Origin of the sequence: Phaeodactylibacter xiamenensis (assembly GCF_965229835.1) — a bacterium.
Taxonomy (GTDB): domain Bacteria; phylum Bacteroidota; class Bacteroidia; order Chitinophagales; family Saprospiraceae; genus Phaeodactylibacter; species Phaeodactylibacter xiamenensis.
The window spans coordinates 2,306,853-2,364,523 of sequence record NZ_OZ245931.1 but is presented as its reverse complement, the minus strand read 5'-3'; the positions used below and the strand labels follow the sequence as shown (position 1 = coordinate 2,364,523).

Below are 57,671 nucleotides of genomic sequence, written 5' to 3'. Positions count from 1 at the left end.
AATTTCAACACCCGCCAAAACGGGTATGACATTAGCGCGGATGCTCTGGGCTACCCTGAAAGCTATTATACTCCTCCGGCGCAGGCCCTGCAGCGAATAGAAGTGGTGCGCGGGGCGGCTTCTTTGCAATATGGCACGCAGTTTGGCGGGTTGCTTAATTTCGTTTTCAAAGAAGGGCCCCGGGATAAGCCTTTTGAGTTCACTACCGAAAACACCTACGGCTCCTTTGGGCAGTTCAATACGTTCAACAGCGTGGGCGGCACTGTTGGCAATCTGAACTACTACGCTTTTTACCAATACAAGCAGGGCGATGGCTGGCGCCCCAATTCAGGCTATGAGCAACATACGGCTTTTGGCCGGCTACAGTGGAAGCCGGCTAAGCGGCTGGAACTGGGTCTGGAGTATACCCACATGAACTACCTGGCGCAACAGCCCGGTGGATTGGCAGACTTCGAGTTCCAGCAAGACCCGCAGCAGTCCAAGCGGGCCCGCAACTGGTTTAAGGTAGACTGGAACCTGGCAGCATTTACCCTGGACTACCGTCTTTCCAGCCGTACCCGTATCAACTGGCGCAACTTCCTCCTCATGGCACAACGGGACGCCCTTGGCGAGCTTGGTCCCATCAACCGGCCGGACCCGCTCCGCGAACGCGACCTGATTTCCGGACAATATCAGAATGTGGGCTCCGAAGCCCGGCTTCTGCATCAGTACAAAACGAATCAGCAGCTAAGCACCTTTTTGCTGGGTATTCGGCTATACCGCGGCTTTACCGACAACAGGCAGGGCGATGCTTCAGAAGCTGCCGGTCCTGATTTCCGCTTTCTCAATCCGGAAGACCTGGAGCAGTCCAGTTACGAGTTTCCGAGCCGTAATGTGTCGGTTTTCGCAGAGAACCTGTTCAATATTACACCCCGGCTGAGTATAACACCGGGCGCACGCTTTGAGTACATCCGTACGTCTTCAGATGGGTATTACAAAGAGCGGGTTTTCTCCGGCGGGGAAGTGATCTTCGAGCGCCGGCTGGAAGATGCACGGGTGAATGAGCGCTCACTGGCGCTTTTAGGACTGGGCATTGGCTATCAGCTCCGGCCAGGAATAGAGCTATATGCCAATTACTCCCAAAACTACCGGGCGATCAACTTCAGTGACCTGGCTGTGGTGAACCCTAACCTCATTATTGATTCCCTGCTGACTGATGAGCGGGGCTACAATGCGGATATTGGTGTGCGCGGAGATGCCCTTGATGGCCGGCTGAGGTTTGATGTATCCGCTTTCTATCTGCGCTACAACGACCGCATTGGGCTGGCAGAAATTACCGTACCGGACCCTATCGTGATTGAACGCCTTGTAGCCTTTCGGACCAATATCGGAGATGCGCGCATCCTCGGGTTGGAGTCCTTTGCCGAGGCAGACCTCTGGAAGCTTTTTATTGACCAGGAAAGCCCATGGTCGGTACTCGCCTTTGTCAATTTCAGCTACTTGCAGGGGACTTACATCAGTGGTCAGCGGCAGTTTGTGGGCAACGATGTGGAGCTTATCCCACCGGTGAGCCTTAAGACAGGCATAACCGTTCGCCGGGGTGGATTTTCCGGCAGCTATCTGCTGTCCCATGTACGTGCGCACTATTCGGATGCGACCAACGCAGAGGTTGTCGCTAATGCCACCCGGGGCATCATTCCAACCTATACGGTGATGGATTTATCTGCAAGTTACACCTGGAAGCGCTATCGGATACAGGCGGGCATCAATAACCTGGCTGATACCCGCTACTTTACCCGCCGGGCTACAGGTTACCCCGGCCCGGGGATTATTCCGGCAGAGCCGCGTCGGTTGTACATGGGGCTCCGCATCCGGATCTAGGCTTACTGTTCGTCCGGTTTGAACTTTTCCAACTGCTGGCCGCTGCCTGCCTCCTGCTTGTCAGGTACGGGAAGACCGGATTGGGCCTGGTTGATCTCATTACTTTTGATTGGGACAACGGTGTCCTGACCGGTAGCCATCTCTGATGCTTTGTTTTCCGGTTGCGTGGCTTCTACTGTTTCCGGTTCCGGGGGCAGAATTTCCCGCAGTGCAGGGAAGCGTAGGATACCTTTGATGGGGCGGACACTCGTAACGGCAGTGCGGGCACTTTCCAGATGGATATCCAGGGCCAGGTTGTAATTCTGCATGGCGGAGTTGTCGATGCGTTCGAGCGGGTAGGTGCTTTGCGTCTCCAAGGTCACAAAGAAGCGCTTTCGGCTCGCATCGGGCTCTACATCCACAATACGTACATTCAGCGTTTTATCACTACGGCGTACAACGAGATTGCCGATGTAGGGGGTGGCATCGAAGTTGACCGGATTGTAGTGGTCTTCAATGTCGATAGCAAATTTCCACTGGAAGGCGAATTCCCAGCCGTCCTTTTTTGTCAGGTCGAAGCGGCCGTCCGCTACGTTGGCGATAGGGTGGGAACTGGTCTGAATCTCTTCATTGATATCAAAATACAAGTATTTGCCCCCAACAGGCTCCTTGCTGCGTATACGGTAGCTGGCATTCAGTTTACTGGGCCGCTGATCAATAGGCCCGGCGAAGTTAGCCGATAGCGGGCGGCCGGTGATCGTAAACCGGCAGCCACCAACTTGCCCCTCTGCATCAAAGTAAGGCTCTGCATTAATCGTAGGCTGCCCGTCGTAAAGCCCGGACTGTACCTGCTCAATGGTCCAGAAGTTGCGGGTCATGTATTCCGGTATACCCTCTACAATAAGGAAGTGTTTGTGCTCAATACCTTCGATCATGAGTGGTAGATCCTGCGCGCTTTGGAAGACCGGGTTGACGCTCTGCAGATAAGCCTGAATGTCTTCGGGAGAGGGCAGTGGGCTGAACATCTTCCACTTATCGCGTATGTAGTCGAATTCGGTATAAATAATAGTTTCCCAATCGGTGCCGGAGAAGGTGGCACTGCCAAGCTTTCCAAAACCGAGGCTTGTGCTTAGGCGTGCAGGCAGTGGCCCGGTGAGATTGAGCCCGCCTTCCATTTCTATACGGTAGTTTTCTTCTGCTGAGGTCAGATGCTTGAGCATGACTCCCTCAAACTCCCGCAGGTAGTAGGCATTGCCGATAAACTCTGGGTTCTCCTGGTAAAAGCGCCATAGCTTGAGCATGGCTTCAGTGGTACGGTAGTCGTTGGCTTCGAGCACAAACCGCATAGGGGATACGAAGGACCCCGACAATGCCACAACCGAAGACTCCCGCTGATGATCTGTATCCAATGCAGTTTGAAAAGCGGCGTATGGCGGGTTAACGCCAGCCTCAAGTGCCGCGCGGAGGTAACCGCTACAGGTTTTGTGCATGAAGTAGGAGTCGAAGTTTTCATCCGGATTGACCACAAACTGATTCTCCATACTGCTGAGGGTGAACACTCGGTTGGGGCTGAAGTCTACCTCCTCAAAAGAACGCTCAATATCCTCCTTCTGGAAAATATAGTAGAGCAGCCCCCCGCCCCGGATGTCTGCCGTTTCCACATCGGTACGCAGGGTGCGCCGGCCGAGGAACTTACTGATGTCCTGTGGCACATAGTCCCGGCGGCTGTTTTCGGGCGTCGTAAAGCCGCAGTATTCGCAGTGCTTTTTGAAGATGCGCTGCAGGGCATATCCCAGGCTAATCCGGGAATAGCTGCGCTCAGGCGGCCAGCTTTCCCGGCGTGCTTCCTCAAGGCGGCGTTGATAGCGGTCAATGCGTTGCGCATCAAGCTCAGCCATCGGCAGCAAGAAAAAAGCAGATAACAGGGCAATCCAGATTCTCATCGCTTCGTATTGGGATTTTTGTTATTTATTCCGGCAAATATAACAATACATAACGCGGTTTGGATGGCGAAATTTTGTACAGCGATGGTATATTCTCCTAATGACCACCCATACAGCGGATAGTTTACCGCATGAGCATGACATCACCTGTGAATACTTCCGTCGCACCGTCAGCAAAGGTGATTTCGGCATAGTATACAAAGATGCCAGGGTTAAGCTCCTCGCCTCTGAATCTGCCATCCCAGCCCATCATATTGTTGTTGGGCATGATGTCCTCCCGCTCGAAGACCAGGCTGCCCGTGCGGCTAAAGATCCGCATGACCGGGATGTTGACAAGCGCTTTGTCTCCGTGGATGAAGAACTCATCGTTTCTGCCGTCTCCATTCGGACTAAATGCGGTGGGAATGTATACCCGGCGTACCCGCTCTACCTTCACATTGATGATGTCCTGTTCGGTACATAGGCTCAGGGAGTCAAAAACCTGCAGGATATAGGTGGTCGTTCGCTGCGGGCTGACATTAATCGATTGCCCGGTGAACCGCAACTGACTGCTATCTGATGCAATCCAGGTAAAGGATGGTGCGTCAGCAGAGGTCATGGCACTGAGCAGGATAGTATCACCAAGGTTAATGGTACGATCCTGCCCGGCGTTGGCTGTTAATACAGGGGCAGGCGCTACCGTTCGTATTTGTTCGGTTTCACACCCAAAGGAGTCACGTACAATCAAACTGTAACTACCGGCGAACAGGCTGGAGAAAACCGGGCTGTTGCCGAATACCACACCATCAAGGGAGTACTCGAAGGGGGATGTGCCGCCAGTTACGGTATCAATCCGTAGTTGGCCGCCGTTTTCACCGCTTACACAGGTGATATCGGTAGCGGAAGCTTCGAAATCGAGTGCGGCGGGCTGTGGCAATTCAAAAGTTGCGGTGTCGAGGCAGCCGCGCTCATTGGTCAGTGTCAGGCTGTAGGGGCCTGCAGCCAGCCCACGGTTGTTCGATTGAGTATTGCCGTTGGACCAGGCGTAGGTGAAGGTCTCGCCCGGGCCAATGGGAACGGCTTCCAGTGCGCCATCTGAAAACCCGAAACAAGTGACGGGTTCAGAAAGTGCGATGGCGGCTTCCAAAGGAGCATCCGGTTGGGGGAGGAGGGCTTCCGTGGTATCCCGGCACCCATCCGTATTCGTTACCGTTATGGAATAAAGGCCTGTGGGCCGGTTGTCCAGGGTGTCTGTTGTGCTGCCGGTACTCCAGTTGAAGTCTGTGGGTTGGCCGTTGGTGCTGACAGACAGTTGCCCGTCGCTACCTCCAAAACAGGACACTTCCTGCTCTACTGCGATGGTGGCGATAAACTCTTCAGGTTGCTCAATTTCGTACTCTACTGGGAGCTCGCATCCATTGGCATCAGTGAGGAGTAAGGCGTAAACACCGGCACAGAGGTCGGTTAGTGCTGTCGTATCCGCTCCGTTGGCCCAGCTGAAGGTGTACGGTGGTGTTCCCCCTGATGCGTCTACACTAATGGCACCATCACAAAAACCGAAGCAACTGGTACTGCTTTGGCTCAGGATAGTGAGCTCAAGGGCACTGGGTTCTTCCACGACCACAGTGAAAGCGGTATCGAAAAAGTTGTCCGCAATCGTGATGGCATAAGTACCAGCGGTCAAATTGGGGAGGCTGGCGATCTCGTTGTCTTCGTTGAGTACACCGGTGCCGGAGAGGCTGAGGTCGGTCTTTTCCCAGTTGTAATTATAGGGTGGAATGCCTCCCATGGCCGAAAATTCGATACTGCCGGTGTTTCCGCCATTACAATCTACCGAATCAGCCTGGGCGATAGGTACGATGCCGGTCAGGAAATCCATCGTAAAGCAGGTATCGCCCACGCACCCAAAGTCATCAGTAACGGTCACGCAGCATGCTGCGCCGCCCACCAGATTGTTATTGGAAGGGCCTGTCATGCCGTCGCACCACTCAATGGTGTACCCGCCGCTGCCACCGGTGGGGTAAGCTATGGCCCAGCCGTTGGCGTTGCCTTCGCCAATAGCCGGTTGTATTTGCTCAACATTGACTGAAATGGGCTCCAGGACTGTGAGGTTCGTATTGATGATGCTGTCGCAGCCAAGGAACAGGATGATGGTATCCGCATAGGAGCCGGTCTCCGTATAGGACGAGCTGCCGACCTCAAAGCTGTCACCGGCACAGATGGTCGTGTCAATCTGCGTTACCGGGGTAATGTCGCCGGCATCATAAATATCGAGGGAGAACATACCGGTTGCATTCGAACCATCCCCATCAATCAGTATGTAATAGGTAGCACCGCCCACCAGGCAGCTGAAGTTCAGGGCTTCGTCTTCGTCGCTGGGATCGTAAGAACTTTCAAGGTGCTGGAAGAACCCACTACAGGTGGAAAAAGCCCGGTAAAGGCTGAGCTGAATACCAATGGAGTCAACCAGCCGGTCAGAATTGGCCTCAATCCAGACGTTGCCGGATGGCGGTGCTTCAAAGGAGAACCAAACGGAAGTTTGCACGACAAAATTCGGGCTGAAGGGGTCGTTATTGCTGTCGGCGCAGTAGTTGCCGTAGAGGGTATTCGTACTGATGGTATCTCCGGGCGGGACAGCGCCCATGTGAAGGGCATCGCATCGCTCGTTAGGTGCATCATCGACATCTGTACTGATTAGGCGCAGGCCGAAAACACCTTCTTCGTCTCCGGGGTCGGTGAAAGCACCGTCTACTAAAATATAGTATCGGGTATCCGGCTCCGGGCAGCTTACCCGCATGTAGACGTCCCGGTTGTCGTTAGGGGCAGACCAGCTGACCAGTTCGAGGTTGCCGGTACAGGTATCGTTATCAGAGCGGTAAAGTGCTACTTCCACATCAAAGGCATCTCCGGTGTTTTCCGGGTCGCCCAGGGCTTCAATCCAGGCTACGCTTCCGATATCAGGCCCGGTGGTGAACTCGAACCATACGCCGTTGGAATTGGTGAAGCCTCCATCGTCTGCAGGGTTAGGCTCGTTTTGGTTATTGGCACAAAGGTTATCGTACTGTCCGATGGTGGCATCCCCGAGTGTGTCGCCACGCAGGAGGGTGCCCAGCGAGATCGCCTGGCAGGGCAGGTCGTTGTAATTGCCGTTCCCGGCCACAGAAATCCTGTAGTCCAAAGTTCCGCCGCTGGCTCCGCCGTTAGGGAGGGCAAGGGTCAAATCCTGTGTTTCATCCAGTCCGGGGAGTAGGACGTTTTCACAGATTTGCTCTTCGCATGAGCGGTCTATAAAACACCCGATTGGGATAAGCGGGTCATTTTCAAAGACCGTAAAGCAGACTTCAATGGTAGCGGGCAGATCGTTGGGGCAGTTAAAATCTTCGGTATACTGCACATTGGGCAAGGCTGTGTAGCAGGGGCCCTGAGCCGGATAAATAACAATACCCTGATTTTCTACCTCTACCTGCCAAAGGGGGTCAGGGGCTGAGAAGAGATCGTCACAGGTGGTGGTTACTGCAGCATCAATGACGGTCAGCTCTACGGTGATCTGAGCCGGCAGCCATAAGCCAGACAGTATAAACAAGACAGGCAAAAGGATACGCTTCATACTGAGGGGATTTTTCAGTAGCAAAAATGATAAAAAAGAATAAGCACTGCATCTAAGATCAGGGAATTAACCCGCAATCTACATTACAGAGGAGGCTTAAAGATGCCCCGATCCATAATACGGATGTACAGTTTAGGACAATTTTAACAGAATTCGGGCAGGGAGGAGAGGGAAGTGTAATTGCTTAGGCTAAGGTAAGCGATTTTTAGAAAAAGAGCAGGGGAGTGCTGAAGCCAAAATGCGGGGTTTAGCGGAAAATAGTTATCCGCATTCGGTGTTGTTTTCAGGACTCCCCCAAAAATTCAAGGTGTTATGCATTCATGGCTTTAATGCCGGGGAGTTCCTTACCTTCAAGGAATTCGAGCATGGCACCGCCACCGGTGGAAACGTAGCTGACCTTGTCCGCCAGCCCCATTTGGTTGACAGCTGCAACGGAATCTCCGCCACCAACCAGGGAGAAAGCACCGTTTTGAGTAGCTTTGGCTACAGCCTCGGCAATGGCTTTGGTACCGTTGGCAAAGTTGGGCATTTCAAATACCCCCATTGGGCCATTCCAAAGTAAGGTCCCGGAGTTAGCTATCGCCTCCTCAAATTTGGCTCGTGCGTCCGGGCCAACATCAAGCCCCATCCATCCGTCAGGGATTTCATTACTTGCGGCTGCTCTGTGGGCTGCATCATTCGCAAAATTATCCGCAATAATACTGTCTGCCGGCAGGTGGATGGTGACGTTGTTAGACTTGGCCTTCTCGATGAGCTCAAGGGCAAGCTGCAGGCGGTCTTCTTCCACGAGGGAATTGCCAACCTTTCCGCCCTGTGCTTTCACGAAGGTGTAGGCCATACCGCCGCCAATAATCAGGTTGTCGACAAAGTCGATCAGGCGTTCCAAAAGGAGGATTTTGTCAGACACTTTTGCCCCGCCAATGATCGCCGTGAGTGGTCGCTCCGGGCTGTTAAGCACTTTGTTGGCATTTTTGATCTCTGCCTGCATCAGGTAGCCGAATGATTTGGCACCCTTATCGAAATACTGTGCTACGGTGGTGGTGGAAGCGTGGGCGCGGTGTGCGGTGCCGAAAGCATCGTTCACGTAGAGGTCTGCCAGTTCAGAAAGGCTTTTGGCGAAAGCCTCATCTCCCTTTTTCTCGCCCTCATTGAAGCGGGTATTCTCCAATACCAGGATTTCGCCCATAGGCAGTTCGGCTGCCATTTTTGTGGCTTTGTCGCCAATGGTTTCGTCGCAGAAGTGGACTTTGGCACCAGTCAGTTCAGCCAAGTGGCTGGTGACATGGTTCAGGGTGAACTTCTCCCGGTCGATACTGCCATCTTCCTTAAGCTTTTTCATCGGGCGGCCCAGGTGAGACATCAGAATCGCAGCTCCGCCGTCCTTCAGTATTTGACTGATGGTAGGCAGGGCGGCCCGCATACGGGTATCATCCGTGATGTTATAGTCTTTATCGAGCGGCACATTGAAGTCGACTCTTACCAGTGCCTTTTTGCCTTTGAATTCGAGTTGCATAGAGTTGGAATTTAGGCTATAAAACAAAGAGACCGGAGCAAAGGCTCCGGTCCTGATTTTTTGATCTGATAATGCTTACTTGTTCAGAATCATATCCGTAAGGTCAGCAAGGCGTGCAGAGTAGCCAGCCTCATTATCGTACCAGCTCACTACCTTCAGGAGTTTGCCGTTGACATCAGTCATTAAGCTATCGAAGATAGAGGAGTGTGGATTGCGCACGATGTCGCTGGACACAAGCGGATCGGTGCTATATTCCAGGATACCCTTGAGTTTGCCTTCTGCCATTTCCTTGAATTTAGCATTCACTTCTTCGGCAGTAACTTCTTTGTCCAGCATCACATTGAGCTCAACCATAGAGCCGGTGATTACCGGAACACGCAGGGCGATTGCAGAAAGTTTGCCTTTCAGCTCAGGGATCACTTTACCGGTAGCGGAAGCTGCTCCTGTGCTGGTAGGCACGATGTTAAAAGCAGCAGCCCGGGCGCGGCGCAGGTCACTGTGCGGCGCATCCTGAATGTTCTGATCGGCAGTGTAAGCGTGGGTAGTCGTCATAGAGCCCACCTGAATGCCCCAGTTTTCGTGGATGATCTTGGCAACGGGAGCCAGGCAGTTGGTGGTGCAGGATGCATTAGAGAATACATTTGCACGGCGGTCAAGCTCATCGTCATTGACACCAAGCACGATCGTCTGTACGTCGCTTCCTTTAGCAGGTGCGGAGATAACAACGTCCTTAGCGCCTGCTTTGAGGTGCAAACCGGCTTTCTCTTTAGAACGGAAGATACCAGTACATTCCAGCACGAGGTCAACGCCCAGTTCTGCCCATGGCAGTTCTTCCGGGTTGCGGATGGCATAAGAATGGATATTTTTTCCGTTCACAACGAATCCATCGTCATTGGCTTCTACAGTGCCTTCAAAAGGACCCTGGGCAGAGTCGTACTTGAGCAGGTGGGCGAGGGTTTGGTTGTCTGTCAAGTCGTTAATGGCAACAACTTCGATGCCTTCTTTTTGGAGGAGGTTGCGGAACGTCAGACGTCCGATACGGCCGAAGCCATTGATAGCAACTTTTTTTGCCATGGTTTTTTCGCGATTTAATGATGTTAATGATTTGGTCCGGGACGGAGGCGTTGCTCCGTTAAAGGTTCAAAAGTATAAAATTCGCTTTTGAACAGTACACCCCCAGATTATACAAATTTAAGGGGTTTTGCAAGCGGTTGGCAATGATATTTCGCATAGCAGACCGATTGAAACTGACTTAGTGTAAAAATAACAATAATTGCCGGACTATGGTTGTCTTTACGCTTTTTTCTCTATGGGTTTGAACCAATTTTATGCTGACATGGTTTTTGAGCATGGTTATTACGTGGGCAGGAGCACGCCAAAAGAGGATTCTTTGATATTTTTTCATGGATGCTTTTGGAAATTCGTGAAAGCCATTATCTTTGCATCGCTCTGGCAAAAAGGTGCCGGGCATACTTAAACGTTGAATTTGTTTTACCGCTTTTTTACAAAAAGAAAGTGGCAAATATTTTCAATTTTAAGCGCAAATATTACTTTTGCATCCCGCATTGAAAGTATGGCCCGTTCGTCTAGGGGTTAGGACGCCAGGTTTTCATCCTGGTAGCACGGGTTCGAATCCCGTACGGGCTACTATTTTTCTTGCGGTTATACAGTTCTACTGGCCCGTTCGTCTAGGGGTTAGGACGCCAGGTTTTCATCCTGGTAGCACGGGTTCGAATCCCGTACGGGCTACATCATCACTAACATAAAGCGAAGCGCATCTGCACTTCGCTTTTTTTATTTCTCCCCATGCCTTTCTACGTATACATCCTTTATTCCGAGACGACGGGCCGCCTGTACCGTGGCCAGACCAAGGACGTACAAAGCCGCCTGAGCCGTCACAACCGGCGCATGGAGCCGAGCACTTCATCGGGCGTGCCCTGGCAGCTGCTGTGGTATACGGATAAAGAAAGCCGGAGTAGCGCCCAGGTTTTGGAAAGCAAGCTAAAGAATTTAAACCGGGCGAGGCTGCTGCGGCTGATGCAAAAGTATAGCGGTGGCATTGCGGACGAAGCGGCTGCTGCGCGGATTGAAAGCCTGCTGGAAGGTTGTTAGGATGCCAGGTTTTCATCCTGGTAGCACGGGCCCCGACGAAGCGCTGCTTGTCGGGATGCTGATCACCCTCTGGGGGCGTCAGCATTCGAATCCCGTACGGGCTACATCATCACTAACATAAAGCGAAGCGCATCTGCACTTCGCTTTTTTTATTTCTCCCCATGCCTTTCTACGTATACATCCTTTATTCCGAGACGACGGGCCGCCTGTACCGTGGCCAGACCAAGGACGTACAAAGCCGCCTGAGCCGTCACAACCGGCGCATGGAGCCGAGCACTTCATCGGGCGTGCCCTGGCAGCTGCTGTGGTATACGGATAAAGAAAGCCGGAGTAGCGCCCAGGTTTTGGAAAGCAAGCTAAAGAATTTAAACCGGGCGAGGCTGCTGCGGCTGATGCAAAAGTATAGCGGTGGCATTGCGGACGAAGCGGCTGCTGCGCGGATTGAAAGCCTGCTGGAAGGTTGTTAGGATGCCAGGTTTTCATCCTGGTAGCACGGGCCCCGACGAAGCGCTGCTTGTCGGGATGCTGATCACCCTCTGGGGGCGTCAGCATTCGAATCCCGTACGGGCTACAAGACCAAAGGGAAACGTTACTGCTTCCCTTTTTTGTTTTTCTTTTCCTGTCTTTAAATTTCCCAGCCATGTTTCTCCCAGTCATCCGCATAGTCAATATCTGAAAGGGTGGGGGCAAAGGCAACTGTGCCTCCGGTTTCCAATATACGTTCCTGGGTTATTTTTGCGACCTGATTGGTACTCCACTCCATATCCCGGAAAAGTTCCGGACTTGGTCGCTTCATGCCAAGAAGGTAATAGCCACCATCAAGGGCAGGGCCGATGACATAATCATGGCTTGAAAGTGCCGCGAAAGCGTGCTCAATAATCGAGGTATCAATCTGCGCAATATCGCTGCCAACTATGATTGCAGCATCTGCACGAATCAATGCTGCATCAAAGGCGTGAGCCATGCGCTCGCCCAGGTCATTGCCCTGTTGCTGGCGTTTCTCAAATTTACTGCCAGGCCAATCGTCGTTTTCTCTAACCTGTACACTATAAAACAGTAACCGAAGGGCATCTACGCCTTCGGCTACCGCACGGGTCTTGGCGAGGAGCGCTTTGTAGATGGCTAGTGCCTGGTCCTCGCCCAGTGTTTTGGCTAACCGGGTCTTTACTTTTCCTTTTTCCGGGTTGCGGACAAAAATAATCAGCGCCCGTTTTGCTTTTTTACTCATTATCTCGTTTGTAGAGTTCATCTTCATCTACGATCTGAATCTCTTCGCCGGATTTCAGCTTACGGGCTACAGCTGCATAGGGGCCGGTTACGACTTCCTCTCCTTCCTTCAACCCTTCTACCACTTCGATATAGGTATCATCCTGTACGCCTGTTTTGACTTTCTGCATCCGCACCGTATCGCTACTGGCTACAAAAACGACCTCCATCAGGTCTTGTTCTTCCTCTTCCAAAGCAGCAGGCTTAGCTTCGGGCTTTTTATCTTCTTCCCGCTCCCGGGTGGTCACAGCTTGTATTGGAATAGAAAGTACACCATTGGCCACTTCGGTCCGGATGTCAACACTGGCAGACATACCGGGCCGGAAAGGATAGGGCTTCGAGGGAGTGATGAGGTCATCGTAGGAAGCGGGGTCAATATTGATGCGGACTTCAAAATTGGTCACCTGATCGCTGGTTAGTGAAGCGGCGGAAGCGGCGTTGGTTGCAGAGTTGGCAATTTGAGTGACCTTGCCTTTAAAAACGCGGTCGATGTAGGCATCCACTTCAATCGCCACCTCGTCGCCTACGGTAACCCTGGGAATATCATTCTCACTCACTTCCACCCGTACTTCCATGGCATTCAGGTTGGCGATGCGCATCATTTCGGTACCGGCCATTTGGATGGTACCGACGACGCGTTCCCCCTCCTCCACGTCAAGGCGGGAAATGATGCCGCTCATGGGGGCGAAGATTTCAGTCCTTCTCAGGCTGGTTTTCAGTTCTTTCAGGCTGGCTTCAGAGCTTTGGACGGTATAGGCGGCAGCTTCTGCGCTTTGTTTGGCTGCTTTAACGTTAGCCTCTGCAGAGCGGAGGTTGGCTTCCAGCGCCCGGAGATTAGCAAGTGATTGCTGATAGTCGGCTTCGGAAATAACGCCTTCTTCATACAGGGGCTTATTACGGTCCTGTATCTCCCGGGCGTTGATCAGTTGTGCCTCAATTTGTTCTTTCTGGGCAGTGAATTGCTCAATTTGGGCACGGGCATTGGCCAATTGCGCTTTGGCGCTGTTTACACTTGCGGCGCCACGCTCTACCTGAGACTCAAAGGCATCCGGGTCGATGCGGGCCAGTAACTGTCCGGATACCACGGAGTCGCCCTCTTCGATGAGCAGATCAACGATTTCTCCGGATACATCCGAGCTGATTTTAACCTCCGTTTGCGGGAATACCTTGCCACTGGCGGAGACCTCTTCCACGATAGTCCGTTTTTCGGCTTGCTCGGTGATGACCTTTTCGCCTTTCGGTTTGGATTGGTTGCGCCAGATAACAACGGCAACCAATATTGCAATCAGGGCAATCAAGGCAAAAATAATGGTGTTACTGCGTTTCTTCGGTTTAGACATGATGTGTGGCTAAAGTTGGTTAAGAACCGCTGCTTATTCCGGGGCGGCTCCAAAAATGAAACTTTTTCTAATTCATATTCAGCTCCAGCGCCTTGCCCATATAGAAGTCTATGGTCTTCAGGTTGAACAGGTACTGGTATTTGGAACGGATCAGCTCAATCCGTGCCTGATCGAGTGTGGTGCGGGCGGTTGCGAATTGCAGGGTGTTGATGGCGCCCAGGTCAAATCGCTTTTGGGCGTTGTCAAAAGCCATTTCCGCAGCGTCTACAGAGCGCTGAGCGGCTTTGTAACTGTTGAAAGACGCCCGGGTGTCTGTGATGGCTCGTTGTACATCTGCCTCTAGCAGCTGGCGTTGCTGCACGCTGCCCACCTCGGCATTCAGTTTGCTGATCCGGGCCCGTTCTTTATTGATCCGGTTGGTATGCCTGCTGTAAATTGGGATATTCAGGTTGAGCCCTACGACCTGGCCAAAGTTTTGGTCGATCTGGTCCGTGTAGGCGATTTGTTCATTGTCAACCGGCACCTGCGATTGAAACTCAATAGTTACCGGAGTGCCGTCAATAAAAACCGTTTGTGGGATACGCTGTGTCTCGAAAATAGGAGACCGGAAGGCAGAAGAGAAGTTGGAGTTCAGGTTGGCAAAAAGCGTAAGGGTCGGTAGAAAACCAGATTGGGCGATAGCCTCAGAAACCTGAGCGGATTCGATTCGTAAATCAGCAGCCCTGACCTGTGGTTGGGTCTGCAGGGCGGCACTATACACTTCTTCCAGGCCTATAGCCTGGGGGTCGGCATTCTCAGGGAGTTCAATAAACTCAGGGCGCACGATTTTTAAATCTTCTTCCGGGTCAAGCTGCATCAGTTGTTTGAGATTGAGATAGCCAATTACCACGGCGTTCTCCGCTTCGATAATGGCCCGCTCGTTTTGTGCAATCTGGGAGAGGATGTCTAAGCGGTCATTGGCAGGCACGGAGCCTGCACGAATTAATTTATCGGTTTGTTCCAGTTGGTCTTCAGAAAGTTCGAGGTTTTTCCCGGCGTTAGCGAGCTGCTCTTCTGCAAGCAATATATTAAGGTATGCAGCTGCAACATCCAGGGCTAGGTTGTTAGAAGTAGCTTCTGCATCAAGCCTTGCTGCCCTGGTATTGAGCTCGCTTTGTTTGATGGAATTATTGATAAAACCGCCGCCGTAAATGGTGGCGTTGGCATCAAGGGAAAAACTATTGAAACCAATGCGCTCGTTGTTAAAGCTGTTGGTGGTGGGGTCAATCGTACGCCCAAACTGGTAGCCCGCTCTTGCTCCGGCACTTAATGCTGGCAGCCGGCTGTATTTATTTTCCTGTATATTCAGTTCGGCACTGCGGATGTCATACTGTGCCTGCCGCAGGCTGAGGTTGTTCTGTCGGGCGTACTCAATGCATTTTTCCAGAGACCAGGAAGAGGTCTGAGCCTGGATCATCCAGCTGGTTAAGGCAAAAAGGACTAGTGTCAGGGCGGATTTCTTGATTGTCATACGATTTGGGTTTTGCAGTAGTCAATGCTGCTTCTCTGGCGAATAAACCCTATTAGTTTATTCATCGAACGCAGCACAATAATAAGCGCCTGACCCCAAATCGCCACAAAAATTATATTAAGGCCAACTTATGTCGGATTAATGTCCTTTTTTCCAGATTTAAGGCTCCAAAGTAGAGGTAAAGGTAACGGAACCTACCGCCCGGTCGTACCGGCTACCGAAGGGCCGGTAATAAATAATGATGGTGTATTCATTGATGGTTTCGTGTGAATCGCCTTCCAGCAGGGAAATGTTCAGGTTGCGGTCCTGCTTCTTGCGATTGTTGTTCGGTTTGGGCACAGCGGCGTACATATAGTCATAGTAGCCTTGCTTTAAAATGACCCAGGTGGTGTAGGCCTGCAGATTGGGGTCATATTCGAGGCGGTAGCGGTCTTTTAAAGTCCAGTCCGTGAACCCACCAACGATATATACATCGTAGCCTGGAAGTTTTTCCGTACTCAGAGCGAAGGAGACATCGGCATATTCGGCATAAAGCTGATCGAGTGCCAGATCTTCCTGCCGGCTCCCTCCCCGGTTTTGATCGGTGGTTTCGATAATGAATTTACCATTAAGGTCTTCAAACGTAGTATAGGCGAGTTTGTCCCGGGGGTTATCAGCCTTCATTTCCACGATGTAAGAGTCTTGTTCCTGCCGAACAGAGGCGACATTGAAACTGACCCGCCTGAAACTGCGCAGGTCTGCAAATCGGAATTCCTTGCCGCCGGGGAAGACAATCTCATCCTGGTAATCGAAAATCATGAGTTCGGGACGGATGAATTTAGGCTCTATCCCGGTAATCGCGCTGCGCCATCGCCCGTTTTGCATCACGGTAGCCGTGATTTCCTGCTGTGGGTTTTGAACATTGAGCTGCTTATGGGCAACATTAAAGTCTATTTCCTGGTGGGTGCGCAGTTTGCTGACGTTGTTGGCCCGCAAAAAACGGGGGCTGATCCCTACCAGTTGCTCCACAACCACAAACCGCCGTGTAATGACCAGTTGCCGGTCGTTGGACTCATCGTAAACGAGCAGGAGATAGTTGCCAGACAATCGCCACCGCATATCCCGATTGGGGAGGGTCAGGGTGTAATGGGTGTAAGGCCAGAGCGTTTTGAAGGAAAAGTCATATTTCTGAATACGCTCCTCGTTGAACCCATCGAGGTATTCCATCTCCTGCAGATTAGAGGGGTTCCAGTTGCGGTCACAGTGCACGATGCTGTAGAAATAGTCCTTGACATCTGCATCCAGGTCATCAAAGGAAAGCTTAAGCTGAGCGCCGGCATCCAGGTTGACAACCGGATTGGAGAGTACCAGCCCATTCACATGAAAGCGAACCGACCGGATGTGATCCACATAAACGTAGTCGTAATTCTTGATTTCACTGTCCTGGGCAATCAGGGAGGAACTGATCAGCAGGGTAATAAAGAGTAAGCGTAGTGTTTTCATCCTCGTATTTTGGTATTTCTTTTAGTCAACGAATTTTTGGGCTTAGAATTGTCAGCGGCTGAGCCAGGGGTTGCCTGCAATAGTAAAGCGCCAGGGCCATTGGGCGCACTCCTCTGCATAGCCTACACCGATCCTTGCACTTTCAGCTATGTTTTCGGCAGACGGTATTTGGTCGCCGTATTCCAGCCATATCGGGCCTGGTGGGTCGGTGAGGTCCGTACCTGTCCACGCCTTCGTGATGCCCATGGCCTGAGCAAGGGTGCCCGGGCCGGCGGTCAGGCGTTTTTCCAGCCGCTCCATCCCTCTTCGCTCCAGCATGAGGGGCTGCCCATGCACAGGTTCCAGCGCGCGGATGAGGACAGCTGAACCTACATCCGCTTTGCCGGTAACGATATTGAACAGGTGGTGTATGCCATAGCACAGGTAAACATAGGCGTGCCCACCTTCCATAAACATCACTTCTGTGCGTTTTGTACGCCGCCCGCCGTAAGCATGACAGGCTTTATCGCCATCCTGATGATAAGCCTCGGTTTCCACAATGCGCCCTATCGTCCGTTGGCCATCGATTTCCGTAATCAGGTGCTGCCCCAGCAGTTCCCGGCTCACCTGCAGCACATCACTGCGGGTGAAAAAGGACTTAGGAACTGACCTTTCGCACGCGAAAGGTTATGATAATTGAAAAAATTAGCAGTACTCAGGGTGCTTGGCACAGCAAGCCCACTCAGTGCATGGCACTGAAAAAGCACTCGCATGAACAAGTTAATCAAGGCCTTACCCCAAAAGAGGGGTGGCTAGCCCATCCGGCGGTCCAATTTTAGGGACATAGGCTTTGAGCCTTTGCACCTCTTGAAAAGCCGCCCTGAGGGCATTGACATAAATTTTGGTTTTTAGGGCAAAGTGGTTGGTCTGCTCTTTTGCAGCCAGCAGTTCGAGTTTAGTCCAGGCAATCATGGCAGCAAAAACATGGTTGCACTGGGATGTCTCGTGCTTGGTGGGGGACTTTTCCAGCCCCACGTTTTGTTTGAGCGATTTGTGGAATACCTCCACTCCCCAGCGTGTCCCGTAGGTTGTGCAGATAGCTGGGCCGCTTAGCACCAGATCGTTGGTGACCAGGTACAAGTCTCCAGTTGAGCCGTCTTGGTTTATAAAGACCTGCTTGACCAACTGGACTTGGAAATCCAGCCCTTTGAGGTAAACAGTAATGGCCTGGCCTGCTTGCAGTTCTAGCCCGTCGACTCGGTGGAACTTGCCTTCCAGCTTGTCTTCCATGCTAAGGGCGACCTTGCGGTTGCTCTTCAAGGCACTGATGAAATGCTTGCCCAGCTCATAATGCACGAACTCGAAGTTCTCCTTGGCAGCAAACCAAGTGTCCCATACCACATAGCGGAAGGGCACGCGGTTGTATTTGACAAGTGCAAAAAGCTGGTCGCGCAGCATCTCGTTCTTGCTGCGGGGGCTGCGCTTCTTTACCTGCCCGCTTTTGGCATCCACGTATTCTTGCGACTTGCGCACGATCTCAAAAGCAACAGGCAGCTCTATGCCCTGTGGGCTCTGGTAAAGGAAATTCAGGATGTTGATCCCTTTGGTGTGCCCCGCTTTCGGCTTCTTGGAGTGGTCCCAGTGCCAAGTGACCACTTCATTCTCCGTAGAGTGCGGCTTCTCCTCGATCGTGTCATCTATCTTGATGACCGCGTCCGGGTGCTCCACTTTACGTACCAAAGGCTTTATGCAACGCCAATAGTCCTTTGCCGTGAAGGCTTCCTGCCCTAAAAAACGGCTGATCTTGTCATGGCTCAGTGCCTGATCGGTCAGCTCGGACAAGCCGGTGGCTGTCGCCATGCGAAACGATGCCAGCAGGTAGTCCGAATACAAGTCAAGTAACTTTGGGTCTTTCATCTTGCGCTCCTTTGAGCTGCAAGATAACTGCCCCAACATTATTAATCAATTTTCCAAATCTTTCGCGTGCGAAAGGTCAGTTAGGAATACGTTTCTGCGGTTGCGGCATAGTGCGGGCACAATTTCAGTTAGGACCGAAAATAGTATTATTGCCGCTTTTTGCAAAATGCTTTACCGACGGCTGTAGTTCGGCGACTCTTTGGTGATGGTGATGTTGTGCGGATGGCTTTCCAGTATACCGCTGCTGGTTATCCGGACAAACTGTGCATGCTGTAAATCCTCAACGGTTGCCGCACCGCAATAGCCCATACCAGCCCGCAGGCCGCCCAGGTACTGCACCATTACTTCAGCGACGGTTCCTTTATAAGGCACACGACCTTCGATGCCTTCCGGTACCAGCTTCTTAATGTCATCCTCCACATCCTGGAAGTACCGGTCCTTGGAGCCTTTTTCCATTGCACTTATGGAGCCCATGCCACGGTAGACCTTAAATTTCCGGCCTTCGTAGATGATCGTCTCGCCCGGGGCTTCCTCCACACCGGCAAATAATCCACCAGCCATGATGGTATTCGCGCCCGCGACCAAAGCCTTAACGATATCACCAGTGTAGCGGATGCCGCCATCGCCAACAATCGGGACACCGAGGTGTTTCACTGCTTCATAGGCGTCATTAATGGCAGTAAGCTGAGGAACGCCCACACCTGCAACAATCCGTGTGGTACAGATAGAGCCTGGCCCCACGCCTACCTTGATGCCATCCACGCCCGCCTCGGCCAGCGCCAGGGCTCCGGGGCCTGTAGCCACGTTACCACCGATGACCTGAAGGTCAGGGAAGTGGCCCTTTACGTCTTTTACGGCGTTGAGTACGCCAGCAGAGTGTCCATGGGCCGTGTCAATGATAACCACATCGACCCCAACTTTCACCAACGCTTCCACACGGGCCATCATATCAGAAGTGACACCAACGGCAGCGCCTACCACGAGGCGGCCCAGGCTGTCTTTGCAGGAGTTTGGAAAATCCTGCACCTTCATGATGTCCTTATAAGTGATCAGCCCGGCCAGTTGTTGGTTGTCATCCACCACCGGGAGCTTTTCGATCTTATGCCCCTGAAGAATATCGCGAGCCTGCTCCAGATTGGTACCTACCGGTGCGGTGATGAGGTTGTCTTTGGTCATCAGCTCCCGGACAGGAGCATCGAGGCGGGTCTCAAAGCGCAGGTCCCGGTTGGTCAGGATGCCTACGAGTTTGTTCGCCTTGTCAATGATGGGGATCCCACCGATCTTGAAACGCCGCATCAGGCGGAGTGCATCACCAATAGTGGCATCGGCTTCGAGGGTAACCGGGTCGACGATCATGCCACTTTCTGAGCGCTTGACGCTGCGGACCTGATCGGCCTGTTGCTCGATCGTCATGTTTTTGTGGATGATCCCGATACCACCCTGCCGGGCGATGCTAATGGCCAGCTTATTTTCAGTCACCGTATCCATGGCGGCCGAAACTATGGGCGCATTCAGGCGAAGACCTTTTGTGAGTTGGGTGGATACATCGACTTCCCGTGGCAAAACCTGAGAGTAAGCGGGGACGAGAAGGACGTCATCGAAGGTGAGCCCCTCCTTGACGAATTTGTTGTTAGCTGTTTTCTGTATTTCCATGCGCAAAGGTATGGAATTTGCCTGCAAAAAATAAAAGCGAGACGCCATGGAATTCTAAAAATCCCTTTCGGGTTGGTGCAGGTCCGCCCTACACCTTCTATATTTGCAGCATGCTAAGCGTACTCAGTGACGAACACTTCATGAAAAAAGCCTTGCAAGAGGCTCAAATGGCGTACGAAGCCGGTGAAATCCCGGTGGGAGCAGTAGTGGTCTGCCAAAATCAGATCATTGCCCGGGCTCATAATCAGACGGAGCTCCTCAATGATGTGACGGCCCATGCTGAAATGCTTGCCCTCACTGCTGCAGCCAACCATCTGGGCAGCAAATATTTGCGCGATTGTACCTTGTATGTGACGCTGGAGCCGTGTGTCATGTGCGCCGGCGCCCTTTATTGGGGGCAGTTGGGCCGCCTGGTCTACGGAGCGCCCGATGAGAAGAGGGGGTACCTTAAGCAGGGCAATCAGCTCCTCCATCCCAAAACGAAGATTGAGTACGGCGTGCTGCAAGAGGAAAGCCAACTATTGCTTAAAGCCTTCTTCCGGCAGCGACGTTAAACTGGCGTTAAAGCAGGTTAAAGAGTTTTAACCCACTGGCAAATTTGGCGTCCTACCTTTACATTGGAGGCATTTCCTTTGTGATTTTACCAAATCCGTCTTGCTATGAAAACTTTCTTCCCGTTCGCCATCCTTTCTGTTATTTTGCTTAGCTCCTGCGGCCCAACCCTGAGCCCTTTTACTGCAAGGGTCTACGACGAAGGGCGCTTTACCGAAGCTGAGCTGAAGCGCATTCAGTTTTACCTTTCTGAGCCCATTGTGCTCACACGGGAGTTGCGTGCAGAGAAAGCCGAAGTCATTTCCGGTGAGATCAAGTTGGTGAACGGGCAACAGGTGGAGCAGGTGGTCATCCCCAAAGGCACTCCCGGTGCAGTCCTCTTTACACCCGATCGGGAGCGGCTCGCCATTTCCTTTGAGAGCGGCAGTGACGACCGCTACCTTATTTTTGGCCCTAATCCGACCATGAACGACCGCTACACCCTGCGTGCTTCCGACTGGGACCGGCGTGCGGCGATTGTCACCTATAATGGCCGCAAATGGCGTGCGGGTGGAAGTGCCGCCCTGGCGACCTTGCTGGTGGATCTGAGGGAGGTGGATCAGGTATCGGTGCGTTCCCGGACTGCTGGCGGGCGGCGGGTGGATTAAACCTTATTGATACCTTTTAAGAAGGGCACAAACTTGAAATCCGCAAACTTTTCCGTTTCTACGTCCCCCGCTTTATTCAGCCGGGTCAGGCGCAGCATTTTCTGTGCTTTTTCTCCTACCGGGATGACGAGCTGCCCGCCCACTTTAAGTTGAAGCAGGAGGGGTTCCGGAATTTCCGGAGCACCGGCAGTGACGAGTATTTTATCGAAGGGCGCAAATTCAGGCAGGCCCTTGTAGCCATCGCGCAGGTAGCAGCGAATATTGCCCAGTTGCAATTGGTCGAGGAGCTTTTTGGCCCGGCGATGGAGCAGTTCCTGCCGCTCAATGGTGTAGACTCTGGCACCCAGCATAGCCAAAATGCCCGCCTGATAGCCGGAGCCGGTCCCGATTTCCAGGATTTTGTCCCGCTTTTTGACTTCCAGCAGGCTCGTCTGATAAGCTACGGTGTAGGGCTGGGAAATAGTTTGCTCATTCCCAATCGGGAAAGGTTTGTCCTGATACGCCCATTCCTCAAAGGCCTTATCCAGAAAGAAATGCCGGGGCAGCGTACCAATAGCGTTCAGGATTTGCTCATCCCTGATGCCTTTCGCGCTAAGCTGCTCCACGAGCTTTCGGCGCATGCCCTTATGCCGGTAGGTGTCTGTCAAACGATTTCGGTTTTCTAACTGTAGAGTGTGGCGAATTTACTAAATTCGGGCGCTAATCATTGCCAACCTTGTGATAGAATTGCAACCTGGCAGTGAACCCTTTGTACAAATCTGTTTACCATAGCATATAAACCACTGACAAATATGACAAAGATCAAGTTCGGAACGGATGGCTGGCGCGCCATTATTGCTGAAGATTATACGGTTGAGAATGTAAAGCGGGTAGCTGCCGGTACTGCGATTTGGATGAAAGCCAATGATGCGGCTCAGGTGGTGATCGGGCACGATGCCCGCTTTGGGGGTGAATTATTTGCCCATACAACCACCCGGGTAATGGGCGCTTACGGGATGAAGGTGAAGCTGGCGAAGGGTTTCGTCTCCACACCTATGGTGTCTTTGGGCGTAGTGAAGACCGGATCAGACCTGGGCGTTGTCATTACGGCAAGCCATAATCCGCCTTCTTACAATGGCTTTAAGCTGAAGTCCAAACTAGGTGGCCCAATGATCCCTGCGCAGGTGGCGGAGGTGGAGTCGCATATTCCGAATACATTCGACAGAGACCTGCCGACTCTTCAGGAGATGGAAGCTCAGGGGCTATTGGAGTACGTTGACCTGGAGCAGATTTACGTCGACCATGTTACCGACAGCTTTGATCTGGAAAGCATCCGTAATGCCGATTTTAAAATTGCCTACGATGCTATGTACGGAGCCGGGCAGAATGCGTTGCGCCGCTTGTTGCCTGATGCAGTTTTGCTGCACTGTGATTACAACCCTTCCTTTATGGGGCAGGCACCGGAGCCTATCCACCGTAACCTCGGTGAGCTCTCTGCGCTGATCAAAAACGACCCTTCTATCGGCCTTGGCCTCGCTAACGATGGTGATGCGGACCGCATTGGCATGTACGATGAGGATGGCAACTTTGTGGATTCCCATCATATCCTATTATTGTTGCTGCTTTACATGCACGAGTATAAAAAGCAGACCGGCAAGGTCGTTGTCACCTTTTCTGTTACGGAAAAAATGCAGGAACTGGCAAAGCAGTTTGGGCTGGATATTGAAGTTACTAAGATTGGCTTCAAATATATTGCCGAGATCATGGCGCAGGAACCCGTTCTGGTAGGCGGAGAAGAGTCCGGCGGGCTTGCCGTAAGTGGCCATATCCCGGAGCGCGACGGCATTTGGATTGGTCTGACCATCATGGAGTTCATGGCGAAAACCGGGAAATCCATTAAAGAGCTGATTCAGGAAGTTTACGACCGGGTAGGGTCCTTTGCCTATGACCGGGACGATCTGCACCTTACGGAAGCGAAAAAGCAGTCGATCATAAAGCAGTGTCAGGAAGGCAGCCTGAAAGCTTTTGGCCCCTATCAGGTGGAGCATGTGGAAGATATTGATGGATTTAAGTTCTACTTTGGCGGTAGCCGTTGGGTGATGATCCGCCCTTCGGGAACAGAGCCAGTACTTCGGGTGTATGCGCAGGCTCCTGAACATGGTGAGGTGCGTGAGATTTTAGATGCTACGCATAAGGCATTACTTGGGTGATGTTTTTTGTGTTTAAAATTGTATTTTTTAAAACAATTTTATTAAATTTGGGCTTGACGCATACTCTGTATCATGCCTGAAAAATTTGATATCCATCAGCCAGATGACCGCTTTTTCAAGTCGGCTATGAGCGACCCGGAGGTGGTCAAAGCTTATCTTCAGCATTTCTATCCTAAAATTGCAGCTATTGCATACCTTTCAAGCCTGAAGCTGGAAAACAGTGTCAGCCTGCGCCCCAGCCTAAAGCGGTTCGAGGCGGATGTCATTTACCGCTGCCGGTTTCAGGGAGAAGCAGATGGTCGCTTCTATTTCTGTTTGCTATTTGAGCACAAGTCCAAGCCCGATAAGTACGTTGCCGTGCAGGTTGGGCTGTACATCATGGAACTACTGTCCAGCATGGTGAAAAAACAGGGCCGGGAACTGGAGCCCGTGCTGCCCCTCATTTTTTATAACGGTAAGGAAAAATGGATGCCGCAAACGCTGAGCGAGCTATTTCAGGAGCATCCGCATTTCATTGCCCTCGAACCCTATATCCCCAACTTCCGTTTTCTGTTTCAGGACGCTACGCGCCTTAGCCCGGCAGCGCTGCTAGAGCTTGTTGGGGTTTTGCTTTTGGAGCGAACGCAGCCAAATTTCGTTCTGATCGAGGCGCGATAAGGGAGAATAGCCATAGCTATGTGGCCGAAGAGCAACGAAGAGCAGGGCGAAATTTGGCAAGAGAAGCCCAAAGGGTAAAATCCTAACAAGCTCTTTAAGCTTGACCTGAGCTACTTCCGCAGCGTACTGATGTCGATGGCTTTCAGGCACCGGCAGTACTTGATATTCAAGTACCTTCAGCTTATCTTTGATGGAACGGAGGGGAAAGAAAAGATCACTGCGTTGACAACCTACATCCTGGGGGTGGCAGAGCGTTCGGAAGCAGAGTTCCTTAAGCAAATTAAAGACACATCATTCACGATAAAACCGGAAGTCATGAGTACGTTGGAGCAAATTTTGGAAAGAGGGCGGAAGGAAGGCTTGAAAAAAGGTCTGGACAAAGGTATCTACAAAAAGAGTATCTTCAATCTGCTCAAAACTACTGTTCGTTTCCCGGAATGGCCAGCCAGCGAACTATCCGACTTTACAGAACTGGACCTGGAGACCGTACGCACTTTCCTGTCTGTCCAATCACAGTTTGATGTTGCTGCGTTGAGGAAGTACGTCCTTGAGGACTTGCTGGCTGATATCCCGCTAAGCGCGGAAGATAAGGAGAAGCTGGACCGGTTGGTTGGACAATTGACCGCATCGTAGTGTAGTACAGCTGTCTTGAAAATGGCCTACCTCAACACCATCCCCACATGCGGAATATCGTCCTCCAGATACTCCGCACCCACTTTTTCAAAACCAAAAGATTCATAAAAACGGGTCAGGTAAACCTGGGCAGAAATTTTTACGGGCACTTCACCATAAAGGTGGGCACACCATGCAATACTTTCCTGCATGAGCAATTTTCCGGCACCAGTACGCCGGGCGCTGGGTGAGGTGACGACCCGTCCGATAGAGGCGTAGTCCGGATAGGAAATGCCCGGGGGCAGCAGTCGGGTGTAAGCAATAAGCTTGCCATTCGCATTATACCCCAGCAGGTGGTGCCCTGCTTCATCTTTGCCATCTGCATCGAGGTAAGGGCAGTCCTGCTCAACTACGAAGACTTCCTGCCGCAGCGCCATGCTGTCGTAAAGTTCCTGCAGTGATAGCTTTGCAAAAGGCAGGCAATTAAAATAAAGCGGGGTGGTCATGATTCCGGAGCTATTTAAGGGTAAAAAAGGGCAGCAACGTACGGCCCAAAGATAATCACCCCAATGATAGCGGCACAAATAGCACAAACCAAAACACCGCCCGCCGCCACATCTTTCGCACGGCCGGCAAGCGGGTGGTAGTCCGGAGAGACGAGGTCTGTCAGCTCTTCAATGGCGGTGTTGAGCCCTTCTGCCCCCAGTACCAGCGCGACGGCCACAAAAGCCAGGCACCACTCGGTGGCAGTGAGCCCCACGTAAGCACCAAAGCTCAGCGCAAAGGCGGTAATGACCAGATGGATCTGGGCATTCTGCTGAGTACGGATGGTGTACCACAGCCCGCGGAATGCATCTTTGAAGCTCTTAATTCGGCCTGTCCACATTTTAGTCTAATTGTCCGGCAAGCACAACTGCGCGCTTGTCTTTCTCTACAGCGCCATCGGGCCTGAAAAGTTCAAAATACAGGATATAAATACCGATCCGGGCCGGACTGCCATCGGCAGCGATGCCGTCCCACTTGAAAGTGCCGGCATTTTGAAGGGTCTCGTTATTGACCAGGCGGAGCATTTCCCGCCCTTGCGCATCAAATATCCAGACGTTGGCGGTATAGCCTGGCTGATCAGTCGTATAATCAATGAGCAGCACATCTTCAAAGCCGTCCTCATCGGGAGAAAACCGGGCACGGGGAATGTTGATGATCTCGTCCAACACTCCTTCGCGCTCAAAAAACTGGGAATTGGGCCCGGTGGGAGTGGCAAATCCTGCGGTAGAGGCGGCAGAGTGCCAGTTGCCATCGTCCTGCGTGCCGGCCATTGGGGAAATGCGCTCCAGGCTGACGCCGTTTTCATCATCGAGTAAGGGATAGTGAAGGTCCTCCGAGTAATCGAAAGCATCGAGTGTGACCCCATTTAGCACAAGGGTCAGATTGCCTTCATCGTTGTCCAGGCCAGGCAGGTCATTCTCCAGCAAGCGGTCGGGGCTGGGCACAGTGTATCGGTTGAGAATATCGGTGGGGTCCTCAGAAAAGACCAGGTAGTCGCCGGGGAAAATCAGCAGGTTATCGTCGACAGAAGCTTCCACACTGCCGCTCATTTTCAGGCGGTTGAGCATTTTCAGGCCGGCCAGGTCTATGATTTTATCACTTTGATTGTACAGCTCAATAAAATCAGAGCCGCCACTTTCCGGATTGAAGAGGATTTCATTGATGACGATATCCATGGGCTCGGCGGGCTGTGGCAATCCAATAGCAAAAGATTGCTGCTCAAGTGGGTTGCCTATGCAATCGGTGAGGTCTGTAGAAAAGCTGAGGGTATAAGCCTGATCCGGGGATAACTCTCCATCCAACAGTAGCAAAGCGGTCAGCCCGTCCGGCTGTAGCATTACGTCAAGTACGGCTATTGCCGGCTCCAGGGTGTAAGCGCCGGGGGGAGTTACTGTCCCCATATCCATGATCTCACTGAACTGCACCCGGATTTCCATATTGCTTTCCGGCACCACTTTGACCACAGAAGGGGGCGTAGTGTCGAGTGCAGCGCCCAGCAGGCTGTTTTCAAGGCCAGGTGTACCACCGGTTGTGCTTTGGGAGGCCCGCCAGTTGCCGGGGCAGTCGTAAGGGCCTTCCAGGCGGATCAGTTCGAGGCTGTAACCACCATCCGAACGCGATTCGTCCTGATACCAGGCATCCGTGTAAGTGACTTCAAACAGGGTGCTCCCATTTTCATCAAGAAGGGTAGCGACATCCCCGCCGTTGGAAAGTGCCGGGAAGTCCCCCACGCTAACGGCAGGCCCCAATTCAGTGAAAGCTGTGAGAAAGGCTTCATCGCAAACCGCAATATACTGTCCAGGTTGCAAAAGAAATGAAGATAAAGCCTCCGGGGTGCTACCAGAAGTAATTTGGAGGGTACCCAGGTCAATGACTTTATTGCTGGCATTATACAATTCCAGGTACTCGGCTTCCGGTAATGCCACGGATGGCGTGGGGTCGGGCATCAGCTCAGTGATGATGAGGTCACCGGGGAGGGCGGGCTGAATATTGAAGTAGGTGAACTCAGCCTGCAGGGAAGCTGCTGTATTTCCCGCTTCATCCTGAATGTTGCTGGCGGTGAGGTTGTAAGTGGCGGTGTTCTCCAAAGCGGTGCCCAATGACAGCAGCACCCGGGTTGGATCTGCCTGCAATTCGGCAGAGACCGGTGTGCCAATTCCATTGCTGATGCTATAATTTGCCGAATTATTGGCAGAGGGTTCGCTTATCGGCTCACTAAATCTTGCCTCTAGTTGAAAAGCGGTGTTCGGAGTGACCTCCAAAAGGGTAGGAGGGGCGGTATCGGTAAAGAGTGGATCAACCAGTACATCATCCATGAAAAACAACTCAGCACGGGTGCTCGTGTAAGTACAGACCCATCCAAAAAAGCTGCCTGTTGGGTAAGTTAAGTCAGTTGCGCTTCCTTCCGGAGTGAAATCGGTGCCTCCGCTGTAGTCGGTTTCCAATGTCCATTCCCCTTCAGCAGAGCGGGTCACCCGTATTCGGGCGAGGGCAGGGTCACTGCCCACGCCCCCAGTGGCACCACTAATCAGTAAGGTGGAAGCGGTCCCGTCCTGCCGAAATAGCTCCACGGCATCATCACTGCCTGAAATACCGCCAATCCGTACATAGTAGCCATTCAGTGCTCCTTTTAAATCTGGAGAGGAGGCTGACAAATAGATGCGGGCGAAGTTGCTGGAAGAAGGGGAGAACTCCGTACGGATATAGAAAGCCCACGTCGTGGCAGCATCCGTTGAGGTAGGCGCCGGAACGTAAAGCAAAGATTCGTTGCTGCTGCCCGGGTCGGTATCCAGCAACTGCAATTCACCATTGGTTACGGCAAACCGGCCGGTATCTCCCAGCCATTCAGGGTTGGAGGAGAAATCGCCATCCGAGAAATCATCCTGAAGTTGAGCGTAAGCCGGGCTTGCAAGGAGGGTTAACGACAGGGACAGGTAATAGAGTGCTTTCATGCCCCAAAAATAGCGAATTCAACACAGCTAAGGAAGGTCAGTGCGGCTGCATCCTTATTTTTTAACGACTGTAGTGGCAAAACCTTTTGGTAATCACTGCAGGGGCTTATCTTTGCGCACCAATTTATTGTAGAAGGTACCAGGCGGGCGCCGCCACCGGTACAAAGAAAAGATTGCAACTATGAAAGTCGCTGTTGTTGGTGTAACAGGCCTGGTGGGTACGGTAATGTGCCGGGTACTTGAAGAAAGGAACCTGCCGGTTTCTGAATTTTTGCCAGTCGCTTCTGCCCGTTCGGTAGGCAAAATGGTAAAGTTTAAAGGAGCAGACCACAAAGTGATCAGCATGGAAGACGCCATTGCTGCCCGCCCGGATATTGCCATTTTCTCCGCTGGGGGCGGAACCTCACTGGAGTTTGCGCCTAAGTTTGCGGAAGTGGGCACAACGGTTATCGATAACTCCTCTGCCTGGCGTATGGACCCGGACAAAAAGCTGGTGGTACCGGAAATCAATGCCAAAGACCTCACGGCTGACGACAAAATCATTGCGAACCCCAACTGCTCAACAATTCAAATGGTGCTGGCCTTAGCACCCCTGCACGAAGCTTTTGGCATTAAGCGGGTTGTGGTCTCTACTTATCAGTCTTTTACAGGCACTGGCATGCAGGCTGTGAAACAATATCAGCTAGAGAAAAAAGGGTATAAGCCCAAGGCTGAAGAGATGGCCTATCCGCATCCGATTTTTGAGAATTGCCTGCCGCAGTGTGATGTCTTTCTGGAAAACGATTATACCAAGGAAGAGATGAAGCTGGTGAATGAAACCCGGAAGATTCTCAATGCTCCACAAATTGGCGTAACCGCAACTGCCGTGCGCGTGCCTGTTAACGGTGGGCACTCGGAATCTGTGAATGTGGAGTTCGAACGGCCTTTTGAAGTGGAGAAAGCCATTGAACTGTTGAATAACACGCCGGGCATTAAAGTGCTGCAGGACAATGCCAATAACAATTACCCGATGCCCCGTTTTGCCAAAGACAAAGACGAGGTTTTCGTGGGGCGTATCCGCCGGGATGAGTCTGTTGCCAATGGGCTTAACCTCTGGATTGTGGCCGATAACCTGCGTAAAGGAGCGGCTACAAATGCAGTACAAATTGCCGAACACCTTATTGCCAGCAAACTGATAAATGCTTGATTAGGGCTAAATCCTTAAAAAGCGGAGCATTTTCTTAATTTTGTGAATAGGAACAAAGCCGGGTAGGCCCCGGTCAGAACTTTTGACTTACTACTACGAAGATTATGAAGACAAAGCTTGTACTCTGGGGGACGAATGCACAGGACGAACGCATACTGGTGGCTGTGGAATTATTGGCTGACGATAATCAGGTAAAAATCTACACTTTCCCTGATGCGGTTGCCACTGATGAGTTCTATCAGAAAATGATGGACGACTGGCGCAACGATAAGGAGGTGGAATTCCCGGAAGCGCACATGGTGACAGAACGGGGATTGAATGTTGCTGATTCACTTTTGCCCGAGAGCATTAAAGTAGAGCGCAGTGACCTGGTCACCCGTGCACAAACGGAATGGCAGTTTATTGTACTCTCCTCCAAGCTTAGCGAGGCTTACAAGTCAGAACTGGAAGACCTGCGCGACCGGGTAAGCCGCCTTGATGGCTTTGACAAGCAGATTTGGGAAGAGCTCAGAGGTTTCTGGGATAAGGTACAGGAGCAGGTAACAGACCGTAACCTGTTCCGCGACCATGCAGAGCAACTTCGGGAGCGCACCAACGAGCTCTTTGCAGAAATGAAAGACCTGCGTTCTAAGATGGACCAGGAGTTCAAGGCCAGGTCCAGGGAGAACTACGAGCAGTTTATGGAAAGCCTTGGTGAGCTGGAAGCCAAGATTAAAGAGAATAAGCGCCTTCAATCCGTATTTGATGAATTGAAAAAGGTGCAGCGGCAGTTCAAGAATACCAAATTTACCAGGGAGGACCGCAATAAAGTGTGGAAGCAGCTGGACGGCATGTTCAAAGAGGTAAAAGAAAAGCGCTTTGGAGAGTCTGCAGGGGGAGACCACTCTCCGTTAGAACGGTTGAAGAAGCGTTACGATGGTTTGCTTGGCGCTATCAATCGGATGTCGAATTCCATCAAGCGGGATAAAGATGAGCTTAGCTTCCAGCAGCGTAAGGTTGATACCACGGATGGCCAGTTGGAGGCACAGATCCGTACGGCTAAAATCAAAATGGTCGAAGAAAGGATCAACTCCAAGACGGCTAAACTGGATGATATGGAGAAGACAAAGGCAGACCTGGAGCGCCGAATGAAAGTGCTGGAGCAAAAGGAAGCTAAGCGTAAGGAACAGCAGGAAGTTAAGGAGGCGCAAAAGGAGGTGGAAGCTAAAATCAAGCAACAGATTGAGGAAGAGGCGAAGGCCCGGGCAGAAGAGTCAGAAAAACTAAAGGATGCTGCAGAAGCTATAAAGGAGGGCAAAGCTGAAGCGAAGCCCGCTGCGGATTCCCCTAATGCGGAAGGCAAAAAGGACGATTCTGTTGGCGATGCTCTGGCTGCCACGCTTGGCGAATCTTTCGAGGACGTTGTGGACACCATTAAGGCTGTGGCTATGGTGGTATCCGACAAAATCAATGAAGCGGTTGAAGACTGGCAGGAGGAAAGTGCCGATGAAAAAAATCAGGCTTAAGCTCTTCGTACCTCTTGCGTAGCAGGAGTGAAGACTTTGACCAAACTTATTTGAAGGGGCCAACAGCAATCGCTGTTGGCCCCTTCTGCGTTTATCGTATTGGTTTTTGTTGGGGGGCTTAAGCAATCAGTTCCCTTTTCCTTTCCATAGAATAATTGAGTTGCTATCAGCGCTGGAGGGCATGGTTTTATGCCTTTTCTGCGGCATTAAAATCCAATTAACCCTTGTTTTGTTAAAATTTCAGAGAATTTCACAAGAAAAATAATAGTTATTGATACGATTTATTTCACATTTATCTGGTTGGAGTTTATATGTATCTGGTTTTTTGAGGTTTTTGGGGTTTGGTTTTTTTCACAAAAGCCCGAATCTGTCTTTGGCTCGGGCAGCAGAAGTCTTCATATTTGTATTGTGATCGGAAGGCATTGAGGAGAGAGACAAGAAAAAGTTAATTGAAATATGTTCATGGGATTATAATTTAGTGAAGTGCAGTCCCGGTGGTTTTTGGAAATCGCTGGGACGCACGACTCACTATGAGAGCACCCACAATAATCCCAACAAAAATAAAAATGGCGGACAAAAGTGTCCGCCAAATTCTAAATCACGTTCATGGGATTATGGTCGTCTTGTTGAGATTACGATTTGCTGTGTAGTTTATTCTCTCACTTGTGCGACGAAGATAAAGCAAAACTTCCGTTTCTTCCAAACAGTGCATGCATTTTATTGCGCTGTAACAGATTTTTTATATCTGTTAAGAAGTTATTTGGTTGAGAGTCAGGGAAGTAAACAAAAGATTATTTTTTGGATATGTTCATGGGATTATAAGTGAAAATCGCGTTCCACTCTATGGAGCGCGATTTTTTTTTGCCAGAGTATCAACTATTGCACATAGAGAATAAGCCCGCCCCGATAGTTCAGGAGTAAGCTAGCTCAAACGAGGACGTTGTGTTCATGTGTTCAGCATCTCTTCTAACATGGCTTCCATTTTCATTCTCGCTTTCCTATCCTTTGGCCCCGGATTGAGGACTGGGTTTTCGGGTTTTGCCAGGGCTATTTTCAATAAGCCATAGGAATAAGCGCCTCCAAAATGCCTGTGTAAAGTGCTAAGTTTTAACTCCTTCATCTCCCCTGCCTTTTCCTGTATAGCAGCAATGGATTCTGGTTTCAGGAATGAGGTAGCGCTCAGGACACCCTGTTTAATAAAGTGGGCGATATGCCCTTCGATTGTTGATACCGCCAGATTTCGTTCCCTGGCTATCTCCTCAATGGTCATACCTTTCCGGTACCTGGCCAACGTCTCCTCTTTTGTGCCTGTTTTTGTGCCGGTACTTACCGGTTCAGTATTCAGTGGGGTTTTGAATACAGGTGATGGTTCAACTCCCTGTCTGCTGCAATAATCCTGCACCATTTTCAACAAGGCTGCTCCGTATTGTTCCAACCGCTTTTTACCGATGCCGTAACTGCGCTTCAGTGATTCAGGTGTATTGGGCAGATGAGTTGCAATATGGAACAGAGCCTGGTTAGGTAGAATTCGGAAGATGGGCAGAGATTGTGCATTTGCTTCCGACCGCCGCCATTCAATCAGTTGCTGCAACAGCTCAGGGTGGGGCACCTTTTCCCGACTGAGTTTAGCAACTGTTGGGGTTACCGGAGCCGATGGCTGCTGCCTGAAGTCCAGCATGGCGTCCGTTTTTGCCCGGAGCAAGTCAGCTGGAGAGAAGCCGGAAGCGGTCTTGCTCAGACCCTTCAGTTTGATGAACACTTCCTCGTGTAGTTGCTCCAGAGCCTCCTGTATCGTATCCCCGGTTTTTTGGTTATCAGTTTCAACAGAGATGGTTTTCAGAGGCTCCAGAACGGAGGCCTTCAGCTGACTGGCAAACCAGGCTGCTGCCTGTTTAGTGCGATCTTGCAGCGCTGCGTTCTCTGCTGGCATACCTCCCTCCTGAAAGAAGGCCTGCAGCTGAGCCTGAAAGCGCTGCCCTACCGGATAAAGCTCCTGTTCTGCGAAGTTCCAGACTTCCTGAAAAGGCGCTACCGCACCCGGCAGTAATTTGTGTTCATATTCCAGCAATAAACGCTGGGCGCGCTGCATGTGCTTTTTCAAGATCCGGAAGTCGAACAACTCCTGCAGCATGGATTGCTGAAAAGCGACTTTAGCATCCTGCAATTCGGCATCATCCGGCGCATTGCGTTCTGCCTCATCAGAAAATTGCTGCACCTTAGTGTCCGTCCTGACGCTGGAGCTCCGGATACGCGAGCGCAGCACAATACCCTCAAAAGTCTTGCACCGGCTTAGCGCCACATACACCTGGCCGTGCGCAAAAGCCGCCTGCGCATCCAAAATCACCCGCTCAAAGGTCAGCCCCTGACTCTTATGGATGGTGATGGCCCAGGCCAATCTCAAAGGGTACTGCGTGAAGGTGCCAACGACATTTTCTTCCACTTCCTTCACCCGTTCGTTAAGCTTGTACTTGCGGTTTTGCCATTCCTCTCTGCCCACTGTAATATCCGAATCGTCGCCCGGGCATTGCACGGTGATTCCTTTTTCCTCATCGATCGATATGATTTTACCAATCTTACCATTATAGTAGCGGCGGTCAGTACTATTGTCGTTTTTGATGAACATCACCTGTGCCCCCACTTTAAGGTGCAGCGCTTCGTCAGCCGGATAGGCGTGGGCAGGAAAGTCGCCACTGATTTTCGCTGCAAACCGGTGCACTTCGCCTGGAAGCGCGGACAATTGTTCTGCATTGATGGTATTGGCGCTGTAATTATGGGTGGTGAGGGTGATATAATCATCTTTGTCCGGCAATTGGTCAAGCGGCTGATACCGGCTGTTGAGCGTCTCCAGGACTGCTTCATCTATCTGATTATTGCGCACCTTATTTAAAAGGTGGATAAAGGTGTCATCCGATTGCCGGTAAATATGTTTTAGCTGAATGGTCACGGGCTCCGTTAGCTGCAAGGCTTTGCTGCTGAAGAAAAAAGGAGTGTTATAATATGAACGCAACAGTCCCCATTCCTCGTCCTTGACGACCGGAGGCAGCTGATGTAAATCTCCAATCATCAGCAGTTGGACACCACCAAAAGGTTGGTGTGGAGTCCGGTAGCGGCGCAGCACCTCGTCGATGCCGTCGAGCACATCTGCCCGCACCATGCTTATTTCGTCAATAATAAGCAGGTCAAGCGCCCGCAACAGCCTCGCCTTTTTTCGGCTGAGCCGCCGGAACTGCCGGTTATCCCGTTTATTCCCGGGCACAATAGGCCCGAAAGGCAATTGGAACAGGGAGTGGATCGTCTGCCCGCCCGCATTAATCGCGGCTACGCCGGTAGGGGCGACCACTGCCAGCCGTTTGGGTGGCTTGGCTTTGAGGGTCTTCAAAAAGGTGGTCTTGCCGGTACCGGCTTTGCCAGTCAGGAAAATACATTTGTTGGTATGAGTTACGAATTCGCGCGCGAGCTCCAACTCGGGGTTGTGTCCCGCCTTCGTGGAACTAGGGCGGGCGGAGTGTGATTTTGTCATGGTTTTTCAGGGGTTGGTGATACAGAGAATAATTTTCGCCCCTAAAAATACATTTTTTGTGTTTTTAGTCAAAATTTTAAAACGGAAAATTTATCAAAATACAGGTGTTCTGTTTGTTTTTCACCCCTGTGCTCCACCAAATCAGCCAGGAAAAGATCTCGTTTGCAGGTCAAAGAAGCGACACGGCTAATGTAAACACTGAGTTGAAGCGATATAAAGTGTGGGATATCCTGAGTGAGCAATTACATTCTCAATTCCGTTGGTTGGAAAGGTCGTGGAGACCGCTGGTAGCTGGTAGGTTTGTACAAGCCGTATAGTCCCCAACAGGAAGGTGTCAGCATACTTAATAATTTTTTCCCCTCCCGAGGGTAAGATTTCCCAACACCAAGCGATAGGCTGATAAATTACTTCATCATTCAATCCTGTTTAACATGAAAGCAGCATCAGTCTATCGAACAGTTGTAACATCTTCCTCCGCTTTTCTGTCCGTACGATGTGTCCCCGTCATACTAGCATTCCTGGCATTCGGGATTGGCCCCTGCTTCGGACAGGAGCAGTTGGATACGATAAGCATGCAGAAGTTGTTCAGCGGGTACGCCTTTTATCAAAATGGAGAAAGGCTTAACACCAATCAGTTATCCGATGTATTAATGTCGCACCCAGAAGCCTATGAAAAATATAAGGACGCTAATTCCCTGGGTTTGGCAGCCGGCGTTCTCAGTTATGCAGGTGGCTTCCTAATCGGCTGGCCTATAGGGACTACTTTAGGCGGCGGCGAGGCCAACTGGAATCTGGCGCTGATCGGGGCGGGCTTATTTACAGTTTCCCTGCCACTGAGCAATGGGTCAAACAAACGGACTTTGCAGGCCATAGATATCTTTAACAATCAACCACTTCCAAGCTCACCTTCGAATACAAAGCCAAATAGGCTTAATGTATCAATACAGGGAAATGGCGCCGGATTCGTGCTTCATTTTTAAGGTGTTAAGGCTTTTATCAACGTATTTTTTTCAGACTATCTTAATCAAAATCGACTATCCATGAGAGCTTATTCAATTGCAATTTTTACGCTATTGCTATTCATTGGCCATTCAGGTTTTACCCAAACTAACAATACTAAAAGCCCATTCAAGGATGTAATCGGGTACCAAAACGCTAAGAGCAAAAAATTTGAAAAAATCACAGAAAGCCAGTTGCATAATTTTTGGCGCAACACCTTGCAAATTCCGGAGGGTACTAAGTTTGAAAAGGCGGCCCTGAAAAAAATAGAGGGTACGAATTCAGACTATATGATATACGCTACTAGTGTGAAAGGCAACATCAACGTAGCATCAAAACTGGTAGCTTATAAAGGAGGCTGGAGATTAACCGGAGAAACCTGCAAATGTATCTCGAGTTGCACCTGGTCAGGGTGTGAAGTCATCGGAATGTGCCTATGTACCCAATGCGAGTCAGGATGCAAAAAAGAACACTCGCAAACTAGCAAACTGTATACTTCACACTTCAAATCATGACCTAAGACTATGTTTGGAGCTTGATCCTGTTGCAAACCAAGGACTTATGAACCCTGCGAAAATACGAGGCAGGCTCTGGCGTCATCTTTTTTAGCTTATTTGGCCCCTGACGATAAATGTCTGTATGTAAACACCCGCCAAACGCGCCAAAAAAGATTTAGCCGAAACCCTGCCGGCCATTCTGGCACAGCAGGCGGGCACAATTTCTTGATTTTCAAGACGAACCCGCTCCAAACATAGTCTAAGACCTAATTGTAACAGCCTCTCTGTTTTTTATAACCCTATAGAACCACAACCTTATGTTATTCAAGAAATGGAATCCCATTTTTATTGCCCTTGCTATGCTTTTTGTGCAGCAGGCGGTCGGGCAGAATGTCGCGTTACAGTGCGATGGCGACGACGACTGGCTTTTCCTGCCACTGAGCAGTACCCCCCTTGCGGGTAATCCAGCTAGTTTTACGATAGAAGTTTGGTTTCAGGCACAAAATGTGAGTGCTGGTACCAACTGCGGCAGTAATTTTAACCGCTTGTTGAGCCTGGGGAGCCCCGGTACCCGCATCGAGTTGGGGAACTGTGGCAATCAACTGAACTATTTTCTGAATATCCCTGCGCAGGCTCTTCCTGTTACGCCCCTGACCACAATCACTCCAAATGCGTGGCATCACCTTGCGGTTGTCCGTACCCCCGGACAATTAGAAGTTTTCCTCGATTGTGTCTCGGTTGGAACCATACCCGTTACAGGCAATCCTAATATTCAGGAATTCCGCCTTGGAGCCTGGCCAGGTGGTGCGACTAACCCTGCTCAGGAATGGGAAGGCTTACTGGACGATGTCCGCCTGTGGAGTACAGCAGCCTCCCCAACCCAGCTCTGCGGTCGTTTGAACTGCCCGCTTTCCGGCCAGGAGCCTGGATTGCTGGCTTACTGGGATTTCAACGAAGCCGTACCGGGGGGCAATAATACCGCTTTGACCCAAGTCACAGACAGTAGCCCTAACGGCAACAACGGCAATATTTATATAGGTGGTAATGATCCTATTACGCTGACGGGCAACACCAGTAATTTTATCAACTCCACTGCGCCACTCGTCTACCCCGCCCTGCACGATTTGGGCCTGGAAATTCGGGACTACCCCTACCGCAGCAACCTGCTCACCAGCATCTGCAACGGTGATCCCGCTCACTTCTGCCTCGACGACAACGGCCAGACACCTGGCCCGTACAGCAACGTCAGTGTACAGTGGGAATTTTTTGACGTCGGAGGTTCAGGCTGGCAGCCGGTCACCTCGCCTTCCTTTATCGACTTTTGCTTCCCGGTAGCGCCGGGTGAGCTGACCCTGCCCTGCAGCAGCAGCCCGGATGGCTTCGTCGACCGAAAATACCGCGCAGTGAGTACAGTGACTGGCCCTACCGGCGAGCAATGCGAATACCTCAGTGCGGAATATGACCTGCAGATTTGCTGCCCCATCAGCCCGGCTACGGTGACCCTTTCCCCTTCCGGCCCTTACTGCGAAGGCGAAACTGAAACCTTTACGGCTACCCTCAATTCACCAGACCCTTTCGTACAGATTACGGGGCCAAATGTTACGATCAACTGGTATTACGTCGACCCTATTGCCGGCACGCGCATCCCCATCGGTAGTGGAAGCTCTAGTGTAACCCATACGGTTACCTTCCCGCAGGTGCCGGGCGTGACGGATTTCTGCTTTGAAGTGGAGGTGACGAATTGCAACAACAAAATGGCAACCTTCTCCGCTTGCATCCCGGTGGATCCGGAGCCGGTCTGCGGCACGATAGCGGGCTGCCCTCTGGGAGCGCCCATGAACCTGACCCTTGTTGACCCCAACCCAGCCCATCTCATCTATGAGATTTGCCCGGGTAATGATGCGATCATCTGCCAGGATGCCCAATTTGACGATTGCATCCCGCAGTGGCAGTACACCTTTACAGATCCTAACATAGCCACCCCTTCTGACTGGGTCAATATGGGGCTGAGCAATACCACCCAAAACACCAACATACTGCCCAGCCACCTCTGGCCGGCCGGACAAAATTCCATCTATTACCGCATACAGTGCAATCCGCTCTCCAATCCTTCCGGATGCGAGCCCTGCTTCAGCAATATCGTGGAAGTGACGCTGACACAAGCGCCGGCACCGCCCACTGTCACAGGCCCCACACAGGTTTGTGTAGAGAATCTACCCGTTACCCTTTCGGTCAACAGCCCGGTAGCAGGCCTGACTTATACCTGGCTGTATGAAGGCCTGGTCATTGGCACCGGCAATTCCATATCCGCTTTAAATGGCGGCTGTTATTGGCTGGAAGCCAGCAACGGCTGTCAGACATTGGATGGACCGCCCTTGTGCCTGGAAGTCTGTGAGACTATCGCCCGCCTGAGCTGCCCGTTGCCGCCTAACGCTTGCGCCACACCGGGTGAGCCGATCAGCCTTACCGCCTGTGATTCGGAGAATACCTGCTCGGGCACCGCCGGGCTGCTGTTTGAGTGGTTTGTGGACGGTGTATCGCAGGGTGCTGCCAGCAGCCTGTGTGACTTTACGCATACGCCCGCAACCACCGGCACCACCTACAAAGTCGTAGTGACAGACCCCGCCACCGGCTGTATGGGTATGGTGGAGCAGACGGTGATTCCTTGTGATGCTAATTAACCCATTTCTGAATCAAATGAACACCGATGGGTTAACCATCGACCTCAAAAAATAAATGACCATGAGATATTATTTCATACTACTGGCTTTGTTGTGGAGCACAGCCAGCTTTAGTCAGAGCCCTTGCTTTTGTCAAGTTGAATTAGTGCCGCAAAGCGACTGTTGCGTAAATATCATCGCTTCCTGGTCTGCCTCCTGCAACTCTACACAGGCACAGGCTAATCACATTTTCATCAATACTGCTTTTGCATCTCCCTTTACTGCCGGGGTTAAGTCTTTTGATTTATACTATCCACAGTTATCCGGAACGCTAAGTGCCGGCAACACCCAGCTGGATATCAATTCTACTGTAAATATTGCAACGTTCCAGCCTTTAGGGCAAGATATCCTACTGGGTTCTCTCTGCTACGAAAATGTCAATAGTACAGTGGTAACCAATGAAATCAATATGGACAATAATGGCATCAGTTCCTGCATGGGGGTAAGTGAAGTGCCCATCAGTTGTGTCCCTTCACAGCCCTGGAATAAAATATACGGTGATGCCAATGATAACGCCCCTACCAAAGTGAAAGCCTTTGGCGATGGCATGTATGTTGTCGGCACAATAGATTTGAGTGGTGTAAAGTACGGTACATTGTCCAAGTTCGATATCACAGATGGTAGTTTGCTTTGGCACTTTCAGCACGACGTGCCCAGTGTATTTAATGATGTAGAATACAGTCCGCTGGTGCAGGAGGTGATCGTAGTGGGCGCTACGGAGCCTAATCCGCCAACGGGTGCTCCATTTGATAATAAATCCTTGATCATGCGCCGCCGGGCCAGTGATGGTACTATGCCTATCGGAGGTCTAAAGGAGTACGATCATCCTGGTCGGGAATTTTTTGAGGTGATTAAGCGCCACCCCTATCCGGAGGACACTAACTTTCCTTTTTATGTGTTGGGGCGAGAAAATCCAGCTTCCAACTTTCCTTCTGGCGCAGATCAGGTTGTTGTCTATAACTTTAACCGAAACCTGGCATCTGGCTGGGACAAAAGGTATGTAGAAAACGGCGGTATTGAAATAGAAGGCTACCGCGGTATTGTCCCACTACGGGATGGGGACCTGCTATTACTTGGCAACGGCTCCATTGCCAACGAAGGTGCTGTAATAAAAGTCGATGGCAGGAAAGGCGATTGGATGAATAGCTGGTATCATCCCGATGGTATTGATTGGTATGATGGTGTACATTTGCCTAATGGTATGGTGGTATTGTCTGGAACCAGATTCAGCTCAGACGAAGCGATTGTAATGGCGGTTAATCCAAATAACATGACGCCATTGGCAGGTTTACTTTTCCCTAACCAAAGTAACTTCCGGGAAATCGGCTGGCACAGCCCATCAAATGGTGCAGGTGCAACCGACCTTTATCTACTCAGTAGAGAGAAAAACAACGCCCCAAACCGGAATATCCTGAATAAAGTCAGTTTGTCAATCTTTCCCGCAACCGGGGCCTTCATGAATGTTGACTACAGCCGTTATCTGGAAGACCAGGAGCTTTCCTTCAATAACCCCCGGTTGCAGGTGGTACCTGCCAGGGATGCGGTTTTTTACGCAGATAACCGGACGTATAACCCTGTTGTCTACGGCGGTGAAGATATGCTGGTAGGCGTTTACGACTTGAACCTAAATTCTGATTGCGTACAAAGCCTGAACAGCCCGGTACAAAATTACATCATCAGTCCGACTACCTTTGGCATGACGAGTACGGATATCAATATTAATCAGGCCGACCAGGGTACCCAACCTTCGCCCTTAGGCTATGAGTGTACTAACTTCTGCTCCAACTGCACCGCAGACTTCACCTGGACCTCCGACTGCTGCGAGCTGCAACTCTTGGGCAGCGCCACCGGCACCGGTCCTTATACTTTCGAGTGGGACTTCCTGTGCGATGGCTCTGTGGAGGCCACGGGTCAAAGTGCCACACTTTCCAACCTGCCCGTTGGGCCCAATATACTTTGCCTGAAAATCACGGACGCCACGGGCTGTATGGCAACGGTACAGCAAACCGTAACTGTGGTCGGCGATAACACCCCGCCAGTCATCAACTGTCCGGGCAACATCACTTTACCGACCGATCCCGGTGAGTGTTTTGCCACTTATAGCATTCCCATGCTTACTGCAACAGATGACTGCGATGACGATTTAATGGTCAGTTGCTCTTTGTCTGGAGCGACCACCGCGCCCATTGGCCCCGAAAACGAATTGCCAAAAGGTGTCACAACAGTCACCTGCGCAACGGAGGATGATAAAGGCAACTTCGCCAATTGTACTTATAATATTACCGTGGAAGACCAGGAACCGCCGGTTATTAGCTGCCCAGGTGCGATCACCAGCAGTGTGGCGGCTTGTGCGGGAGGCATCAGCGTACAGTTCCCTGATCCTACAGTCACTGATAACTGCCCGATGGTCACTTGGACGTATAGCCATCAGAGCGGAGACTTTTTCCCCTGCGGCACCACTACAGTCACGGGTACGGCAACTGATATGGCAGGTAACCAAAGCACCTGTACCTTCCCGATTATAGTAGACTGCCAATGCGCAGAAGTAGGCGGCCAAACCATAAGCTGTACAGACGTGGACGACCAGTTTGCCTTCTCCGTGAGCGTGAACGACCTGACCGGCAGCGGCACTAATGGCTGTACCGTCAGCGTGAGCAGCCCGCAGAGTGGCATTACCATCAGCGGGGTGACAACGACTGGCTCCGGGCCAGGCTATACAATATCTGGATTAATTGATGTGGCAGCGCCGCCTATGCCCAATACGATTACCATCGTGGTGAGCGTGAGCTGCGTATGCCCGGACGGTACGGTGCATGATTGCGATTTCCCTATTACGCTACAGACGCCTTGTTGCAAAGATATTTCCGTCGATCCGCAGGAGGTTTGTGAAAACGGGCCAGCCGTGCAGATTCCGCTGGTAGGCTGCGGAAACCTATACGATGTGCAGCAAGTACGCTGGTACGTAGCCGATGCCCCCTGCCCGCCGGCAAGTTGGGGCCCGCCTCTACAGGTGACCAACGGCTGTGCACCACTGACGCTTTCCCCACAGTTCCACAACGGAGACATCTGTGTGTACGCCGAGGTGGATATGGGGCCAGATGCCGGGCCTTGTACGATGTTGACGTCCAATATCGCGACCATCAACCTCTGCCCACCAATTAGTTGTGATTTGTCAGGTGGCCAGGCCTACTGCTATACCGGAAGCCCGATTACACCTTCGATGCTAACGCTGATGCCCCCCATGACGGATTGCAGCTACACCATCGAGTGGTTTGATCCGAATGGCAACCTGATTCCGTCGGCGACCGGCATGACGGACTATCAGCCGCCCGCATTGGACTTCACCTTACCTAATACAGAATGCTCACAATCGTATACCTACACTGCGAAAGTCACGAGTGTATGCGGAGAGCAAAGCTGCAGCGCTACATTCCGCCTGGATAACGACGATGCGCCGGTGGGCACCATCAACCTGCTACCACCGGATGTGAACCCGCTTTGCTACGGAGAAGATGCCGTGCTGGAATACATTCCCGAATGCGCTGGCGACCCGGAACGCTGGAATTGGTTCATCCGCCCGGATGCGGTGCCTGCTTATACTGCGCTGCCCAACAATGGTGATCGTAACCCACTGTACTACACCAACCGCCTGTACGAAGACACCTGGGTAAAAGTCGAGAAGACCAATGGCGTCTGCCCGGCGGATGAGATCGAGTTCTTCCTCGACATCATCGACCCGCTGACGATCAACAGCTTTACAGCGGATTACAGTCCGATCTGCGCCCCGGCATCCGTAGACCTGGAGGTGGATTTCGATCCTTCACCTGCCCCAGCGGGCTGTACCTACACCATTCACTGGTATAAGGGTATCAACCGCATTCATACCTCTATCCATACCAGTGCTACGGCTATGTATACCTATACGCCGCCGGCAGGTATCGGTCTGGCCGGCAATTACTACTGCATCATCGAGAGCAGCTGCTGCCCGCAGCGTGAAAAGAGCGATGTGGTGGTACTGGATCCGCCGATGGAAGTCTACGCCATTGGGCCATGCTACCGCTGCAATTGCGAAACGGTGACCCTGAACGGTATTGTGCTGTACCCTATCCCCGGCTTTAACTGTACCTACCAATGGTACGATAATGGAGTAGCTATACCGGGCGAAACGGGTACGTCCTTAACCGTAGACCCAAGCTGGGATGGGCCGTTCACCTTTGAAGTGACTTGTACAGGAGGGGCTACGACTTGTACCTTGTCAGACACATACATTTTGCGGCAATGTGGCAATTGCCCCCCTGTCAACACCTATGAGGTAGTCAGACTGAATGCGAAGGTGTACCCCACTCCGACTCACGGCAGGCTTTACCTTGAACTGGACAAGCCGGTGAATTTTGAAACGATAGCATTCTTCGATGCTCAGGGCAAAAAAGTCCGGTCGATAGCTCATCCGTCTTTTGACCGCCTGTTAGAGCTGGATTTGTCTGGCTTACCCGCAGGTGCTTACACCATCAGGGCGATCAGTACTGAGCAGGAGATGCTGCTGGAGAAAGTGATCAAGCAGTAGTGATTAATTATGCTTCGGGTGGTTGTGAGACGTACCACCCGAAGCAATTTCCCAAAATCAATATTAAACTCAAAGAACCATGCCTAACTTAAAGTTTAGGGACGTTATTGCAATTTACAGCATTAATGCAAATAAATTCCTTGCTGTAGAAAAAGATGGTACTGTCAATGCGAACCGAGCTCAAGCTCTTCAATGGGAAAAATTCTTAATCCTGAATCCAAACAATATTCAGTCTAATGATGAGATCAAATCAGGAGATGAGGTTTCGTTACTAAGCTACCACAATAATTATTTAGTCTGCGAATCGAATGGTGAAATCAAAGCCAATCGGGAAAACCTTGGTCCCTGGGAAAAGTTTACGATTTACAAATTCAACAGCACATCCACAGGTCAATCTTTCGGCATCAATGGAAACGGAGACTGGACACCGTTTGCATTACGGAGCCATACTGGACATTTTTTGACTACCACAAGCCAAAATAAGATAGAGGCATCTCTTTTGCAAATAGATACTTCACCAATGAATTATTACAGTCACGGCACAGCCTTCATGGGCTATGTGAAGGAATGGACTGATTTTCACTACGGCGTTTCTATCGGTGACCCTCAATGCCCCAAGCGTGGAAGATTTGATGGAGCAAATTGCTTCGTCGCAAAACCACCTGGAGGCTCTCCTTTTATCTATCACAATAACTTCTATTACTCGACCAGCAACAACGACCCAATACTAGGCTGGTTCGATGGCTCTAATGCACAGGTTGGGCAAAACGATATTAATGACGAGCCTTTTATACATAATAATGCCTTTTACTTAGAAGAACTAGATTCTTATTTGACAGCCAATGAAGTATATACCCTTACCCCATCTGTTGGAGCAATTAAGGTATGTGTCAATAAGGCATTATACTACGGAAGCTTGGCAGTCCCTGTAGATGTAAGTAAAATTCAGTATATCAAAGTCTGTTATAAAAAATATTGGGCGCAATATTTCAGAAGACCGTGTTTTCAATCAGAAACTTTCAATAATAGTCGATGCGGTATGATCACAAACCTAAGTTCCGGAACATGGTATAAGATCAAAGTTTTCTTAAAATATACGGACGAGCCTTATGAAATAGATCTTGGTACTAGAACAATCAAGCCACAATGAAACCTCTAATCAATCGCAAAAGCTATATTCAAACCGTAGTATATAATCATGGCCCTGTCAACTCCTCCAACCTACCACATCCGCACCCACGAGGCCAAAGCCCCCAACTTACGTCTATGGGTAGTGGATGAAGCCGGAGAAAAACGCTGGGAAATCGCCGGGGTATACGAAGAGTCGCAAAGCCATAAGATTTGGAAACGGACGCCTTGCCTGCTTCGACTGTTTCTCATTATCCCTGGTTTATTCCTGAGTGGTGAGCTGCCTTTATTTGGGCCAGACAAGCACATCCTAAAACACTGGGTACTGAGAAACGAAAAGGGAGAAGACCTCCTCATCTACCGGAAAAAACTAAGAGGCGTAAAAATGTACCGGCAGAATAAAAAGGTAGGTACTATGGTCTTTAACCGGCCAACTTATGTCGTTAAGTACAACATCAAATACGAGGGTAAATACCTTGGCCGGGTGTATCCAAGTAGCATCTGGCACCAAAAATTTGAAATCAGGAAAGATGATACCGTATTGCTCACCGCACAAAAGTATTCCCGCAGCAGTAAGAAGAAAGATATGACCCTCAGCGTCCATCCATCTGTGGGGCAAGATGAGCTGCCGGGCATGCTGGGCATTTTCCTGCTGTAAGAGAATGAAGCAGGGTAGGAGAGGCTTCTCGGGCGAAATAATCAGGCCAGCCCCACGGCTTGCAACTTATTTCTCTGAAGATTTTTGACTCCAAAGGGTAAGATTTTCCCGATTCCTGTGATATAGCGATGAGGGCTTTTTTGCCAACGCACATAAACCTATAAGTTATGAAACTCCAATCCTTTATTTTACTGCTGACCTTTACCATTTTTACGAGCCTGAATGCCCAGACTGCCTGGGAACGCACTTTTGCCAAAGCCGGGTATGATTTCAAAGACTATTCTATCACTACCGCAGGGGACGGTTCAGAGGATCTGCTGCTTGCGGGTACTCTTCATAATAAAATCACAGACGAATATCAGGCACACGTCATCCGAATTGATGATACGGATGCATCCATTATCTTCGAGCAAACCTACCAAATTGGGAGTGGTACCTGGGCGATGAGTATAGCCCCATTTCTTGCTGGCGGGACAGCCGGGTACGCTGTCACCGGATACGCAGAGATTGGTGGCGTGCGGCGTACAGTCATCTTTACTATTGACGGAACGGGCAGCCTGCAATTGAGCCGGGTGCTGGAACAGGGAAACGACCCTAACACCAACGGCATGGGGCTGCACATCAAAGCGACGCCCAATGCCACCGGGCAGGGCTTCGTTTTGGTGGGGATGATCCATGACGACCTGGGCTTGTCTAGTCTTCAGAATACTGAAAAACAAGGGTTTTGCGTTAAGCTTGACCAAAGCCTGAACGTCACGTGGGAGCAGTATTTCGAAGTGCCGCTTGGGAATATGTACCTCCGGGATTATGACGTCGCTTCCCATGTGACACTGACGGATCAGGGGTATTTTATCACCGGTGGCAAGAATATCCTGACAGGGTTCGGGTTGCAGCGGCAGGGCATCCTGGCGCTTATGTTGGATGCAAACGGCACGGAGCTTTGGGACGCCAGCTACTACACCGGCAATGCCATTGATAACGGAGCAAGTGCTTACTACGATCAGGCGGCGCAGCAGGTTTATGTGCTGACCAATATCTCGGTGACTCACCACCTGGGAATTAGTGTATTCGATGCAGCGACCGGAGCCCTGGACAATACCGCTTCTTTTGAGTCCTTTTCCACTAATTTCGACCTGGACAAATACGGGCACACTATGATCAAAGCTCCCTTTGCGGATAAGCTGCTTATACAGGGCCGGGGGCGCGACGGGCAGTGGGCCGACGATGAGGGGCGGGGGCAGCCGGCTTTTTTGGTAGATTATGACTTGTCCACACAGACATTTGGAGTCCATTATGCCGAGACTAATGTTTCACAGGCCCTGAATGGCGTAATCACAGCAGCGCCTTTCTTCTCCGGGGCACTACGTACCTTTTATTACCCGCAGTCGCTGGTGAATATCAATGCACAGCATAGCGCAATGGTCTCTTACACCGGTGCGCAGGGGCAGGATGTCGGCCTGATCGTCCGGCAATTTGCCCACTCAAGTCCTGACGAATACCTTTTTTGTGGTGCAAGAGATACAATGGTGCTCGATACGGTGAGGGAAGCCAGTGGGGTTACAGGGGATCCCTTTGCATACAACAGCCCGGCTTCCGCCGAAATGATGCCGCCTATGACAGTCGCATCCGAAGGCACTGGCCTGGATACGCTTTGCTTCAGTGGTGAACAGGAGTTCTCTTGCGAAGGCAATCTGGTGCAAAATGGGGATTTCGAGACCGGCACACCGACCACCGGAGATGAGGATATTACGAATGCAGCCAACTGGGGCGGCATTTGGAGCAATGCCGGCGCTGGTGCCAGCTCGGCGGATTTCTACAGTGACCTGACGGGTGTACCTGCATCACTCACGGCACCTCTACCGCTGTCTCAGGGTCAGTTTGCCGGTTTTTGGTCGAGGATACAAGGAGGGGATATCTATCGGGAAGGAGTGCTCAATGAACTGAGCACTACAATACTGCCCAACACAGGTGTCTACGAACTGGAGTTCAAAGTAGCCTGTCTGTTCTCGCCCAACACCCCTGCCTCACTGAGTATCTTCCTGGCCAATGGCAGCATCAACGGAGGGGCAGCAGTTACCAGTGGCACGGCCCCGCTCAATACGGCTTTATTCGCTGATAGCTGGGAGGTGGTTGTGGAACCTATACTCTCCGGTTGCGACAATAATTTTACGACCTACACTTATATCATTGATTCCAGCGACCCGGCATTCCCGGCTTCCGGTGCCAATGCCCTGTTTTTTACCCGTACTGATGGCGTACAGCCCGGGGCTTATCTGGCGCTCGACGATGTATGCCTGCACAGCCTCTGCTGCCGGGACGAGATGGCTTTCGAAAACGCTGTGCAAAATGGCTTTTCCTATACTACAAACGGGCATATTGCCACTCTCGACAATCCGCTGCTGGCCCATTGTGCCGAGGTCCTCATCGATTGGGGCGATGGGCAGACAGAGCAGGTAAATGCGGGTGACCTGGGCGTTACCCATACTTACGCTACGAGCGGAGCTTATATCGTACACATTACGGTACTGGAGTACGGTGCTGATGGGGCAATCTGCTTTGAAGACGATATTTGCATGGGCCTGACAGATGCTCCTGACCTGGCCCCGCAGGATAGTGGCTTGAGGCTCTTTCCCAACCCCGCTGTCAATCAAATATACTTGCAGTGGAATGCAGCAGGCCATTTTGTACAGGGGCAGCTGTTCAACACCAACGGCCAGGCTGTGCGTACCTTCAATGTACAGGGACAGCAGGCTACGGTGGGCTTAAATGGTTTGCCTTCAGGCCTGTATCTGGTTCAGCTTCGGACCGGTGAAGGTCGTCAGGTCGTCAGGAAGCTGATTAAAGAGTAGTCCCTGTATTTTCCAAACTTGGTAAAGCATTAATATCCTAATCAGGTAGCAGTAACATTATGGGGCTGTTACCTGATTTTATATTTGCCCTTAAAAAAACACCTCCTCCGCCACCCGGAATGTATTCGCATGCGCCTCTACAATATGCGCCAGCCGCTCGGAGTACCCACCGCCCATGCTGATGGCAACCGGCAAATTATTAGCCTTGCAGGTTTTGAGGACGAATTCATCGCGCTCCCGGCAGCCCTGCAGGCTTAGGCTGAGGCGGCCGAGCTTGTCGGAGTAAATCACGTCCACCCCGGAAAGGTAGAAGACCTGATCGGGCTGTACTTCGTCAATAAGGCGGGGCAGGGTTTCGCGCAAGGCCTTGAGGTAGGGGCCATCCTCGGTTTTGTCGGGCAGCCCGATGTCGAGGTTGGATGGGACTTTGCGGTGGGGGTAGTTTTTCTCGCCGTGCATGCTAAAGGTGAAGACCCGGTCGTCATGCTGAAAGATTTGCGCGGTGCCGTTGCCCTGATGCACGTCGAGGTCGACCACCAGTATCTTTTGGGCAATGCCGTGGTGAAGCAGGTAATTGGAAGCAATAGCGATGTCATTGAACACACAAAACCCCTCGCCTTTGTGGGTGAAGGAGTGATGCGTGCCGCCCGCCACATTCATGGCAACCCCATGTTGCCGTGAAAAAAGCGCGCACTGTACCGTGCCATTCGCAATATGCCGCCCCCGGTGGATCAGCTTCTCCGACATGGGGAAGCCGATGGCACGGATCTCCTTTTTACTCAGCGTTTGAGTTTTGAGTTTTTCCCAGTACGCCGCATCGTGCGTCCACAGGATTTCCTCCTCCGTCAGTGGGTCAGGGTGGAAAAACTGATCCTCCGAGACCGTCCCTTCGTACAGCAGCTGCTCCGGGATGAGCTCGTACTTGATCATTGGGAACCGGTGTTTCTCCGGCAGCTCGTATTTGTAGATAGGGGAAAAAGCGATTTTGAGCATAATTCTAATTAGCAATCAGAAGAATGAACTCATAAGAGTGGCAGAAGGTTTACAACCATATATTTCTGCAATTTTTTAATTAACACTACTTTTGCAGCTTTATTTAGCCAGAGGGGCTAACTAACAAAAAATCAACGCAAAACCACATGCAACTCAGCGAACAGGAAATCTTGCGCCGGGAAAATATGGAGAAACTCCGTGAGCTCGGCATCGACCCTTTCCCTCCCGAAGCCTTTGACGTGACCGCTTACGCCAAAGAAATCCAGGAAGAATTCAATGACGAGGGGGATAAACCGAATTTCCAGGATGTAAGCCTCGCCGGCCGCCTTATGGGCAGCCGTGTCATGGGCAAAGCTTCTTTCGCTGAACTGCAGGACAGCACCGGCCGTATTCAGGTCTATATTGCCCGGGATGAAATCTGCCCGGGGGAAGACAAGGATATGTACAATAAGGTCTTCAAAAAGCTGCTGGATATAGGCGACTACATCGGGGTGAAGGGCCATGTGTTCCGTACCCGAATGGGTGAAATTACCGTGCATGTCACGGAGCTTACCGTACTGGGTAAAACCCTTTCTCCACTTCCTGTGGTTAAGCGGGACGAAGAAGGCAACGTCTACGATGCTTTCACCGACCCTGAGCAACGCTACCGGCAACGCTACCTCGACCTGACGGTGAATCCGCATGTGAAGGAAATTTTTCTCAAGCGAAGCCGGTTGGTCTCAGCCATGCGCCGTTTCTTCGATGACCGTGGCTGGCTGGAAGTGGAAACGCCTATTCTGCAGCCTATCCACGGTGGGGCAGCAGCCCGGCCCTTCAAAACACACCACAATACGCTCGACATGCCGCTCTACATGCGAATTGCGAACGAGCTCTACCTCAAGCGCCTCATCGTAGGCGGGTTTGAAGGCGTGTACGAGATCGGCAAAATGTTCCGAAATGAGGGTATGGACCGCACCCACAACCCGGAGTTCACCTCCATGGAGATCTATATTGCCTACAAGGACTACAACTGGATGATGGAGATGGTCGAGAAGCTCCTGGAGTACATCGCCATCGAGGTCACCGGGCACACCAAAGTGGAATACGAGGGCAACCTGATTGATTACGCTGGCCCGTACCGCCGTTTGAGTATGTACGAGTCCATCGAGGAATACACAGGTATTGATATTTCCGAAATGGACGAGGCGGAACTGCGCGCCACCTGCAAAAAACTGCACGTTGAGGTAGATGAGAGCATGGGCCGCGGTAAGCTAATCGATGAAATTTTCGGAGAAAAAGTAGAGGCCAATCTGATTCAGCCCACCTACATCACCGATTACCCCATCGAGATGACGCCACTGGCGAAAAAGCACCGCAGCAAGCCCGGCCTGGTGGAGCGCTTCGAGCTGTTTGTCAATGGCAAGGAAATTGCCAACGCTTACACTGAGCTGAATGACCCGATTGATCAGCGGGGGCGCTTCGAAGAGCAGCTTAAGCTGGCCGAGCGGGGCGATGAAGAAGCTATGGCGCTGGATGATGCCTTCCTGCGGTCGCTGGAATACGGGATGCCCCCGACCTCAGGCCTCGGTATCGGTATTGACCGCCTGACCATGCTCATGGCCAATCAGCATTCCATTCAGGAGGTATTGTTCTTCCCGCAGATGCGCCCGCAGAAAAAGCAGGAAGAGGCACCGGAGAATGCTGCAGAGTAAGCAATAGCCATCCTAAAAACAAAAAGGCAATGCCATTTGGCGTTGCCTTTTTGTTTACCTGAAAGCGTCAATCCAATTTGTTCAGTAGCCAGGCACGTTCCGCCGTGGCAGGCGCCGCTTGTATGTCCGCTTTGAGTTGAGCTCTGCCGCCTTTATCGCCTTCCGGCAAATGGAGGAGCCGCCGGGTGAACTGCAATAATGCCTGATAGTGAGACCGGTGGTAACCCATTCCCTTTTGGCGGCGGATATAGACCTCGAAGCTGTCCAGAAGCGCAAAAAGCGCATCGTATTCTTCCAGTTCATAGTAAGTTCGGAGCAGCATCGTACGGGCATTGAGGTTGTACAGCACATCGGAGAACGTAACCCGCCGGAGCAGCTCCATTGCCCGAGCGTAAGCCCCCTGCCGAAAGTAAAGAATGGCGAGGTTGTACCGGTACAGGTTATCGCGCTCCAGGTCAGGCAACGCATGCCGGTAGTCTTCCAGGAATTGCTTTGCCCATTCCCATTCCTGCAAGCCGATAGCCAGCATGAGGATATTGTTGTAAGTGAATTTGGACAGTACGCCTTCTTCAACGAGCAGTGACCGCTGCAGGGCCTGTTGGTAAAGCTGCAGAGCCTGACGGATGTAGGGCTTCTCCCCCTGATTGAGCCGCTGAATGCAGTAGTTGACAGCCAGCAGATAAAGGTCACGGGCTTCTGCCGGAGGAAACTGCTGCCAGTGGGCTTCAATGTGGAGTAACAGCTTGCTAAAGTAGGTTTTCTCCTTCGGATTCGATAGAGCCAGGTAGGCATACCGGTAAACTACTACCGCCGGTGGGAGCTCCTTTTCTGTACGGTCCAGGTGAGTCAGGATACCTTGCAATAGAACGGGTTCATAGGCTTCCTGTGATACCTTTTGTGCCGTCAGTATGGTGCAGCTGTGGCGGAGGAGGTCTGCAATATAGTAGGTGGTCAGGGCTTCTGTGATCTCTTCAAGGTTCATCCTGCCGCTGCGGCGCTGCCGATGGTCATACTCGTATTTTTCCAGTTGGTACTGGTATTGCTGAAAGTGATATCCTGCATTACGCACCTGGGCTTTGTCCAATTGCTTTTTCCACTTTTTACTGGCAGGTTCGAACAAGCGGGGGAGCTTACGTTTGCGCAGAGCACGGGTGAGATAGGGCTGAGATGATTCCAATTCAAATTCACGCTGCACCACAAACTGTTTCAGCAACTTGAACAGGAAATGCATGACCGCATTCATCCGGCCGTCATCGTAGGTAGTACCCGGGAACAAGTGGGCAAAAGCCGCCTCTTTGGTGAGCAGAGCGCCTTCCGCTTCGTTGGCGTGCAGGTATTCAAATAAGCGGACCACATCCTCACGGCTGTTGAAGTAAGGCGAGTGCAAAAACCGGCGCAATCTGCGGATATCGTCGCCCCGGATCGACTGAAAGAGGTAAAATAGTTTACTATTCTGCATGGTACTTCAGAACTTGTAAAGACGGATACTAAATTTTTTATAAGCAGAAACCGTTAAAATAAAGGAGTCTGAAAAATGGGTTCTAAATTATTGATAATATTTGTCTTTGCAAAACCTGCCCGAAATCCGCACCTTGAGGTCATAAATCGTGAGTAGCTTATGAAAACATGGATATATACACTGCTGACAGGGATAATTTTAGGAATCACCTATCCTGTTTTACTGGGGCAGGGCTGGGAAAAGGAACACGGCAATTTACCCTTGAATGCCATTGGTTTGTCGAATGGGAAAGTAGCCTTCTGGCAATACGATTCTCTTTTTATCACGAGTGGGGGCGGACAGATTCAGGCTCGTACAAGCATGCGCTCTGAGGGTGCCGTACCCAACGATCAGGGGAATATGGATGAGGCTGCTGTAGAGCTGACGGATGGAACGATTACTCAGCTGCGTGCTATAAGTTCAGTCATTACTGCTGAAGAGGGAGAAGCTGCTTTGCCTAAAATTTTCCTCCGTAATATCAATCAGGACGGGACGCTAAATTGGGTGAAATTCCACACTATGCCGGAATATGCGCCCGATGTTTCCTATGAGTTTGGAGAAATTCATCTGGACGATGAAGGCAACTATTATGTTCCCGCAATATTTCGGCTTAGTTCGGATACCCGCCGCCCCTTGTTAATTAAGCTGGATGACTCCGGAGAACTGCTGTGGGTGAAGAGTTACCATCAGGAAGTAGGTAGTCCGATTCCCGGCCCGGCAAGCTTATTTGGAAAGCGCGGATTTTACCAGATGGAAGACGGAAACCTGGGTTACGTTTTGCAGATATCGGCTTCAGCCCGGTTGCTGCGTCTGGATACGGCAGGCAATATACTGGATATTGTTACCCTGGATTTTGCTGAGTACGGCCCCCTCTTGGTACACTCTACGGTAGTAGGTTTTGATATCATTGCACTGCGCCGGGAGCAGCTGCTGGAACCACTGCCAAACGGTAACTGGCGAAAGCATACGCTATCGCGTTACGACCCTTCCGGAGCGTTAATTTGGGAGCGCCCTTTATCGCCGGAATTCGAGTTGACAGGCAGGTCTTTGCTAACCCTGCAAAATGGGCAGGTACTAGTGCTGTCCCACCATATCGATGGGGGGATTCATTTGTCCTGGATCGATCCGGAGTCAGGGGAAAACGTGAAAACACAGCACTTTGAGTCTCTGATCCGCCGTTTTGCCAGAACGGTTTCAGAAATGCCAGGCGGCGGATTGATTCTCGCTGGTGATTTAGACCTTCCGGGCGGCACCAATATTGACCGTGGCTACCTGTTGCGGCTGGATCAGCGCGGGCGGATCTTCGAAAGCCAGATACAGGGCACCGTCTTTGAAGACCTGGACCAGGATTGCGGCCCATTGGTGGAAGTGCCTTTACAAAATTGGATTGTTGGATTTGAGGGCGGTTCCAACCGCTATGCCTTGACCGATTCACTCGGGCAATTTGTCCGCCGGCTGAATGCCGGCACTTACAATCCGGTGGTTTACCCCATGGGCCCGTACTGGAGCGTATGCCCGCCAACGCCTGGCCTGGGCGTTAGTGCGGAGGATACTCTGGAGGTGCAGTTTCCGGTGCAGGCCCGGGTGGAATGCCCGGATATGCACGTAGACATTTCTGCCCCTTTCCTGCGGCGTTGTTTTGAAAGCCGGTATACGGTACGGTATTGCAACCGGGGTACTTTGCCAGCAGAAGACGCCTACATCGAAGTTGAATTGGATGATCAACTGTCATACCTTGGGGCTGATAAACCTGGTATGCCGCTTGAGGATCAGGTTTACCGGTTTGACATCGGCCGGGTGGATGTTGGAGTTTGCGGCAGGTTCACTATTAATGTGGAAGTCGATTGTGAGGAGACTATGCTGGGGCAAAGCCACTGTACTACCGCCCGGATTTATCCCGATTCCATCTGCTTACCCTCAGAAAACTGGTCAGGCGCAAGTATGGAAGCCACAGGCGCTTGTCTTGGTGATTCGGTACAGTTCACGCTGAAAAACGTTGGTACAGCACCTTCCACACCCAATCTGGAGTACCTTGTGATTGAAGATCAGGTGATCTTGCTGCAGGGCAATTATGATGAACTGGAGCCTGGGGAAGCAACCCTAATTACTTTGGCCGCCAACGGAGGGACTTACCGGATCGAAGCTGAACAGGAACCCAACCATCCTGGCAATGACCATCCTACGGCCACCGTGGAATTTTGTGGTCCCTTCCCCGACCCTGAAAGCTTAGGTTTTGCCACCCAATATTGGGAAAATGATGGCGATGCCTCGGTTTCTATTGATTGCCAGCAAAACATTGGCGCTTATGACCCTAACGATAAGCGGGGCTTCCCCACAGGCTACGGGCAGGAGCACTTCATAGAGCAGGGGCAGGAGTTGGAATACCATATTCGCTTTCAAAATACCGGTACGGACACAGCCTTCACCGTGGTCATTGCGGATCGAATCTCGGAAGCGCTGGATTTGACGAGCATCCGTCCGGGCGCAAGCAGCCATCCTTATACCATTAGCATAGAAAAGGACCGGCACGTGGAGTTCCGGTTCGAAAACATCTTATTGCCCGATAGCACCACCAACCTGGCAGAGTCAGTTGGTTTTGTGAAATTCAAAATTAGTCAAAAGCCCGGGCTGCCATTGGGTACCGAAATCCGGAATCAGGCCGCGATCTATTTTGATTTCAACGAGGCTATTCTGACGAATACTACTCTGCATACCCTTGGCAGGAACTTTATTACCTTAGCAGAGCCACCAACGCCACCAGATCCCGGGGAAGCAGACTTAATCGTTGGACCAAACCCATCATCCGGGCCCATGGTTTTTCGCTGGTCAGCGGCTGTAACCGGGCACCTCCGTATTTTTGATGCCCTGGGCCGGCAGTGCTTTAGTTCGGAAATAACGGGGGAAACCTTTGAACTTTCTGGAGAGAAATTTTCAGATGGGCTCTACATTTATGAGTTTGCTCCGGAGGAGGGAGCTACCATAACCGGTAAATTCATCATTCAAAAATAAGCTATGAGAACTACTTTCCTGGCCTACGGGCTGATAATCGCCACACTTTCTTTACTCAGCTGCGAAAAAAAGAATGCTATACCTCTGGCGGAGCAAGTACAGGTTTCACGTCCCCTGTTCGGTTGTGATGCGTACGAGGCTTTCGACCTGACGACATTGAGCTCCTCCCTGTTTTTCGATGAAATGGCTCAATTCGGTCCCTACTTCTTGTACGGAGGGCTGAGCAGTTTACAAATCCGGGAGGGGTACAGCGGTCCAATAGTAGCTGAGGTTGGCAACCATCGGGCAACCCACTTCCATTCCTACAATGACAGGATGTTCGTCTACGGTACAGATGGGATTTATGAATTATTGAGCAACGGCAATTTGGTGCAGCGGACTTCGGTGGGTTTCTGGGACTTGGAGACGACGCCAGAGGGGTTGCTTATTGGAGTACCCTTTTCAGATTCCTGGAGGATTATGGCTATAGACCCGGTAGACTTTACATTTCAACCTTACCTGACAGAGTATCCCCGGGGCCGTTGCGTAACCCTGGGCGATCTTCATTTCAGTGCTGACGGCAGCCTTTGGGCGGTGGATTGCGATAATGAATTGCTCCAGTTTCAAAACGGAGCACTGGTCAGCCGGGAAATTGCCGGAGAGTCGGACTTTTGGGGGGAAGGAGACAATTATCCACTTGACGACAGTATTTTTTTCCTGGATTATCAGGGGCGGACGATAGCAGTGACCAAATGCGGGTTTCTTTTCTATGAAATTCTGGAATACGATGGAACGCAATGGACGACCCTGTTCAGGGTCAATTACGAGGATGAAAATTTATCCGAAAAAGCATCGGAACTGCTCCGGGGGGCACCAAATGAGGCAGTAATCAAAGGCCAGCACCTTTACGTAATGACCAATCGGGGCATCCATGAGTTTGACTTGGAAAGCGGCTATGAAGACCCGATGGAAGCTGTGCTAAACATAAAGGACCCCGGGTTGGCGCAGGATGCATCCTATGAGCTGTTTCAGGATGATCAGGCAGAATGGTATGTATTGAATACCCAGAAACGGGTAGTCCGGTTGGGCTGTGAATAAGAGCAATGGGTTGAGCATTCGTCGAAAGCAGTTGGTACGTGGAATGGATTTTCGTAAGTTTGGTATCTAATCAAAAATCGCAATCACTATGCAAACCCGAAAACTGATTTTCCCACTTCTTTTCCTGGCGGCCGGTCTTCTGACTTCCTGCGGTGGCAGCGAAGATACTTCCGCATCCAATGAATCCATGGAGGCCTCCACCTCTTCCGAAGGCACATCTTCTGACGACCCGGCGGCAACTATGGAAAAAGCCATGAGCGATGCCATGAAGCAATTAGGCGGAGACGGAGAAACCAAAGAAGTGGTGGACTTCCGGGAACTAAAAGCCCTTTTGCCAGAGCGTATTGCGGGCATGGACCGGACCTCGCACACCGGGGAGAAGGTAGGTGCTATGGGCTTCAAAATGTCAACAGCACAGGCAGAATACGGAGATGGGGATCAATCTCTGGAGGTTTCTGTAATCGATTTTGCAGGCGTTTCCATGATTTTAGCCAGTACTGCGGCTTGGGCGTCAGTAGAAATTGACAAAGAGACCGACAGCGGTTATGAGCGGACCACAACGATTGACGGCTACAAAGCCTTTGAAGAATACGACAGCAAGCGAAAGGAAGGGCAGATCAGTATCATTGCCGAAGATCGCTATATCATTACCATTGAAGGCCGGAATGTTGAAGAAGGTGCTCTGCGCGAAGCCCTTGATGCCGTAAGCATCGATAAGCTGAAAGGCCTGGAATAGAAGTGTTATTCGGACTTCGCGGCCTCCACCCGCTCCAAAATGCGGTGAAATTTTAGCAAGTGCTGCGGGTCAGCCTCATTGTAAATACAAAGTATCAATGTACTCCTCTTCCGGCGGTCTTGCGGGAAGAGGATTTTTATAGGGTTATGCACGTAGCCATTGTCTTCAAACATTAGGATTTGTTTGTTGCGCGTCGGCAGGCGGAACAGCCTGAGCTCATCGGCGTCTTTAGGCAGTGGCACGTCTTCGTACCCTTCTTCCGCCAGAAATTGCCGCACCATCTCATAGGTGCTTTCGAGGCGGGAACCCCCGAAAACCGTCCGGTACTCGTATCCATCACTCTCACCGCCGAGGTAATCGCTGCCCGACGGCGGAAAATCATCGCGCAAAGGCATGGTCGTGGCTTCTGATTGAAATATAGTCATAACAAAAGTACCGCTCGTAGTTGAAAGTTTCCTCAAAAAAACGAAATTTCTAACAAATTGTGTAAGGAAAGAAGGGTTTAAACCAAAAGTGTAGATGTCATCGGTCGCAACCTTCCACCATAACATAGTCAAAGTAGGCGGGGATATCATCACCGGAACTTGGGTAAGTACTGGCTTTTACGCCGTTTCCCAGGCATGCTAAACCAATGTAAGCAGGGGAGAAGTGCAAATTGCCTTTTTCAAACGAAGTGAACCCCTCAATACTGTCATTGATGATATAGGCGGTCTGGTAATGGCCGGGAGTAATTTTTATTTTCAATCT

General features: G+C 51.2%; 40 protein-coding genes, 2 tRNA genes and 1 pseudogene (2 of these 43 cut by a window edge). 23 read left to right on the top strand and 20 right to left on the bottom strand.

What is annotated here, in order from left to right:
- Nucleotides 1–1,860 carry the 3' portion of a TonB-dependent receptor domain-containing protein gene (locus ACO08I_RS08735; RefSeq protein ID WP_421949079.1) on the top strand. The gene continues 570 nt to the left of window position 1, outside the view, so 1,860 of the gene's 2,430 nt are visible here — the last part of the coding sequence; the start codon falls outside the window, past its left edge; the stop codon is at nt 1,858–1,860.
- A 2-nt stretch (nt 1,861–1,862) separates the two neighbouring features.
- Here ACO08I_RS08735 and ACO08I_RS08730 read toward each other — a convergent pair whose 3' ends face one another.
- The 4 genes from ACO08I_RS08730 to gap form a co-directional block, all read right to left on the bottom strand.
- Nucleotides 1,863–3,782, bottom strand: coding sequence for a hypothetical protein (locus ACO08I_RS08730; RefSeq protein ID WP_282784781.1), 1,920 nt, complete (start codon nt 3,780–3,782; stop codon nt 1,863–1,865).
- 124 nt (nt 3,783–3,906) lie between these two features.
- Nucleotides 3,907–7,368, bottom strand: coding sequence for a gliding motility-associated C-terminal domain-containing protein (locus tag ACO08I_RS08725; RefSeq protein WP_421949078.1), 3,462 nt, complete (start codon nt 7,366–7,368; stop codon nt 3,907–3,909).
- 310 nt (nt 7,369–7,678) lie between these two features.
- Nucleotides 7,679–8,881 carry a phosphoglycerate kinase gene (locus tag ACO08I_RS08720; RefSeq protein WP_282784785.1) on the bottom strand — a complete coding sequence of 401 codons (1,203 nt, stop codon included), beginning with the start codon at nt 8,879–8,881 and terminating at the stop codon, nt 7,679–7,681.
- 75 nt (nt 8,882–8,956) lie between these two features.
- Nucleotides 8,957–9,955: a type I glyceraldehyde-3-phosphate dehydrogenase gene (gene gap / locus ACO08I_RS08715; RefSeq protein WP_282784787.1), complete on the bottom strand. Its 999-nt coding sequence runs from the start codon at nt 9,953–9,955 to the stop codon at nt 8,957–8,959.
- A 501-nt stretch (nt 9,956–10,456) separates the two neighbouring features.
- On the opposite strand from gap, the gene ACO08I_RS08710 reads away from it, so the two are divergent.
- From ACO08I_RS08710 to ACO08I_RS08695, 4 genes are all read left to right on the top strand, one after another.
- A tRNA-Glu gene (locus ACO08I_RS08710) sits at nt 10,457–10,528 on the top strand.
- A gap of 30 nt (nt 10,529–10,558) precedes the next feature.
- Nucleotides 10,559–10,630 (top strand) — tRNA-Glu (locus ACO08I_RS08705).
- Between the two features lie 57 nt (nt 10,631–10,687).
- A complete protein-coding gene (locus tag ACO08I_RS08700; RefSeq protein WP_421949077.1) occupies nt 10,688–10,993 on the top strand; it encodes a GIY-YIG nuclease family protein in 306 nt (101 codons plus the stop codon).
- 161 nt (nt 10,994–11,154) lie between these two features.
- Nucleotides 11,155–11,460, top strand: coding sequence for a GIY-YIG nuclease family protein (locus tag ACO08I_RS08695; protein ID WP_421949077.1), 306 nt, complete (start codon nt 11,155–11,157; stop codon nt 11,458–11,460).
- A gap of 158 nt (nt 11,461–11,618) precedes the next feature.
- Here the strand turns inward: ACO08I_RS08695 and ACO08I_RS08690 are convergent, their stop codons facing one another.
- The 7 genes and pseudogenes from ACO08I_RS08690 to guaB form a co-directional block, all read right to left on the bottom strand.
- Complete coding sequence (locus tag ACO08I_RS08690; RefSeq protein ID WP_282784793.1) at nt 11,619–12,221, bottom strand: TIGR04282 family arsenosugar biosynthesis glycosyltransferase; 603 nt, start codon at nt 12,219–12,221, stop codon at nt 11,619–11,621.
- Entirely contained in the window at nt 12,214–13,599 is a 1,386-nt protein-coding gene (locus ACO08I_RS08685) for an efflux RND transporter periplasmic adaptor subunit (protein WP_282784795.1), read from the bottom strand. Before ACO08I_RS08685 ends, ACO08I_RS08690 begins: the two co-directional genes overlap by 8 nt.
- A 67-nt stretch (nt 13,600–13,666) precedes the next feature.
- Nucleotides 13,667–15,109: a TolC family protein gene (locus ACO08I_RS08680; protein WP_282784797.1), complete on the bottom strand. Its 1,443-nt coding sequence runs from the start codon at nt 15,107–15,109 to the stop codon at nt 13,667–13,669.
- Between the two features lie 159 nt (nt 15,110–15,268).
- Nucleotides 15,269–16,591, bottom strand: coding sequence for a DUF5103 domain-containing protein (locus ACO08I_RS08675; protein ID WP_421949076.1), 1,323 nt, complete (start codon nt 16,589–16,591; stop codon nt 15,269–15,271).
- Between the two features lie 51 nt (nt 16,592–16,642).
- A pseudogene (locus tag ACO08I_RS08670) lies at nt 16,643–17,215 on the bottom strand (DNA-3-methyladenine glycosylase); the annotation flags it as partial.
- Nucleotides 17,216–17,362: 147 nt separating this feature from the next.
- Complete coding sequence (locus tag ACO08I_RS08665) at nt 17,363–18,487, bottom strand: IS701 family transposase (RefSeq protein WP_421946523.1); 1,125 nt, start codon at nt 18,485–18,487, stop codon at nt 17,363–17,365.
- 171 nt (nt 18,488–18,658) lie between these two features.
- Nucleotides 18,659–20,140 carry an IMP dehydrogenase gene (gene guaB / locus ACO08I_RS08660; RefSeq protein ID WP_282784804.1) on the bottom strand — a complete coding sequence of 494 codons (1,482 nt, stop codon included), beginning with the start codon at nt 20,138–20,140 and terminating at the stop codon, nt 18,659–18,661.
- Nucleotides 20,141–20,250: 110 nt separating this feature from the next.
- Between guaB and ACO08I_RS08655 the strand changes: the two genes are divergently transcribed.
- Both ACO08I_RS08655 and ACO08I_RS08650 read left to right on the top strand, forming a co-directional pair.
- Nucleotides 20,251–20,694 carry a nucleoside deaminase gene (locus ACO08I_RS08655; RefSeq protein WP_282784806.1) on the top strand — a complete coding sequence of 148 codons (444 nt, stop codon included), beginning with the start codon at nt 20,251–20,253 and terminating at the stop codon, nt 20,692–20,694.
- Nucleotides 20,695–20,799: 105 nt separating this feature from the next.
- A complete protein-coding gene (locus tag ACO08I_RS08650) occupies nt 20,800–21,339 on the top strand; it encodes a hypothetical protein (RefSeq protein ID WP_044222862.1) in 540 nt (179 codons plus the stop codon).
- On the opposite strand, the gene ACO08I_RS08645 is transcribed toward ACO08I_RS08650, so the two are convergent.
- On the bottom strand, nt 21,336–21,986 hold the full coding sequence (locus tag ACO08I_RS08645; RefSeq protein WP_044222863.1) for a protein-L-isoaspartate(D-aspartate) O-methyltransferase: 651 nt from the start codon (nt 21,984–21,986) through the stop codon (nt 21,336–21,338). The genes ACO08I_RS08650 and ACO08I_RS08645 overlap by 4 nt on opposite strands.
- Before the next feature lie 144 nt (nt 21,987–22,130).
- Between ACO08I_RS08645 and ACO08I_RS08640 the strand changes: the two genes are divergently transcribed.
- The 3 genes from ACO08I_RS08640 to ACO08I_RS08630 all read left to right on the top strand — a co-directional run bounded on the left by ACO08I_RS08640 (nt 22,131) and on the right by ACO08I_RS08630 (nt 24,818).
- Nucleotides 22,131–23,528, top strand: a complete 1,398-nt coding sequence (locus ACO08I_RS08640) for a phosphoglucomutase/phosphomannomutase family protein (protein ID WP_421949075.1) — start codon at nt 22,131–22,133, stop codon at nt 23,526–23,528.
- A gap of 72 nt (nt 23,529–23,600) precedes the next feature.
- A complete protein-coding gene (locus tag ACO08I_RS08635; RefSeq protein ID WP_421949074.1) occupies nt 23,601–24,185 on the top strand; it encodes an Rpn family recombination-promoting nuclease/putative transposase in 585 nt (194 codons plus the stop codon).
- 222 nt (nt 24,186–24,407) lie between these two features.
- The gene (locus tag ACO08I_RS08630) at nt 24,408–24,818 is read left to right on the top strand and encodes a hypothetical protein (RefSeq protein ID WP_421949073.1); all 411 of its coding nucleotides are present in this window, start codon (nt 24,408–24,410) and stop codon (nt 24,816–24,818) included.
- A gap of 26 nt (nt 24,819–24,844) precedes the next feature.
- Here the strand turns inward: ACO08I_RS08630 and ACO08I_RS08625 are convergent, their stop codons facing one another.
- Genes ACO08I_RS08625 through ACO08I_RS08615 form a run of 3 tightly spaced genes read right to left on the bottom strand, consistent with a single transcriptional unit; the run spans nt 24,845 to nt 28,294 of the window.
- On the bottom strand, nt 24,845–25,303 hold the full coding sequence (locus ACO08I_RS08625) for a GNAT family N-acetyltransferase (protein WP_421949072.1): 459 nt from the start codon (nt 25,301–25,303) through the stop codon (nt 24,845–24,847).
- A 14-nt stretch (nt 25,304–25,317) separates the two neighbouring features.
- The gene (locus ACO08I_RS08620) at nt 25,318–25,683 is read right to left on the bottom strand and encodes a diacylglycerol kinase family protein (RefSeq protein WP_421949071.1); all 366 of its coding nucleotides are present in this window, start codon (nt 25,681–25,683) and stop codon (nt 25,318–25,320) included.
- Between the two features lies 1 nt (nt 25,684).
- Nucleotides 25,685–28,294: a lamin tail domain-containing protein gene (locus tag ACO08I_RS08615; RefSeq protein ID WP_421949070.1), complete on the bottom strand. Its 2,610-nt coding sequence runs from the start codon at nt 28,292–28,294 to the stop codon at nt 25,685–25,687.
- Nucleotides 28,295–28,475: 181 nt separating this feature from the next.
- Between ACO08I_RS08615 and ACO08I_RS08610 the strand changes: the two genes are divergently transcribed.
- The gene (locus ACO08I_RS08610; protein ID WP_421949069.1) at nt 28,476–29,480 is read left to right on the top strand and encodes an aspartate-semialdehyde dehydrogenase; all 1,005 of its coding nucleotides are present in this window, start codon (nt 28,476–28,478) and stop codon (nt 29,478–29,480) included.
- A 104-nt stretch (nt 29,481–29,584) separates the two neighbouring features.
- Complete coding sequence (locus ACO08I_RS08605) at nt 29,585–30,985, top strand: hypothetical protein (protein ID WP_282775362.1); 1,401 nt, start codon at nt 29,585–29,587, stop codon at nt 30,983–30,985.
- A 946-nt stretch (nt 30,986–31,931) separates the two neighbouring features.
- Here ACO08I_RS08605 and ACO08I_RS08600 read toward each other — a convergent pair.
- Nucleotides 31,932–34,505, bottom strand: coding sequence for a helix-turn-helix domain-containing protein (locus ACO08I_RS08600; RefSeq protein WP_421949068.1), 2,574 nt, complete (start codon nt 34,503–34,505; stop codon nt 31,932–31,934).
- 572 nt (nt 34,506–35,077) lie between these two features.
- Between ACO08I_RS08600 and ACO08I_RS08595 the strand changes: the two genes are divergently transcribed.
- From ACO08I_RS08595 to ACO08I_RS08565, 7 genes are all read left to right on the top strand, one after another.
- Nucleotides 35,078–35,485, top strand: a complete 408-nt coding sequence (locus ACO08I_RS08595; RefSeq protein ID WP_282782441.1) for a hypothetical protein — start codon at nt 35,078–35,080, stop codon at nt 35,483–35,485.
- Between the two features lie 60 nt (nt 35,486–35,545).
- Entirely contained in the window at nt 35,546–36,019 is a 474-nt protein-coding gene (locus tag ACO08I_RS08590; protein ID WP_282782439.1) for a hypothetical protein, read from the top strand.
- A 299-nt stretch (nt 36,020–36,318) separates the two neighbouring features.
- A complete protein-coding gene (locus ACO08I_RS08585; RefSeq protein WP_421949067.1) occupies nt 36,319–38,682 on the top strand; it encodes a LamG-like jellyroll fold domain-containing protein in 2,364 nt (787 codons plus the stop codon).
- A 61-nt stretch (nt 38,683–38,743) separates the two neighbouring features.
- Nucleotides 38,744–43,285, top strand: a complete 4,542-nt coding sequence (locus ACO08I_RS08580; RefSeq protein WP_421949066.1) for an HYR domain-containing protein — start codon at nt 38,744–38,746, stop codon at nt 43,283–43,285.
- A 79-nt stretch (nt 43,286–43,364) separates the two neighbouring features.
- Nucleotides 43,365–44,435: a fascin domain-containing protein gene (locus ACO08I_RS08575; RefSeq protein WP_421949065.1), complete on the top strand. Its 1,071-nt coding sequence runs from the start codon at nt 43,365–43,367 to the stop codon at nt 44,433–44,435.
- 48 nt (nt 44,436–44,483) lie between these two features.
- Complete coding sequence (locus ACO08I_RS08570; protein ID WP_421949064.1) at nt 44,484–45,071, top strand: hypothetical protein; 588 nt, start codon at nt 44,484–44,486, stop codon at nt 45,069–45,071.
- Nucleotides 45,072–45,238: 167 nt separating this feature from the next.
- Nucleotides 45,239–47,920, top strand: a complete 2,682-nt coding sequence (locus ACO08I_RS08565; RefSeq protein WP_421949063.1) for a T9SS type A sorting domain-containing protein — start codon at nt 45,239–45,241, stop codon at nt 47,918–47,920.
- A gap of 90 nt (nt 47,921–48,010) precedes the next feature.
- On the opposite strand, the gene ACO08I_RS08560 is transcribed toward ACO08I_RS08565, so the two are convergent.
- Complete coding sequence (locus ACO08I_RS08560) at nt 48,011–48,913, bottom strand: histone deacetylase (protein WP_421949062.1); 903 nt, start codon at nt 48,911–48,913, stop codon at nt 48,011–48,013.
- Nucleotides 48,914–49,059: 146 nt separating this feature from the next.
- On the opposite strand from ACO08I_RS08560, the gene lysS reads away from it, so the two are divergent.
- Nucleotides 49,060–50,604, top strand: coding sequence for a lysine--tRNA ligase (gene lysS / locus ACO08I_RS08555; protein WP_421949061.1), 1,545 nt, complete (start codon nt 49,060–49,062; stop codon nt 50,602–50,604).
- Between the two features lie 67 nt (nt 50,605–50,671).
- On the opposite strand, the gene ACO08I_RS08550 is transcribed toward lysS, so the two are convergent.
- On the bottom strand, nt 50,672–52,063 hold the full coding sequence (locus ACO08I_RS08550; RefSeq protein ID WP_421949060.1) for a hypothetical protein: 1,392 nt from the start codon (nt 52,061–52,063) through the stop codon (nt 50,672–50,674).
- Nucleotides 52,064–52,222: 159 nt separating this feature from the next.
- Between ACO08I_RS08550 and ACO08I_RS08545 the strand changes: the two genes are divergently transcribed.
- The 3 genes from ACO08I_RS08545 to ACO08I_RS08535 all read left to right on the top strand — a co-directional run bounded on the left by ACO08I_RS08545 (nt 52,223) and on the right by ACO08I_RS08535 (nt 56,924).
- Nucleotides 52,223–55,111: a DUF7619 domain-containing protein gene (locus ACO08I_RS08545; protein WP_421949059.1), complete on the top strand. Its 2,889-nt coding sequence runs from the start codon at nt 52,223–52,225 to the stop codon at nt 55,109–55,111.
- Between the two features lie 3 nt (nt 55,112–55,114).
- Nucleotides 55,115–56,188 (top strand): hypothetical protein, encoded by a 1,074-nt coding sequence (locus tag ACO08I_RS08540; RefSeq protein ID WP_421949058.1) that lies wholly within the window; start codon nt 55,115–55,117, stop codon nt 56,186–56,188.
- 88 nt (nt 56,189–56,276) lie between these two features.
- On the top strand, nt 56,277–56,924 hold the full coding sequence (locus tag ACO08I_RS08535) for a hypothetical protein (RefSeq protein ID WP_421949057.1): 648 nt from the start codon (nt 56,277–56,279) through the stop codon (nt 56,922–56,924).
- Between the two features lie 5 nt (nt 56,925–56,929).
- Here ACO08I_RS08535 and ACO08I_RS08530 read toward each other — a convergent pair whose 3' ends face one another.
- Both ACO08I_RS08530 and ACO08I_RS08525 read right to left on the bottom strand, forming a co-directional pair.
- Nucleotides 56,930–57,349, bottom strand: a complete 420-nt coding sequence (locus ACO08I_RS08530) for a hypothetical protein (protein ID WP_421949056.1) — start codon at nt 57,347–57,349, stop codon at nt 56,930–56,932.
- 97 nt (nt 57,350–57,446) lie between these two features.
- Nucleotides 57,447–57,671, bottom strand: partial view of a hypothetical protein gene (locus ACO08I_RS08525; RefSeq protein ID WP_421949055.1) — the end only. 909 nt of this gene lie beyond the right edge of the window; only the last 225 of its 1,134 coding nucleotides appear in the window; the start codon falls outside the window, past its right edge — the gene reads right to left on this strand; it ends in the stop codon at nt 57,447–57,449.

Excerpts from the sequence above, each read along its gene's own strand:
- ACO08I_RS08730 (WP_282784781.1), bottom strand. The coding sequence starts at position 3,782 with ATGAGAATCTGGATTGCCCTGTTATCTGCTTTTTTCTTGCTGCCGATG.
- ACO08I_RS08725 (WP_421949078.1), bottom strand. The coding sequence starts at position 7,368 with ATGAAGCGTATCCTTTTGCCTGTCTTGTTTATACTGTCTGGCTTATGG.
- ACO08I_RS08720 (WP_282784785.1), bottom strand. The coding sequence starts at position 8,881 with ATGCAACTCGAATTCAAAGGCAAAAAGGCACTGGTAAGAGTCGACTTC.
- gap (WP_282784787.1), bottom strand. The coding sequence starts at position 9,955 with ATGGCAAAAAAAGTTGCTATCAATGGCTTCGGCCGTATCGGACGTCTG.
- ACO08I_RS08700 (WP_421949077.1), top strand. The coding sequence starts at position 10,688 with ATGCCTTTCTACGTATACATCCTTTATTCCGAGACGACGGGCCGCCTG.
- ACO08I_RS08695 (WP_421949077.1), top strand. The coding sequence starts at position 11,155 with ATGCCTTTCTACGTATACATCCTTTATTCCGAGACGACGGGCCGCCTG.
- ACO08I_RS08690 (WP_282784793.1), bottom strand. The coding sequence starts at position 12,221 with ATGAGTAAAAAAGCAAAACGGGCGCTGATTATTTTTGTCCGCAACCCG.
- ACO08I_RS08685 (WP_282784795.1), bottom strand. The coding sequence starts at position 13,599 with ATGTCTAAACCGAAGAAACGCAGTAACACCATTATTTTTGCCTTGATT.
- ACO08I_RS08680 (WP_282784797.1), bottom strand. The coding sequence starts at position 15,109 with ATGACAATCAAGAAATCCGCCCTGACACTAGTCCTTTTTGCCTTAACC.
- ACO08I_RS08675 (WP_421949076.1), bottom strand. The coding sequence starts at position 16,591 with ATGAAAACACTACGCTTACTCTTTATTACCCTGCTGATCAGTTCCTCC.
- ACO08I_RS08665 (WP_421946523.1), bottom strand. The coding sequence starts at position 18,487 with ATGAAAGACCCAAAGTTACTTGACTTGTATTCGGACTACCTGCTGGCA.
- guaB (WP_282784804.1), bottom strand. The coding sequence starts at position 20,140 with ATGGAAATACAGAAAACAGCTAACAACAAATTCGTCAAGGAGGGGCTC.
- ACO08I_RS08655 (WP_282784806.1), top strand. The coding sequence starts at position 20,251 with ATGCTAAGCGTACTCAGTGACGAACACTTCATGAAAAAAGCCTTGCAA.
- ACO08I_RS08650 (WP_044222862.1), top strand. The coding sequence starts at position 20,800 with ATGAAAACTTTCTTCCCGTTCGCCATCCTTTCTGTTATTTTGCTTAGC.
- ACO08I_RS08640 (WP_421949075.1), top strand. The coding sequence starts at position 22,131 with ATGACAAAGATCAAGTTCGGAACGGATGGCTGGCGCGCCATTATTGCT.
- ACO08I_RS08635 (WP_421949074.1), top strand. The coding sequence starts at position 23,601 with ATGCCTGAAAAATTTGATATCCATCAGCCAGATGACCGCTTTTTCAAG.
- ACO08I_RS08625 (WP_421949072.1), bottom strand. The coding sequence starts at position 25,303 with ATGACCACCCCGCTTTATTTTAATTGCCTGCCTTTTGCAAAGCTATCA.
- ACO08I_RS08620 (WP_421949071.1), bottom strand. The coding sequence starts at position 25,683 with ATGTGGACAGGCCGAATTAAGAGCTTCAAAGATGCATTCCGCGGGCTG.
- ACO08I_RS08615 (WP_421949070.1), bottom strand. The coding sequence starts at position 28,294 with ATGAAAGCACTCTATTACCTGTCCCTGTCGTTAACCCTCCTTGCAAGC.
- ACO08I_RS08610 (WP_421949069.1), top strand. The coding sequence starts at position 28,476 with ATGAAAGTCGCTGTTGTTGGTGTAACAGGCCTGGTGGGTACGGTAATG.
- ACO08I_RS08605 (WP_282775362.1), top strand. The coding sequence starts at position 29,585 with ATGAAGACAAAGCTTGTACTCTGGGGGACGAATGCACAGGACGAACGC.
- ACO08I_RS08600 (WP_421949068.1), bottom strand. The coding sequence starts at position 34,505 with ATGACAAAATCACACTCCGCCCGCCCTAGTTCCACGAAGGCGGGACAC.
- ACO08I_RS08595 (WP_282782441.1), top strand. The coding sequence starts at position 35,078 with ATGCAGAAGTTGTTCAGCGGGTACGCCTTTTATCAAAATGGAGAAAGG.
- ACO08I_RS08590 (WP_282782439.1), top strand. The coding sequence starts at position 35,546 with ATGAGAGCTTATTCAATTGCAATTTTTACGCTATTGCTATTCATTGGC.
- ACO08I_RS08585 (WP_421949067.1), top strand. The coding sequence starts at position 36,319 with ATGTTATTCAAGAAATGGAATCCCATTTTTATTGCCCTTGCTATGCTT.
- ACO08I_RS08580 (WP_421949066.1), top strand. The coding sequence starts at position 38,744 with ATGAGATATTATTTCATACTACTGGCTTTGTTGTGGAGCACAGCCAGC.
- ACO08I_RS08575 (WP_421949065.1), top strand. The coding sequence starts at position 43,365 with ATGCCTAACTTAAAGTTTAGGGACGTTATTGCAATTTACAGCATTAAT.
- ACO08I_RS08570 (WP_421949064.1), top strand. The coding sequence starts at position 44,484 with ATGGCCCTGTCAACTCCTCCAACCTACCACATCCGCACCCACGAGGCC.
- ACO08I_RS08565 (WP_421949063.1), top strand. The coding sequence starts at position 45,239 with ATGAAACTCCAATCCTTTATTTTACTGCTGACCTTTACCATTTTTACG.
- ACO08I_RS08560 (WP_421949062.1), bottom strand. The coding sequence starts at position 48,913 with ATGCTCAAAATCGCTTTTTCCCCTATCTACAAATACGAGCTGCCGGAG.
- lysS (WP_421949061.1), top strand. The coding sequence starts at position 49,060 with ATGCAACTCAGCGAACAGGAAATCTTGCGCCGGGAAAATATGGAGAAA.
- ACO08I_RS08550 (WP_421949060.1), bottom strand. The coding sequence starts at position 52,063 with ATGCAGAATAGTAAACTATTTTACCTCTTTCAGTCGATCCGGGGCGAC.
- ACO08I_RS08545 (WP_421949059.1), top strand. The coding sequence starts at position 52,223 with ATGAAAACATGGATATATACACTGCTGACAGGGATAATTTTAGGAATC.
- ACO08I_RS08540 (WP_421949058.1), top strand. The coding sequence starts at position 55,115 with ATGAGAACTACTTTCCTGGCCTACGGGCTGATAATCGCCACACTTTCT.
- ACO08I_RS08535 (WP_421949057.1), top strand. The coding sequence starts at position 56,277 with ATGCAAACCCGAAAACTGATTTTCCCACTTCTTTTCCTGGCGGCCGGT.
- ACO08I_RS08530 (WP_421949056.1), bottom strand. The coding sequence starts at position 57,349 with ATGACTATATTTCAATCAGAAGCCACGACCATGCCTTTGCGCGATGAT.